Annotated in this window: 55 protein-coding genes and 1 pseudogene; 22 read left to right on the top strand and 34 right to left on the bottom strand. The window is 69.6% G+C overall.

Annotated elements, in window-relative coordinates; translation table 11 throughout:
• Positions 1–33 precede the first annotated feature (33 nt).
• Positions 34–624, top strand: coding sequence for an acid phosphatase (locus A4R44_RS02775; protein WP_067576068.1), 591 nt, complete (start codon positions 34–36; stop codon positions 622–624).
• A gap of 1 nt (position 625) precedes the next feature.
• Positions 626–1,108, top strand: coding sequence for a GNAT family N-acetyltransferase (locus tag A4R44_RS02770; protein ID WP_067576066.1), 483 nt, complete (start codon positions 626–628; stop codon positions 1,106–1,108).
• Positions 1,109–1,157: 49 nt separating this feature from the next.
• Here A4R44_RS02770 and A4R44_RS02765 read toward each other — a convergent pair whose 3' ends face one another.
• Positions 1,158–2,741 (bottom strand): alpha/beta hydrolase, encoded by a 1,584-nt coding sequence (locus tag A4R44_RS02765; RefSeq protein ID WP_067576064.1) that lies wholly within the window; start codon positions 2,739–2,741, stop codon positions 1,158–1,160.
• A 120-nt stretch (positions 2,742–2,861) separates the two neighbouring features.
• On the bottom strand, positions 2,862–3,344 hold the full coding sequence (locus A4R44_RS02760; RefSeq protein ID WP_067576062.1) for a hypothetical protein: 483 nt from the start codon (positions 3,342–3,344) through the stop codon (positions 2,862–2,864).
• Between the two features lie 356 nt (positions 3,345–3,700).
• On the opposite strand from A4R44_RS02760, the gene A4R44_RS02755 reads away from it, so the two are divergent.
• Together A4R44_RS02755 and A4R44_RS02750 are read left to right on the top strand one after the other, a co-directional pair.
• Positions 3,701–4,627, top strand: coding sequence for a diacylglycerol kinase family protein (locus A4R44_RS02755; RefSeq protein WP_067576060.1), 927 nt, complete (start codon positions 3,701–3,703; stop codon positions 4,625–4,627).
• A 271-nt stretch (positions 4,628–4,898) separates the two neighbouring features.
• On the top strand, positions 4,899–5,153 hold the full coding sequence (locus A4R44_RS02750) for a WhiB family transcriptional regulator (protein WP_009082948.1): 255 nt from the start codon (positions 4,899–4,901) through the stop codon (positions 5,151–5,153).
• A gap of 356 nt (positions 5,154–5,509) precedes the next feature.
• Here A4R44_RS02750 and A4R44_RS49890 read toward each other — a convergent pair whose 3' ends face one another.
• The 3 genes from A4R44_RS49890 to A4R44_RS02745 all read right to left on the bottom strand — a co-directional run bounded on the left by A4R44_RS49890 (position 5,510) and on the right by A4R44_RS02745 (position 7,649).
• Positions 5,510–5,677 (bottom strand): hypothetical protein, encoded by a 168-nt coding sequence (locus tag A4R44_RS49890; RefSeq protein WP_232791473.1) that lies wholly within the window; start codon positions 5,675–5,677, stop codon positions 5,510–5,512.
• 75 nt (positions 5,678–5,752) lie between these two features.
• A complete protein-coding gene (locus A4R44_RS49885) occupies positions 5,753–5,899 on the bottom strand; it encodes a hypothetical protein (protein ID WP_232791472.1) in 147 nt (48 codons plus the stop codon).
• Positions 5,900–6,128: 229 nt separating this feature from the next.
• Complete coding sequence (locus A4R44_RS02745) at positions 6,129–7,649, bottom strand: sensor histidine kinase (RefSeq protein WP_067576058.1); 1,521 nt, start codon at positions 7,647–7,649, stop codon at positions 6,129–6,131.
• A gap of 193 nt (positions 7,650–7,842) precedes the next feature.
• Between A4R44_RS02745 and A4R44_RS52150 the strand changes: the two genes are divergently transcribed.
• Positions 7,843–7,917, top strand: a complete 75-nt coding sequence (locus A4R44_RS52150; RefSeq protein ID WP_098515123.1) for a 50S ribosomal protein bL37 — start codon at positions 7,843–7,845, stop codon at positions 7,915–7,917.
• A 67-nt stretch (positions 7,918–7,984) separates the two neighbouring features.
• Here A4R44_RS52150 and rsrA read toward each other — a convergent pair whose 3' ends face one another.
• On the bottom strand, positions 7,985–8,308 hold the full coding sequence (gene rsrA / locus A4R44_RS02740) for a mycothiol system anti-sigma-R factor (RefSeq protein ID WP_067576056.1): 324 nt from the start codon (positions 8,306–8,308) through the stop codon (positions 7,985–7,987).
• Entirely contained in the window at positions 8,305–8,931 is a 627-nt protein-coding gene (locus A4R44_RS02735) for a sigma-70 family RNA polymerase sigma factor (RefSeq protein WP_037355674.1), read from the bottom strand. The genes rsrA and A4R44_RS02735 overlap by 4 nt, the downstream gene beginning before the upstream one ends.
• A gap of 189 nt (positions 8,932–9,120) precedes the next feature.
• On the opposite strand from A4R44_RS02735, the gene ybaK reads away from it, so the two are divergent.
• Complete coding sequence (gene ybaK, locus A4R44_RS02730; protein WP_037816530.1) at positions 9,121–9,600, top strand: Cys-tRNA(Pro) deacylase; 480 nt, start codon at positions 9,121–9,123, stop codon at positions 9,598–9,600.
• Here ybaK and A4R44_RS02725 read toward each other — a convergent pair.
• From A4R44_RS02725 to A4R44_RS02715, 3 genes are all read right to left on the bottom strand, one after another.
• On the bottom strand, positions 9,597–10,334 hold the full coding sequence (locus A4R44_RS02725) for a class I SAM-dependent methyltransferase (RefSeq protein ID WP_067576054.1): 738 nt from the start codon (positions 10,332–10,334) through the stop codon (positions 9,597–9,599). The genes ybaK and A4R44_RS02725 overlap by 4 nt on opposite strands.
• A 594-nt stretch (positions 10,335–10,928) precedes the next feature.
• Complete coding sequence (locus A4R44_RS02720; RefSeq protein WP_067576052.1) at positions 10,929–11,537, bottom strand: alpha/beta family hydrolase; 609 nt, start codon at positions 11,535–11,537, stop codon at positions 10,929–10,931.
• Positions 11,534–12,289: an SOS response-associated peptidase gene (locus A4R44_RS02715; RefSeq protein WP_067576050.1), complete on the bottom strand. Its 756-nt coding sequence runs from the start codon at positions 12,287–12,289 to the stop codon at positions 11,534–11,536. Before A4R44_RS02715 ends, A4R44_RS02720 begins: the two co-directional genes overlap by 4 nt.
• Before the next feature lie 64 nt (positions 12,290–12,353).
• On the opposite strand from A4R44_RS02715, the gene rsgA reads away from it, so the two are divergent.
• The 4 genes from rsgA (at position 12,354) to A4R44_RS02695 (ending at position 16,333) form a co-directional block, all read left to right on the top strand.
• On the top strand, positions 12,354–13,424 hold the full coding sequence (gene rsgA, locus A4R44_RS02710; RefSeq protein ID WP_369805801.1) for a ribosome small subunit-dependent GTPase A: 1,071 nt from the start codon (positions 12,354–12,356) through the stop codon (positions 13,422–13,424).
• Positions 13,425–13,497: 73 nt separating this feature from the next.
• Positions 13,498–14,298 (top strand): hypothetical protein, encoded by an 801-nt coding sequence (locus A4R44_RS02705; RefSeq protein ID WP_067576048.1) that lies wholly within the window; start codon positions 13,498–13,500, stop codon positions 14,296–14,298.
• A 178-nt stretch (positions 14,299–14,476) separates the two neighbouring features.
• Complete coding sequence (locus A4R44_RS02700) at positions 14,477–15,385, top strand: hypothetical protein (protein ID WP_067576046.1); 909 nt, start codon at positions 14,477–14,479, stop codon at positions 15,383–15,385.
• Between the two features lie 150 nt (positions 15,386–15,535).
• On the top strand, positions 15,536–16,333 hold the full coding sequence (locus tag A4R44_RS02695) for a hypothetical protein (RefSeq protein ID WP_067576044.1): 798 nt from the start codon (positions 15,536–15,538) through the stop codon (positions 16,331–16,333).
• A 355-nt stretch (positions 16,334–16,688) separates the two neighbouring features.
• Here the strand turns inward: A4R44_RS02695 and A4R44_RS02690 are convergent, their stop codons facing one another.
• The gene (locus A4R44_RS02690; protein WP_093573261.1) at positions 16,689–17,180 is read right to left on the bottom strand and encodes a hypothetical protein; all 492 of its coding nucleotides are present in this window, start codon (positions 17,178–17,180) and stop codon (positions 16,689–16,691) included.
• A complete protein-coding gene (locus A4R44_RS02685; RefSeq protein ID WP_067576042.1) occupies positions 17,177–18,574 on the bottom strand; it encodes a wax ester/triacylglycerol synthase family O-acyltransferase in 1,398 nt (465 codons plus the stop codon). Before A4R44_RS02685 ends, A4R44_RS02690 begins: the two co-directional genes overlap by 4 nt.
• A 34-nt stretch (positions 18,575–18,608) precedes the next feature.
• Here A4R44_RS02685 and A4R44_RS02680 point away from each other — a divergent pair, with 34 nt between their 5' ends.
• Positions 18,609–19,373, top strand: coding sequence for an RNA methyltransferase (locus A4R44_RS02680; RefSeq protein WP_067576039.1), 765 nt, complete (start codon positions 18,609–18,611; stop codon positions 19,371–19,373).
• Here the strand turns inward: A4R44_RS02680 and A4R44_RS02675 are convergent.
• Positions 19,366–19,749, bottom strand: coding sequence for an HAD-IA family hydrolase (locus A4R44_RS02675; protein WP_067576037.1), 384 nt, complete (start codon positions 19,747–19,749; stop codon positions 19,366–19,368). The two genes, A4R44_RS02680 and A4R44_RS02675, sit on opposite strands and share 8 nt — an antisense overlap.
• 503 nt (positions 19,750–20,252) lie before the next feature.
• Between A4R44_RS02675 and A4R44_RS02670 the strand changes: the two genes are divergently transcribed.
• Positions 20,253–20,732 (top strand): Rv3235 family protein, encoded by a 480-nt coding sequence (locus A4R44_RS02670; protein ID WP_198545140.1) that lies wholly within the window; start codon positions 20,253–20,255, stop codon positions 20,730–20,732.
• Between the two features lie 133 nt (positions 20,733–20,865).
• Here A4R44_RS02670 and secA read toward each other — a convergent pair whose 3' ends face one another.
• From secA to mtrA, 6 genes are all read right to left on the bottom strand, one after another.
• Complete coding sequence (gene secA, locus A4R44_RS02665; protein ID WP_067576033.1) at positions 20,866–23,784, bottom strand: preprotein translocase subunit SecA; 2,919 nt, start codon at positions 23,782–23,784, stop codon at positions 20,866–20,868.
• A gap of 261 nt (positions 23,785–24,045) precedes the next feature.
• A complete protein-coding gene (gene hpf, locus A4R44_RS02660; RefSeq protein ID WP_067576031.1) occupies positions 24,046–24,729 on the bottom strand; it encodes a ribosome hibernation-promoting factor, HPF/YfiA family in 684 nt (227 codons plus the stop codon).
• Between the two features lie 995 nt (positions 24,730–25,724).
• Positions 25,725–26,369, bottom strand: coding sequence for a ComF family protein (locus tag A4R44_RS02655; protein ID WP_067576569.1), 645 nt, complete (start codon positions 26,367–26,369; stop codon positions 25,725–25,727).
• A gap of 62 nt (positions 26,370–26,431) precedes the next feature.
• Positions 26,432–28,198: an LpqB family beta-propeller domain-containing protein gene (locus tag A4R44_RS02650; protein ID WP_067576029.1), complete on the bottom strand. Its 1,767-nt coding sequence runs from the start codon at positions 28,196–28,198 to the stop codon at positions 26,432–26,434.
• Positions 28,195–29,925, bottom strand: a complete 1,731-nt coding sequence (mtrB, locus tag A4R44_RS02645) for an MtrAB system histidine kinase MtrB (RefSeq protein ID WP_067576027.1) — start codon at positions 29,923–29,925, stop codon at positions 28,195–28,197. The genes A4R44_RS02650 and mtrB overlap by 4 nt, the downstream gene beginning before the upstream one ends.
• A gap of 7 nt (positions 29,926–29,932) precedes the next feature.
• Positions 29,933–30,610, bottom strand: coding sequence for an MtrAB system response regulator MtrA (mtrA, locus tag A4R44_RS02640; RefSeq protein ID WP_005150760.1), 678 nt, complete (start codon positions 30,608–30,610; stop codon positions 29,933–29,935).
• Between the two features lie 173 nt (positions 30,611–30,783).
• Between mtrA and A4R44_RS02635 the strand changes: the two genes are divergently transcribed.
• From A4R44_RS02635 to solA, 3 genes are all read left to right on the top strand, one after another.
• Complete coding sequence (locus A4R44_RS02635; protein WP_067576025.1) at positions 30,784–31,569, top strand: IclR family transcriptional regulator; 786 nt, start codon at positions 30,784–30,786, stop codon at positions 31,567–31,569.
• Positions 31,570–31,750: 181 nt separating this feature from the next.
• The gene (locus A4R44_RS02630) at positions 31,751–33,988 is read left to right on the top strand and encodes an FAD-dependent oxidoreductase (protein ID WP_067576023.1); all 2,238 of its coding nucleotides are present in this window, start codon (positions 31,751–31,753) and stop codon (positions 33,986–33,988) included.
• Positions 33,985–35,109 carry an N-methyl-L-tryptophan oxidase gene (solA, locus tag A4R44_RS02625; protein WP_067576021.1) on the top strand — a complete coding sequence of 375 codons (1,125 nt, stop codon included), beginning with the start codon at positions 33,985–33,987 and terminating at the stop codon, positions 35,107–35,109. Before A4R44_RS02630 ends, solA begins: the two co-directional genes overlap by 4 nt.
• On the opposite strand, the gene A4R44_RS02620 is transcribed toward solA, so the two are convergent.
• Complete coding sequence (locus tag A4R44_RS02620) at positions 35,099–36,001, bottom strand: SDR family oxidoreductase (protein ID WP_067576019.1); 903 nt, start codon at positions 35,999–36,001, stop codon at positions 35,099–35,101. The two genes, solA and A4R44_RS02620, sit on opposite strands and share 11 nt — an antisense overlap.
• Before the next feature lie 84 nt (positions 36,002–36,085).
• On the opposite strand from A4R44_RS02620, the gene A4R44_RS02615 reads away from it, so the two are divergent.
• Complete coding sequence (locus A4R44_RS02615; RefSeq protein WP_067576017.1) at positions 36,086–36,658, top strand: TetR family transcriptional regulator; 573 nt, start codon at positions 36,086–36,088, stop codon at positions 36,656–36,658.
• On the opposite strand, the gene A4R44_RS02610 is transcribed toward A4R44_RS02615, so the two are convergent.
• Together A4R44_RS02610 and A4R44_RS02605 are read right to left on the bottom strand one after the other, a co-directional pair.
• Positions 36,655–37,296 (bottom strand): dTMP kinase, encoded by a 642-nt coding sequence (locus A4R44_RS02610; RefSeq protein ID WP_067576015.1) that lies wholly within the window; start codon positions 37,294–37,296, stop codon positions 36,655–36,657. The two genes, A4R44_RS02615 and A4R44_RS02610, sit on opposite strands and share 4 nt — an antisense overlap.
• 26 nt (positions 37,297–37,322) lie before the next feature.
• Positions 37,323–37,571, bottom strand: a complete 249-nt coding sequence (locus tag A4R44_RS02605; protein ID WP_232791471.1) for a hypothetical protein — start codon at positions 37,569–37,571, stop codon at positions 37,323–37,325.
• A gap of 366 nt (positions 37,572–37,937) precedes the next feature.
• Between A4R44_RS02605 and A4R44_RS02600 the strand changes: the two genes are divergently transcribed.
• The gene (locus A4R44_RS02600; protein WP_202508091.1) at positions 37,938–38,900 is read left to right on the top strand and encodes a hypothetical protein; all 963 of its coding nucleotides are present in this window, start codon (positions 37,938–37,940) and stop codon (positions 38,898–38,900) included.
• Between the two features lie 28 nt (positions 38,901–38,928).
• Here A4R44_RS02600 and A4R44_RS02595 read toward each other — a convergent pair whose 3' ends face one another.
• Positions 38,929–39,396 (bottom strand): YbaK/EbsC family protein, encoded by a 468-nt coding sequence (locus A4R44_RS02595; RefSeq protein WP_067576008.1) that lies wholly within the window; start codon positions 39,394–39,396, stop codon positions 38,929–38,931.
• 47 nt (positions 39,397–39,443) lie between these two features.
• Between A4R44_RS02595 and A4R44_RS02590 the strand changes: the two genes are divergently transcribed.
• On the top strand, positions 39,444–39,986 hold the full coding sequence (locus A4R44_RS02590; protein WP_093573269.1) for a helix-turn-helix domain-containing protein: 543 nt from the start codon (positions 39,444–39,446) through the stop codon (positions 39,984–39,986).
• Positions 39,987–40,047: 61 nt separating this feature from the next.
• Here the strand turns inward: A4R44_RS02590 and A4R44_RS02585 are convergent, their stop codons facing one another.
• Positions 40,048–40,260, bottom strand: coding sequence for a hypothetical protein (locus A4R44_RS02585; RefSeq protein ID WP_067576004.1), 213 nt, complete (start codon positions 40,258–40,260; stop codon positions 40,048–40,050).
• 278 nt (positions 40,261–40,538) lie between these two features.
• Positions 40,539–42,011, bottom strand: a complete 1,473-nt coding sequence (gene ahcY, locus A4R44_RS02580) for an adenosylhomocysteinase (protein ID WP_067576002.1) — start codon at positions 42,009–42,011, stop codon at positions 40,539–40,541.
• A 128-nt stretch (positions 42,012–42,139) separates the two neighbouring features.
• Between ahcY and A4R44_RS02575 the strand changes: the two genes are divergently transcribed.
• The gene (locus tag A4R44_RS02575; protein WP_067576567.1) at positions 42,140–44,365 is read left to right on the top strand and encodes a hypothetical protein; all 2,226 of its coding nucleotides are present in this window, start codon (positions 42,140–42,142) and stop codon (positions 44,363–44,365) included.
• A 296-nt stretch (positions 44,366–44,661) separates the two neighbouring features.
• Here the strand turns inward: A4R44_RS02575 and A4R44_RS02570 are convergent, their stop codons facing one another.
• The 3 genes from A4R44_RS02570 to A4R44_RS02560 form a co-directional block, all read right to left on the bottom strand.
• Positions 44,662–45,369, bottom strand: coding sequence for an LPXTG cell wall anchor domain-containing protein (locus A4R44_RS02570; protein WP_067575999.1), 708 nt, complete (start codon positions 45,367–45,369; stop codon positions 44,662–44,664).
• Positions 45,370–45,648: 279 nt separating this feature from the next.
• On the bottom strand, positions 45,649–47,202 hold the full coding sequence (locus tag A4R44_RS02565; protein ID WP_067575997.1) for an amino acid permease: 1,554 nt from the start codon (positions 47,200–47,202) through the stop codon (positions 45,649–45,651).
• 78 nt (positions 47,203–47,280) lie between these two features.
• Positions 47,281–48,195: a cation diffusion facilitator family transporter gene (locus tag A4R44_RS02560; protein ID WP_067575995.1), complete on the bottom strand. Its 915-nt coding sequence runs from the start codon at positions 48,193–48,195 to the stop codon at positions 47,281–47,283.
• A gap of 169 nt (positions 48,196–48,364) precedes the next feature.
• On the opposite strand from A4R44_RS02560, the gene A4R44_RS02555 reads away from it, so the two are divergent.
• A complete protein-coding gene (locus A4R44_RS02555) occupies positions 48,365–48,883 on the top strand; it encodes a helix-turn-helix domain-containing protein (RefSeq protein ID WP_067575993.1) in 519 nt (172 codons plus the stop codon).
• 107 nt (positions 48,884–48,990) lie between these two features.
• Positions 48,991–49,158 carry a hypothetical protein gene (locus A4R44_RS47720; RefSeq protein WP_157904808.1) on the top strand — a complete coding sequence of 56 codons (168 nt, stop codon included), beginning with the start codon at positions 48,991–48,993 and terminating at the stop codon, positions 49,156–49,158.
• 15 nt (positions 49,159–49,173) lie between these two features.
• Here the strand turns inward: A4R44_RS47720 and manA are convergent, their stop codons facing one another.
• The 5 genes from manA to A4R44_RS02530 all read right to left on the bottom strand — a co-directional run bounded on the left by manA (position 49,174) and on the right by A4R44_RS02530 (position 53,657).
• Positions 49,174–50,415: a mannose-6-phosphate isomerase, class I gene (manA, locus tag A4R44_RS02550; protein WP_067575991.1), complete on the bottom strand. Its 1,242-nt coding sequence runs from the start codon at positions 50,413–50,415 to the stop codon at positions 49,174–49,176.
• Between the two features lie 82 nt (positions 50,416–50,497).
• Complete coding sequence (locus A4R44_RS02545; RefSeq protein ID WP_067575989.1) at positions 50,498–51,583, bottom strand: hypothetical protein; 1,086 nt, start codon at positions 51,581–51,583, stop codon at positions 50,498–50,500.
• 2 nt (positions 51,584–51,585) lie between these two features.
• Positions 51,586–51,804, bottom strand: a complete 219-nt coding sequence (locus A4R44_RS02540; protein WP_067575987.1) for a Trm112 family protein — start codon at positions 51,802–51,804, stop codon at positions 51,586–51,588.
• A 68-nt stretch (positions 51,805–51,872) separates the two neighbouring features.
• Positions 51,873–53,228 carry a phosphomannomutase/phosphoglucomutase gene (locus tag A4R44_RS02535; RefSeq protein ID WP_067575985.1) on the bottom strand — a complete coding sequence of 452 codons (1,356 nt, stop codon included), beginning with the start codon at positions 53,226–53,228 and terminating at the stop codon, positions 51,873–51,875.
• 75 nt (positions 53,229–53,303) lie between these two features.
• Positions 53,304–53,657, bottom strand: a complete 354-nt coding sequence (locus A4R44_RS02530) for a DUF3499 domain-containing protein (protein WP_067575983.1) — start codon at positions 53,655–53,657, stop codon at positions 53,304–53,306.
• 116 nt (positions 53,658–53,773) lie between these two features.
• Between A4R44_RS02530 and A4R44_RS02525 the strand changes: the two genes are divergently transcribed.
• The gene (locus tag A4R44_RS02525; RefSeq protein ID WP_067575981.1) at positions 53,774–54,202 is read left to right on the top strand and encodes a metallopeptidase family protein; all 429 of its coding nucleotides are present in this window, start codon (positions 53,774–53,776) and stop codon (positions 54,200–54,202) included.
• A gap of 197 nt (positions 54,203–54,399) precedes the next feature.
• Here the strand turns inward: A4R44_RS02525 and A4R44_RS49880 are convergent.
• Positions 54,400–56,089, bottom strand: a pseudogene (locus tag A4R44_RS49880) (glycosyl transferase); the annotation flags it as partial.

Here is a 56,089-nt window from a genome sequence, read left to right as displayed (position 1 = left end):
CCGGGCAAACCCGCCCCGGCTATATTCGGCCGCGTGGCACATCGGCTCTTTCTTCTCCGGCACGGCCAGACCGAATGGTCGTCGAACGGCAAGCACACCGGACGCACCGACATCCCGCTGACCCCGGCGGGCGAGGACCAGGCGCGCGCGGCGGGCGGCACCCTGCGGACCCTGCTCGGCGGGCCCGGGCTGGTGCTCTCCAGCCCTCGCGGCCGCGCGCTGCGCACGGCGGAACTCGCCGGCCTGCGCGTGGACGAGGTCACCGACGACCTCGCCGAATGGGACTACGGCGACTACGAAGGCGTCACCACGCCGACGATCCGCGAGACGGTTCCGGACTGGACAGTCTGGACCCACCCCGTCCCCGGCGGCGAAAGCGCCGACGACGTGCAGGCCCGCGCGGACAAGGTACTCGACCGCGCCCGGCGCGAAATCGAGAACGGCGACGTCGTCCTGGTCGGGCACGGGCACTTCAGCCGCGTGCTCGTCGCGCGCTGGCTCGGCCTTCCCGGCACCTCGGGTGTCCACTTCGGACTGGACCCGGCCGGTCTCGCGGTGCTCGGCGACGAGCGCGGCGAACCGCAGATCGAGCACCTGAACCTGCTGCCCGCGTTGGAGGGATGAAGTGACCGACCCCCGCGTACGGCGGATCCGGCCGGAAGACGTCGACGCCGTCGTGGAACTCGTCTACGCACTGGCCGAATACGAACGCGCCCCGCAGGAATGCCATCTCACCTCCGAGCAGTTGCACGGCGCGCTGTTCGGCGAGGCCCCGGCGTTGTTCGGCCACGTGGCCGAGGTGGACGGCGAGATCGCCGGATTCACCTTGTGGTTCTTGAACTTCTCCACCTGGCGCGGCACGCACGGGATCTACCTGGAAGACCTGTACGTGCGCGAGGAACAGCGCGGTTCGGGCCTCGGCAAGGTGCTGCTGGCGACACTGGCCGCGGAATGCGTCGACAAGGGCTACCACCGGCTGGAGTGGTCGGTGCTGAACTGGAACCCGGCGGTCGGGTTCTACCGGGCGCTGGGAGCACGGCCGCAGGACGAGTGGTCGGTGTATCGGCTGACGGACGAGGCGTTGCGGGGGTTGGCCAAGGAGGCGTAGTCGTGAGTGCTGATCACGGTCAGAACCGTGATCAGCACTCACGAGTCCCTCACGGCGTCGGCAACGGCAGCCCCCGCAGACTCTGGTCCGCCGGCACCACCCCGTCGACCAGATACTCGTCGACCACCTTGTCCACCGCCTTGTTTCCGCCGATGCCGTAGATCCCGTGGTCGCCTTCCCCGGCAACAGTCAGCAACCGCGAGTTCTGAAACTCAGCACGGGCCTTCCGCGCACCCTCGATCGGCGTGGCCGGATCGTGCTCGGACTGCACGATCACCACCGGCGGCACGCCTTTGCCGTTCAGCACCGGCATCGGCCGCGGCTGCCCCGGCCAGAAGGCGCAGACCTGAAGCCCCATCCACAGCGAACTGTGCAGGGTCACGCCCCGGTCGAGATACTCCTGCGACCGGCGGATCAGCGACTGCCGACTGCCCGTCCACGGCCCGTCGTTGCACAGGGTCGTGATCAACGTCGACACCATCGCGTCATCAGCACCGGCCTGAACCGCAAGGTCCATCGGACCGGCTTTCTTCGCTCCCGACAACGTCTTGCCGAGCGCCGCGCGAGCGTCGCCCTTGGCCTGCGCCGAAGCCCGCGCGTCGGTCAGCGTTTTGACCTGGACCAGCACGGCGGCGATCGTCGGGAACTGGCTCTTGGCCTTGAGCGCGCCGACGATGAAGGAGTCCAGCGCGACCGCGCCGAACTTCGTGCCGTTCACCTCGACCGGCTCGCGGGTCAGCGCGTACCGGACGCTTTCGTAGGTTTGCCGGGCCGCCTCGCCGCGGCCGCCGAAATGGTACTTGGCGTCGTAGCGAGCCAGCCAGGGCAGGAAATCCTGGCGCCAGCGGCGTTCGTAGCCCGCCGGCTGGAAGTCGAACGACTGCTGCCAGGTACCGGTGAACTGGGTCGAGGAATCGAGCACGAACCGGCCGGTGTGCTGCGGGAACTGCTGGGCGTAGTGCGCGCCGAGCCAGGTGCCCGCCGAGTATCCGATCCAGTTGATCCGGTCGCGGCCGAGCAGGGTGCGCAGCAGGTCCAGGTCCCGGACGTTCTGGAAGGTGCTGATCAGCTCCCCCAGTTCGCCCGCGGTCTGGTGGCAGGCGGTCGCGACGTACCGGACCGCGTCGACGATCTGGTTCAGATTGCGCGGATCGCGGTCGCGCGGGTCGAGATCGGCGCCAGTACTGGCCGCGCCGCCGCAGGTGACATTGGTGCTGCGGCCGGTGCCGCGGGTGTCGATGCCGATGATCTCCTGGTGCTCGCGCAGTTTGCCCTGGCCGCGCAGTTCGACCGGGAACCAGCGGCCAGGACCGCCGGGACCGCCCGGGTTGGTGAGCACCGACGCCGTCGTGGCTCCGGTGGATTTGAGCCTGCTGATCGCGATGGTCAGGTACTGCCCGTCGTCCGGACGATCCCAGTCCCGGGGCGTGCGATAGGCGGAGCATTCGAGCCCCGAGATATCGGTGCCCGGTGGCAGGTCGGCCAGCTCGTCCGGCGCGCAGGCGTGCCAGTCCAGCGCCTGCCCGGTGTAGCGGGCCGGGATTGTGGCGCTGCCCGCCGCGGCCGGCAGTACCCCGGCGAGCAGCCCGCACACCACCGCCGTGCTGGTCACGACGATACGCAGTCTCCGCATGGGTTCCCCTCTTCGGAATTCGGGTGAATTCGGTTGCGCAGTCCCGATTCCATCGGCTGAGGGGTGCCGCTGCCAGTGCCGTCGCGTCACCTGTCCGCTATGACGTGACGTCACTGTCGCTCAGTCTTGTTCGCGCCGCTCCCGCTCGGCACGCCGTCCCGCGAGACCGCCGCGCTCGGCCGCCTCTTCCTCGGTCTCGTCGTCGTGCATTCCGAGCGCCCACGCCCGCGACGGACGACGGAACAGCAGCACCAGCGCCGCCAGCCCGCACAGCCCGATCGGCACGCCCCACAGCGGCTGCCCGGACGGCCCGAGCAGGTACCAGCCGATCCCGATCAGCAGCAGCGCCACGACGACGCCGGGCGAACGCGCCCACGTCTGGCCGAGCAGCAGTCCGACCGAGGCGGCGAGGAAGACCAGCGCCAGCACCGCGTAGGTGCCGAACTCGGCCCACACGTTGTTGCCGGGCATCGGCGGGTTCCGCAGCCCGTGCACCAGCAGCACCACGCCGAAGACCAGCAGGCCCAGGCCGGGCAGCCCGGTCAGGACGCCGGCGAGACGGACCTCGAACGGGGTGGGCGGCGGGTTCTCGGGATGCGACACGGGCGCGGCCCTTTCAGCTGCTGTGCGGGAACTTTGCGGGGAGCTTCGCCGGGGCACAGCCACCCGACCAGCGCGAGTCACCGTGCGTGAGCACTACTGATCGTATGCCACCCGGTCGGCCGTTTTCCGGGGCGGCGGCCGCGGAGAAAATCGGGGTAGTCGTCGATGAGCGGGCGGTCGGCCCGGGTGCACTTGTCACGACGCGCGGAGTTTTCGCCGTCTGCAGAGGAGGACCGCCCGCCACAGGGTCGCCACAGGTCACCGAGCCGGGACGGCGTGCGCGAGCGGCTGAGCTTCGCGTCACCATGTGGCGCTGAAGGTACGTCCGCCGGGCGGAAAGCACCTACCCTGCGGTAGTGCGCGCCATCCTCGTCGTGAACCCCCAGGCCACCTCGACCACCGCGGGTGGCCGGGACGTGCTGGCGCACGCGCTGGCCAGCCAGGTGAAGCTCGACGTCGTCGAAACCGACTACCGCGGGCACGCGCTCGCGGTGGCCCGTTCGGCGGCCCGCGACGGTTTCGACCTGGTCGTGGCGCACGGCGGCGACGGCACGGTCAACGAGGTCGTCAACGGCCTCCTCGCCGATTCCGCGGGCGCTCCCGGACGCTCCGGGTCGGTGCCGATGCTCGGCGTCGTGCCGGGCGGCTCGGCCAACGTGTTCGCCCGCGCGGTCGGCCTTCCCGCCGATCCGGTCGAGGCGACCCACCAACTGCTCACCGCGCTGGAAACCGAACGGAGCAGGCGGATCGGCCTCGGGCTGGCCGACGGGCACTGGTTCACCTTCAACGCGGGCCTCGGCTGGGACGCCGACGTCGTCGGCCGCGTCGCGAAACGACGCGGCAAGCAAACCAGCGCGAGCCTTTACCTGCGGGCCGCGGTGCGCTCCTACTTCCGTCCGCCGCTCGGGCGCCCGGCGCTGACCGTCCGGATCCCGGGCGAGGAACCGGCCGAGGCGGTGACCGCGTTCGTGTCCAACACCGATCCGTGGACTTACCTCGGGGAACGTCCGGTCCATCTCAACTCCGGCTGCTCGTTCGAGACCGGATTGGGCCTGTTCGCGTTGAACGGTCTGCGATTGCCCACCGTGTTCACGCATGTACGGCAAGCTCTGCTCACGGAGAGCGATCAGCGCGGCCGCCGGCTGCTCCGCCGCGACGATGTGCCACTGATCCGCATCGACGCAGCTGAACCGGTCAACTTCCAGGTCGACGGGGACCTGGTCGGGCAACGCACCCGAGTCGAGTTTCAGAGCGTCCCGGATGCACTCACCGTAGTCGGATGACGAAGTGAACGCTGATCGCCTGCGGCAAAGTGCGTTCTGCCGCTCGGCGACGCAAACCCTCCGTTCACCGCACCGGCCTTCCGGCGAGCGGAGCTTTTCAGAACGAAACCGCAGGTCAGAGGCATAGCTCGGCCGGGTGAGCTGACTCACCGATCTTGTCGAAACCCTTGTCGAACGCGGTGCTTCGTGAAAGCATTCACAAGCACCCAAAAACACGACCGCCACTACTGTGGCGCGGCCCTCCCGCGTCACTGTGAAGGAGCTCACGAACATGGACTGGCGCCACGACGCGGCCTGCCGAGACGAGGACCCCGAGCTGTTCTTCCCGGTGGGAACCAGCGGTCCGGCTCTGTTGCAGGTCTCCGAGGCGAAGGCCGTGTGCCACCGCTGCCCCGCAGCGTCTGACTGCCTGGCCTGGGCTCTGGCCAGCGGCCAGGACGCAGGCGTCTGGGGCGGAATGAGCGAAGACGAGCGACGCGCGCTCAAGCGCCGCCGTACGCACATCGGCACGCGTACCACCGCCTGAGTCTTTTCGACTCAGCTGCAGCACCCAGAATCGCAAGCACCACCACTTCGGACCGGACTTTCGCCCGGCGGGCATTCGCGTGCCCGTGCCGCACATGGCGACATATACCCGGTTCGAGCGTAACAACCGAGGTCGGCCACCCCGCATCCGGGTGCCGCCTCGCCAAGGACTATCCCAGTCCTCCCGCGGAACGTTGAACGGGCCGGTACCGCCGAGCTTCACTGGTACCGGCCCTTCAACGCGTCTGGGGTCCGAGGCGGCCGCCTCAGGCCTCTCGTGCCCAGCGCACGTACCGCGTCTTCGCCGCGAACCCGGCGCGCTCGAAAACCCCGGAAGCCCCAGCAGCGCTCGCCGCATCAACGGTGAGGCTGGCTTGGTCGTACCCGTTCGCGGCGGCGGCCCGCAGCGATGCCCGCGCTGGCAAGTCCGCGGTTCCGGTAGCCGGGAATGGTGCCGATGTGCGCGTCGCGAATGCCGGTCGCCTCGGTGTCGGCCACCCAGGACAGGGTCAGCACGAGACTCACCGGAGCACCGGTTGTCTTGTCCCGCAGCAGAAAACTGTTCTCCGGCTGAAGGGTGTGGTTGACGAACTTGTTCTGTCACGCGTCCGGGGTCGCGCCCCAGTGGCCCGGAAAGGACTCGTTGCGCACGAGCCGGAACTCCTCGTCAAGGTCCTGGGTCCACTGTTCGACCTGGAATCCGTCCGGGATGGACTCCTCGCCGGACGTCCCGAATGGATGTTCCATGCGCTGGAAGTAGCGGGCGGGCGAAAATCCTTGTGCGACAAAGAGTTCTTTCGCCCCGGCGATGTGCTCGGCCTGGTGGATGTCGATGGCGCTTGTCCGGCGCCGTCGAACGCGGCGATCAGGCCTTGAAGAGCTGCATCGGCGGTGTAGTTTGCGCCGATGACGTCGGCCGTTTCGATGGCGTTGAGCAGATCGGCCGCCGCTTGAGGGCAGGCTGTCGCCGGATTTCCTAGAGCCGCCGGGACAACGGGATCCGCAGCGCCGCTTCGGTGCCTGGCACCCGGTTGCCCGCCTCGTCGGTCCGGACCTGGCGCAGCGAAAGCGACCCGCGCAGCTCCGATTCCACCAGCGTCCGCACGATCTGCAGCCCGAGCCCGTCGCTGCGCTCCAGCGAGAACCCGGACGGCAGGCCCCGGCCGTTGTCGCGGATCAGGATGTCCAGCCAGCGCGCCGACCGCTCCACGATCAGCTCGACCTTGCCCGGCCGCCCCTGCGGGAACGCGTGCTCGATCGCGTTCTGCACGAGTTCGGCCAGCACCATCACCAGCGGCGTCGCGATCTCGGCCACGACCACGCCGAACGAGCCCTTGCGGGTGAGCCCGACCTGCGATTCCGCGGTGGCGACCTCGCCGACCATTGGGAGCACGTTGTCGAGCAGTTTGTCCAGGTCCACGCGCTCGTCGACGGAGATCGACAGCGCCTCGTGCACCATCGCGATCGACGACACCCGCCGCACCGATTCGCCCAGCGCCAGCCGGGCCTCCTCGCTCGTGGTGCGCCGCGACTGCAGCCGCAGCAACGCGGCGACGGTCTGCAGATTGTTCTTCACGCGGTGATGGATCTCGCGGATCGTGGCGTCCTTCGACATCAGCGCACGGTCGCGGCGCTTGACCTCGGTGACGTCACGGACCAGCACCAACGCGCCCGCGGGCTGTCCGGCCGGGCGCAGCGGCAGCGCCCGGAACAGCACGACCGCGCCCCGCTTCGAGTCGGCCTCGGTGCGGGTGGACGGCTTGCCGTCGAGGGCCTCGATGATCCGGTGCGACACCTCGGTGGCGTCGAACGGGTCGCGGATCAGCGACCGGGTGAGCGGGGCCAGCCGCTGCCCGACGAGGTCGGATTCGTGGCCCATCCGATGGTAGGCGGACAGGCCGTTGGGGCTGGCGAACACGACGGTGCCTGCTTGGTCGAGCCGGACGAGACCGTCGCCGACGCGCGGGCTGGTGTGCGTGTCGGTCTGGTTGCCCCCGGCCGGTGGGAAGGTGCCGTCCACGATCATCTGGCACAGGTCGCCCGCGCTGCCGAGGTACGCGATCTCCAGCGGGCTCGGCACGCGCGGCGCGGCGAGGTTGGTCTCGCGGCTCAGTACGGCGACCACCTCGCCGGCGAAGCTCACCGGCACCGCTTCGCGGCGCATCGGCAGGTCGCGGTACCAGTGCGGGTCTTCCTCGCGGCAGATCTTGACCTCGCGCATGGCCTTGGCCAGCTGCGGGTGCTCGTCCACGGTGAACCGGGTGCCGACGACGTCCTCGGGATGCGCGGTGGGCGCGGTGGTCGGCCGGGCGTGCGCGACGCACACGAAATCGCCGCCGTCGGGCTGGTGTTCGGCGGAAACCGGAACCCAGAGCAGGAAGTCGGCGAACGAAAGGTCGGCCAGCAGCTGCCACTCCGCGACGACGGTCTGCAGATGGTCGGCCGCTTCGCCGGGGAGGCCGGTGTTCTCGGCGAGCAGGTCGGAAAGGGTCGACACGGCTACCGGCCGTCCTCGAATGCGGTGTGTTCGTTCATGCCTGCGCACCTCCTGAGTTCATCCAACCAGAGCGTAGGCGCGGGTGCCGCCGAGGAGCGCGGGGGCCGCATGACACACTGGAACGGTTGACCCGTTCCCGGTCGGTGTGTCGAACCCCGCCCCGGGACATGCAGCGGACACCCGAGGAGAGAACATGTCGAAGCGCGCCCGCAAGCGTCGCGACCGCAAGAAGAACGGCGCCAACCACGGCAAGAAGCCCAACGCCTGAGTCCGCGCCCGGACGTGACACGGCCCCCGCACCGGATCGGTACGGGGGCCGTTGTCGTGTGTGGTGCTCAGTCGCTGGTGGTGCGCTGCTCCACGGTGATCTCGGTGCGCTCCACGGTGACGCCGCCCTGGGTGGCGACGGTCTGCCGGATGGAGGCGCGCAGCCTGCTCTTCAGCTCCGCCGGGGCGAGGTCGCCGCCGCACTTGCGGGCAAGCAGGTGCTTGATCTGCTCGTCGATGCCGTATTCCTCAAGGCACGGCGGGCAGTCCTCGATGTGCCTGCGCAGTTCCGCGTCCCGCTCCGGACTGCACTCGCGGTCCAGCAGCAGGTAGATCTCCGCGAGCGCGTCCTCGCAGGGCATCTTCTCCGCGGGCACGTCTTCCGAGCTCATCGTTTCGCCACCTCCTCGCGGTTCCCCCGGATGAAGCCGCGCTCGCGCGCGACGTCGGCCAGCAGGTCGCGCAGCTGGGCGCGGCCGCGGTGCAGCCTGGACATCACGGTGCCGATCGGAGTGTCCATGATCTCGGCGATCTCCTTGTACGCGAAGCCCTCGACGTCGGCGAGGTAAACCGCGAGCCGGAACTCCTCAGGCAGCTTCTGCAAAGCGGCCTTGACGTCGGTGTCCGGGAGATTGTCCATCGCCTCGACCTCGGCCGAGCGAAGGCCGCTCGAGGTGTGGCTTTCCGCCCGGGCGATCTGCCAGTCGCTGATCTCGTCGGTCGGCTGCTGCACCGGCTGCCGCTGACGCTTGCGGTAGCCGTTGATGTAGGTGTTGGTGAGGATGCGGTACATCCACGCCTTGAGGTTCGTGCCCGCCTTGAAGGACGCGAACGCCGCGTACGCCTTCAGGTAGGTCTCCTGGACCAGGTCCTCGGCGTCGGAGGGGTTGCGGGTCATCCGCATCGCGGCCGCGTATAGCTGGTCGAGCAGGGGCATCGCGTCGCGCTCGAAGCGCTCCGCGAGCTCCAGTTCGTCGGCCGCCGTCTCCGGCGCGGAGTTGGGGGTGCTCGGCAAACCGTTCCCTTCCCGTTCGGCGTCGATGCGCGTTTGCGCATACGGCAGTACCGAGTTTACGCGGGGATTCGGAAAGCCGGTCCCGGGACGGCTCCTTGCGGGGCGGGGGGTGGCGAGCGTGGTGGTCACGCTGTCTTCAACAGAGAGTGCCGACCAGGCATTCCCGAGCTGTTTCGTAGACTCCCCGGCATGGCGGGCAAGGGCACTCCGGCGACGGCGCTGCTGCAGAAGCAGAAGGTGGCGCACACCGTGCACACCTACGACCACGACCCCCGGGCGGAGTCGTTCGGCCTGGAGGCGGTGGAAGCGCTGGGCCTGGAGCCCGGCCGGGTGTTCAAAACGCTGGTCGCGGACGTGGACGGGAAACTGGTCGTCGGCGTGGTGCCGGTCACCGGCCAGCTGGACCTGAAGGCACTCGCCGCGGCGGCCGGGGGCAAAAAGGCGAAAATGGCCGACCCGGCCGCGGCCCAGCGGGCCACCGGATACGTCCTCGGCGGGATCTCGCCGCTCGGCCACCGGAGCCGCCTGCCCGTGGTCCTGGACGGCTCGGCACTGGACCACCCCACGATGTTCTGCTCCGGCGGCCGGCGCGGGCTAGAGGTGGAACTGGACCCGGCCGAACTGGTCCGGCTGACCGGCGCGGTCGTGGCCGGGATCGCGGCGGGTTAAGCGGCTTCGGGCGCCTCGGGTACTTCGAGGACGAAGAACAGGAAGCAGAGGAAAGCTTCCTTGCCCTGCATCTCCTCGGGGAACTTCTCCTGGGCGCCCGCCGCCGGGTACGGCTCGCTGATCACCGACACGCGGAAACCGGCCCGGGTGAAGTCGTCGGTCATCGCGTGCAGCGGCCGGTGCCAGTACGCGAGCACGCCCTGTTGCCCGTTGAAGGTGTATTCCTCGGACCACCGTTCGACGGCGAAGTAGTTGCCCTCGGGGTGGACGAATTTGTAGAGGAGCGGGTGGTTGACGGCCAGGATCAGCCGCCCGCCGGGCCGGATGATCCGCCGCAGCTCGGCCAGCGGGGCGGTCCAGTCCTCCAGGTAGTGCAGCACCAATGCCGCGACGACGTCGTCGAACTGCTGGTCGGCGTAGGGCAGCGGCTGGCTGATGTCGGCGACCCGGAGGTCCGCGTCCTCGCCGAGTCTTTTCCGGGCCAGCTCGACCATGGTGGCACTGAAATCGAAGCCGCTCACCCGCGCGCCGCGATCCCTCAGCGAGGCGGAAAGCGGTCCGGCTCCGCAGCCCGCGTCGAGGATCTTCCGGCCTGCCACGTCGCCAACGAGGTCCAGAATCGCGGGGCGGGTGTAATAGGCGTTGATGAGACTGTGCTCGGTTTCGATCGCGTAGGCCTCGCCGAAAGTGTCGTAGTCGTTGGCGAGGGTCTCTTCGGAAGCGTTGGCAGCCATGGATCCACCCTGGCACGGGTTTACCCATTGCCCGCCGCTTGCAGCCGCAGCCGCAGCCGTTGCCGCAGCCGCTGCCGCCGCTTGCAGCCGCAGCCGTTGCCGCAGCCGTTGCCGCTGCCGCTGCCGCTGCCGCTGCCGCTGCCGCTGCCGCGGACCGAAGAAGACGGCGCGCACCCCCGCCCGCCACGGGGGTGTCCTTATGTGGCCGTCAAGCCGCGGTGGGGACAAAGACATGCCGGGCCTGGCGACCACAGCTCCTTGATCAGAAACTGCGAAAACGATAACGGGGGCTGCCCTTGCCCAGTCTATCCGCCAGCACCCGCGCAGGACCGGGCTCTCCTTGAGTTGCCCACAGGCTCACCAGGTTGTGGATAACTCGACCGAACAGGTGCTGGCCTGCGGATTCTTCGCAGACGATTATCCACAGGCCGCCGCGACGGCACAGTCGGAAAACGCGCCAGACAATGCGGCAGGCACATCGAGACAGCCGCGGTCCGCACTGGCCAGTTCGCGTCGGCTCAGAGGTGCGTGAGGGGAACCCTGAGGGAATCAGATTTCCCCTCCCGCACCTCCACCGCGGCCAAACCGAGGCCATCACAGATGCGGCCGGACAACCCGCCCCAGCCACTCCGCGGCAGCCCGCGCCACCGCGTCCAAATCGCCGGCCAGCGTGTGGTCCCCCGCCACCATGACGACCTCATGATGCGGAGCCGCCGAAGGCCGCCCGAACGGGTCCCGCTCACCCTGGATCACCAGTGCGGGGACCTCGACCGCGTCCAACTCGGCTTGCCGCGACTTCTCCGGCTTCCCCGGCGGATGTTCCGGAAAAGCCAGGCAGAGCACCGCGACCGCCTGCCCGGCCGAAGCTGTCCGGCAGGCGACCCTGGCTCCGGAAGAACGACCGCCGAACACCAGCGGCAAATCGTCGAACCGGGCGGAGATCTCGTCCGCCACCGTCAGCCACGCCGTGTCCAGCTGCTTGGCCGGGGCCGGAGCCCGGCGGCCGGCCACCCGGTACGGCTGTTCCACCAGCGCCACATGCGTCCCGGCCGCCTTCGCCGCCTGGGCTACCGCGACGAGGTCCTTCGCCCCGATGCCGCCGCCCGCGCCGTGGCCGAGCAGCAGCACCGCGTCGCCGTCGGGCGCGCAATGCAGTTCGACTCGCGCGAGCCCGTGTTCGGTGTCGATCTCAAGCGTGGTCATGGCAGGTCGAACAGCGAGTCGACGGGTTGCTCGGTTTCCGTGCGCCGCAGCAGTTCCGGGCCGTTGTTGCGGACGTTGTTCACCAGGCTCGACACCGGCCGCAGCTCCAGCGCTTCCACGACCGCGGGCGAGGTCGGCACCATCAGTTCGTCCACTTCGGAGCGGTCCGGGTCGAGCCAGCCCGCCCAGTGCTCGTGCGGCACGATCAGCGGCATCCGGTGGTGGACGTCGGTGAGCTGCCCCTCGGCGTCCGTCGTCAGGATCGAGAAGGTGATCAGCGGTTCGGCGCCGGCGTCGTCCTTCGGCCGCCAGCTTTCCCAGATTCCGCCGAAGGCGAGCGATTTTCCGGAGGGATCCGTCATGTAGAACGGCTCCTTCTCCTTGCCGGTGCGCCGCCACTCGAACCAGCCGTCGGCGGGAACGAGGCAGCGCCGCGACGCCAGCGCGCGCTTGAACGCGGGCTTCTCCTTCGCGGTTTCCGCACGGGTGTTGATCATCCGCGAACCCGCCGAAGGATCCTTGGCCCAGAACGGAACCAGGCCCCACCGCATGATCCGCAGCGAGCGCTCCGCCGGTTCGTCTTCCAGGACGAGCCCCTCGGCGTCGCGGGGATGCCGCTGCACCACGGTCACCACGTTCTTGGTCGGCGCGACGTTGTGGTCCGCTCGCGCCCGGCCCTCGGTCAGGTCGACCGCGGCGAACTCCTCGACCAGCTTCGCCGGGTCTTTCGTCGCGGCGTAACGGCCGCACATGCCAACCTCCTCGGGGTGCCTCGGGCGCCATCGTCGCATGCAAACCGGGCCCGGCGCGACTGGCATGGGATCATTCGACCAGGCAAAGGGCGACCGGGAGGACGTGGGCGGCTTGGGGCGAGGCGACTGGAGGCGGCTGGACGAATCCGACGTGCGGGTGCGTCCCGGCAAGGGCACCAGGCCACGCAGCAAGCGCAGGCCCGAGCACGCCGACGCGGTCACCGCGATGGTGATCGGCAAGGACCGCGGCCGCTGGACGTGCGCGGTCGACGCCGATCCGGGGCACGTCGTGATGGCCATGCGAGCCCGCGAAATGGGCCGCGTTTCGGTGGTCGTCGGAGACCTGGTCGCGCTGGTCGGCGACGTGTCCGGACGGCCGGACACGCTCGCCAGGATCGTCCGCGTCGACGAGCGCACCAGCGTGCTGCGCCGCACCGCCGACGACACCGACCCGTACGAACGCGTGGTCGTCGCCAACGCCGCGCAGCTGCTGATCGTCACCTCGCTGGCCGATCCCCTTCCCCGCCCCGGATTCATCGACCGCTGCCTCGTCGCGTGCTACGCGGGCGGCCTGGAACCCGTGCTGTGCCTGACCAAAGCCGACCTCGCCAGCCCGGATTCGCTGCTCGCCGGCTACGCGGGCCTCGACGTCCCGGCCATCGTCACCCGGCACGACGAGGAACCCGAGGGCCTGCGCGAACGCCTCGCCGGCCGGACCACCGCCCTCGTCGGACACTCCGGAGTCGGCAAGTCGACATTGGTCAACCGCCTGGTGCCCGCCGCCGAACTGGCGACCGGCGACGTCAGCTCGGTCGGCAAGGGACGGCACACCTCGGTCGCCGCGGTGGCGCTGCCGCTGGCGGGCGGCGGCTGGGTGGTCGACACCCCCGGCGTCCGGTCCTTCGGGCTCGCGCACGTGACCGCGGACGACATCGTGAACGCCTTCGAGGAGTTCGCCGAGGCCGCCGAGGAATGCCCGCCGAACTGCGGCCACCTCGGCCCGCCCGAGGACCCGGACTGCGCGCTGGACGACGTGGTCGCCGACGGAAACGCCGGAGCGGAGCGGCTGGCTTCGCTGCGCAGGCTCCTGGTGTCGCGCTCGGGCGGCAGCGGGGACATCCGCACCGAATCGTGACCTGAATGGCGTAACCCCTGGCGTCGGCCGCCGATACGGAGTGCGACAGCACTCAAGTCCAGGGGGAAATTCCATGCGGCTCCGTGGTGGCACCGCGGCCGTTTGCGCCGCGCTCACGCTGGCTGGATGCGGCGCGCCCGCGGCGTCGGCGGCGAAGCCGTTCACCGATGCCGGATCGCTCGCCGCGGCCGTCCGCCAGAGCCTCGGCAAGACCGGCACGGTGCGGCTGGTCATGTCCGAAGAGAGCGGCACGAAAGCAACCGAAGTCGAGGTCGGCCTCCTCTACAACGGCCCGCACACCGCGGTCGACCTGCGCCTGTCCAACGGCAGCGAAATGCGCATGGCCGGCGAGACGCTGTTCTTCAAGCCGCCCAGCGCACAGCCCGACCAGCTCGGCTCCGCTCGCCGGTGGATCCGGTTCTTCCCGCTCGCCGCCGACATCTACTCCAGGGCGTTCTGGACGCTCGCGAAGCAAACCGCCGAGCAGACCGACCCGCTGCGCACCGTCGACCAGCTCGGCCAAGCCGGCGAACTGACCGGGTCGGAGCAGGTCCAACTCGACGGCCGCAAGCTCACGCACTACCGCGCGCGGCTTGATTTCGACCGGGTCTCGAACCATCTGATCGGATTCATCGCCGACGAGTCGCAGTACCGGATCCGGTCGCGACTGGCCGGAAAGGGGGTCCGGATCCCGCTGGACCTGTGGCTCGACGACTATCAGCGGCCGGTCAAGGTCACCCTGGACGAACGGCCCATGACCCGGTTCGACCCCGACGTGACCGGCTCCGTGCTGACCGTGCAGTACCGCCGCTGGGGCACTCCGGTCGAGGTCGCGGCTCCGGCTGCGGAACTGGTGGACAACCTGGGCGGATAAGATAAACCGGAAGAAACCTCTCCGGCGGAGGGAACCTTTTCCCGCCGGACAGCGTCACAGGAGCAACCTCGCGGAGTCACCCCGCCAGTGGCCCGCGCGCCGGAACGCAAGGACGCGGCCCCATGGCCGGCCGGCGACAACGCAGGTGAAAGACCGATTCCTTCCTAGGGGGAGAACGATGCGCAAGACCACGACGTTCGCTGTCGCCGCCGGTGCGGCGCTGGCGCTGGTGCTGACCGGCTGCGGCTCGAGCGCCGAGAACGGCACCGCCGCCCCGGCCGGGCAGTCCAAGGACGGCGGGTCCGGCCTGGCGTCGCCGTTCAGCGACGCGCTCAAGCTGGCCGACGCGGCCAAGCAGGGTACGGAGAAGGCCAAGTCGGCGAAGATGTCGATGGACATGTCCATGGGCGGCCAGTCGATGAAGGCCGAGGGTTCGATGCGCTTCGACGGCGAGAACTCCGCCATGACGATGACCATGGACTCCCCGCAGGGCGCCACCGAGATGCGCTACGTCGACAAGACCCTCTACATGAAGGTCCCGGCCGCGCAGGCCAAGCAGTTCGGCACCGACAAGCCGTGGCTGAAGATCTCGCCGGACGCCACCGACCCGATGTCGCAGTCGTTCAGCAAGGCGATGGCGCAGTCGACCCAGCAGAGCGACCCGACGCAGATCCTCGACCAGGTCTCCAAGACCGGCCAGATCATCGGGGCCGACCAGGTCGACCTGAACGGCGAGAAGGTCAACCACTACAAGGTCGAACTGGACGTCAGCAAGTCCATCGAGACCTACGCCAAGGGCCAGCCCGCCGAGGTCCAGGAGCAGATGAAGAAGATGCTCGCGGGCAAGAACATCAAGATCCCGGCCGAGATCTGGATCGACAAGGACCAGCTTCCGCTGCAGGTCACCATGGACCAGTCCGAGATGATGAAGTCGCTCGGCGCGTCGACGGGTTCGGGCGCCGCCGCTGCCGCCGGCGGCAAGATCACCGTCAAGTACACCGACTGGGGCAAGCCGGTCGACGTGGCCGCGCCTGCCGCCGACCAGGTCACCGACTTCGGCGAGATCATGAAGAAGCTGGGGCACTGATCCCTTCGGCTTTTCGCGGGCCCCGAGCCATTCCGGCTCGGGGCCCGTTTTTTGGCGCTACTGCCAGTAGCATGCGTTCCCCCGAACGGGGCGGACCCGCCCGTTGTGCTTGGCTTGAGGCACTTACGGCCGGTCAGAGAGGGTTTTGGGATGCGCAGGACGGCCGTGACGGGTGTCGCCGCGCTGCTGGCGATTGCCTCGGCGGGTTGCTCCAGCGCTCCCGAACCGCAGCGCTTCACCGACGCCCGCGCGCTCGCCGACGCCGCGTCGGCCGCGACTTTGGCCGGGCACACCGCGAAGTTCACCGCTGACGTCACCACCGGCACCCTCGTGTCCCACGGGCAGGGCCAGGCGAAATTCTCCCCTTCCGGAACCTCGCTGTCGATGACGACGGACTACGTCGGCGAGCCGCTCGAACTGCGCCTGGTGGACAAGACGCTGTACGCGAAGGTCCCGGAAAGCGCGCGCGACCAGGTCAGCGACCACAAAGCGTGGGTGAAGGTGTCGCCCGAGGGCACCGATCCGCTCTCGCAGGTGCTAGGCGGCAGCCTGGTGCAACTGGCCGAGCAGAACGACCCAGCGCGCACCCTGACGCAGGTCCGCACGGCCGGGACGGTGGCCTCCAGCGAGGAAACCACCCTCGACGGCGCCCCGGCCGAGCACTATCACCTGACCGTCGACCTGGCGAAACTCGGCTCCGAACTGCCTGGCGGCCTGCCCGCCGAAGCGCTGACCCGGCTCGGCGACCGCGGCAAGACGGTCCCGTTCGACCTCTGGCTCGATCCGCAGCACCGGCCGATGCAGCTGGTCCTGGACCTGACGCCGGTCATGCAGGCCACCGGACAGACCGGCGTCGCCACGGTCAAGGCGCGCTACACGGACTGGAACTCCCCGGTCACGGTCAACGCTCCCGCCCCGGCCGACATCGGCACCCTCACCGGCGGCTGAAGTCTCGCGAGTGGGTTATGCCGGTTAGGGCGCACCGCGTTCCGGCTGCCTACGGACCCAACCGTCTCACCTTGGGTGCGTCACATGCACCCGAGGTGGCATTGAGGTTTTCTCGGTAGCGGGGGGTGCGAAGTCGTCCCCTGGTCGTGTGGGTGCGGTCTGGCTGGTGCGCCCGTCGGTGAGGGGCCCCTCGGTTCCGGGCGGTGCTGCGCAGCGCGGGTAGCGAGACCGGGTGTAGCGGCTACCGAGGAGGTCTCGATGGGGCGGTCCGGTTGAACGTGCTGGAGAGGGTTGGAACCGCGATAAACACTCACGACACCCCGCGCGCCCACACCAGGCGTGCCCCCTCAGACCGCTAGAGCAGTTCGAGCAGGAAGGGCAGCTCCTGGAGTGCGTACCAGGCCAGCTCGTGGTCCTCGGCGTCGCCGAGGGTGAACTCGGCGTCCTCGTCGCCCAGGTCGGCGGCGTCGATCACCGCTGCCGCGGCGGCCACCGCGTCCTCCGCCTCGGTCGAGTCCACGTGGATCGCCGCGATCTGGGACTTCGGCACCGGACCGGCGAGGCGCACGACGGCCGCGTCCAGATCCGGCCGCAGCGTCGCGTCGTCGACGTCCACCGAAACCACGGCTCGCCGCGGTTCGGCCTTTTCCTCAGCGGCGATCAGGCGCAGCGAAGCACGGGCCGCCTCCAGCAAAGCCGCGTATTCCAGTTCCTCGTCGGAACCGCTCGCATACGCCTCGCGCAGGGCGGGCGTCAGCGCGAAACCGGTGCCGCTGCGAGCGCGGAACTCGCCAGTGGCCTCCAGATCGCGCAGCATCGCGATCGTCGCAGGCAGATAAACCCTCACCAATGCGCACCCTTCAGCTCTTCCAGTGCTTCTTCGATCATCCCGCCGAGCAGCCCGACGTCGAACGCGGCCTTGCGGTCGCCGTTGAGTCCGAAGTAGACACCGCCGTGGTAGGAGGTGACCCCGATCGCCAGCGCCTGCGTGCGCATCAGCGGCATCACCGGGAACATCTCCACCAGTCTCGCCTCTCCGGCGTACATCGGCACCTGCGGCCCCGGCGAATTCGTGATCATCAGGTTGAAAATCCGCCCGGACAGCGATCCGCCCGCCCGCGCGCCGAGCGAATGCAGCGTCGCCGGCGCGAACCCGCTCACCTTCAGCAACCCGCGCGCGGCCACCGATCTTCCCGAATCCAGGTGCTCGGCCATCGCGTGACCGAGGTGCTGCAGCCGCAGCACCGCACTCGGCTCGCCGACCGGCAGGTCGACCAGATAGGCCGCGACCTGGTTGCCGACCAGCGCGGGCGTGGCGAACTCGGCGGTTTCGGCGTCGGTGACCGCCAGCGGCACGAGCGCGCGCACGGTCTCGGTCGGCGTGAGGTTCTCCCCGCGTGACAGCAGCCATTCCCGCAGCGCACCGGTGATCGCGGCCAGGATGACGTCGTTGACCGTACCGCCGTGGTCCGCGCGGATCTTGCGGAAATCCTCCAGCCGCGTGCGCACGACCGAGAACACGCGGCCGCCGGAAACCCGGACGTTCAACGGCCCGGACGGAGCGGGCCGCGTGATGGTCGCCGCGACACCACCGAGCGTCTCGACAGCCTTGCTCACCGTGGTCACCGCATCACCGGCGATCGCGCGCACGTTTTCGATCAGCTCGCCGGGGCGTTGCACGGTCTCGCTCATCGCGTCGAGCACCAGTTGCGCACGGCTGGGCTCGCGCCGCGGCGCCCACATGTCCTCGAACGGCTCGGGCGGTTCGGCAGTCTCGTCGAGGATGAGCTGGCCGAGGTCGATCGTGCCGACACCGTCCACAACGGACTGGTGCGTTTTGGTCACCATCGCGACCCGGTCGCCCGCCAGCCCCTCGACGAAATACGCTTCCCACAACGGACGTTCCGGCGCGAGCCGCCGCGACATCAGCCGCGCGACCAGGTCGAACAGCTGGTCGTCGCTGCCCGGCTGGGGCAGCGCGGAACGGCGGACGTGGTAGTTCAGATCGAAGTCGACGTCGTCCACCCACACCGGGCGCGCGAGGTGCCCCGGCACGCCGAGCACGCGCTGGCGGTAGCGGGGCAGGAACGCCAGCCGCGCGCCGACGAGGTCGAGCACCTGCTCGTAGGAGAACCCGGACGACGGCCGTTCGAAGATCGCCACGCCCCCGACGTGCATCGGCGTCGTCTGGTCCTCGACGTACAGGAACGAGGCGTCCAGCGCGGACAGGCGGTCGGGCATGAGCCGATCCTTACACAATGCGAGACTGACCGGTGTGGGTGATGAGCTGGCGGGTTCGCCGAAAGACCGCTTCCTGACCGTATACGGGCGCAAGCCCGTGCTGGAGGCGCTGGGCGATCCGGACCTGCGCGTGGACAAGGTGATCCTCGCCGACACCGCGCGCGGCCCCGCCGCCGCGGAGATTCAGCGCGCCGCGAAAGCCGCCGGGGTACCGGTGCAGCGCGCGAGCGCACACCGGGTGAAAGTGCTGGCCGGCAACGGAAAACAGGACCAGGGCGTACTGGCCGACGTCGTCGCGCCGCGAATGCGCGCCCTCGCCGCGGCCCTCGACGACCGCCGCCCGCCCGCCCGGCTGCTGCTCCTGGACGGCATCACCACGCCGGCCAACGTCGGAATGATCCTGCGCACCGCGACGGCCGCCGGGCTGTCGGGCGTGATCGTGCCGCGCCGGGGCGTCGCCGCGCTGGATCCGATGGTGGTGAAATCCTCGGCAGGCGTTGCCTTCCGGGCACCGGTACTGCGCTGTGGATCGGCGCGAGAGGCGGCGGAAATGCTGGTGGAGGCCGGGTACAGCCTGTTCGCGCTCGGTGCCTCAGCGTCGAGGTCAGTGTTCGACGCAGAGCTGCCGCAGCGTTCGGCGTTCGTGCTGGGCGGGGAAACCGAAGGCGTCGGCGAGGCTGTTGCCGAGCTGGTCACCGAGTGGCTGTCGATCCCGATGCCCGGCGACGTCGAATCACTGAACGTCTCCGCCGCGGCTGCTGTGCTGTCGTTCGAACTGGTGCGGCGCGGGGTCAGCTGAACAACGCCGCCAGCTCGTCCAGCGTTTCGGCGATGGTGCGGTGCTGCACGCCGACCATGCCCGCAGCCACCGCCCCGCGCACGTTGCGCTCGGCGTCGTCCACGAACACACACCGGGGCGCGGCCAGCCCGATCCGTTCCGCCGCGACGAGGTAGATCTCGCGGTTCGGCTTGGCGACGCCGACCTCGCCGGAGAAGACGAGCGCGTCAAAGTATTGCGCCAGCTCGGTTTTCACCCCAGGAGCGGCTCCAGGCGCGTTCGAGACCAGTGCGGTGCGGGTACCGTTCGCGCGGGCGTCGCGGAGGTATTCGTAGAGCAGCGCGGCGTCCGGGTCGGTCAGCACTCCGGCGTAGTCGACGAGCAAACCTTTCAGCACTTCGCCAGCCTATCTGCTTGTTCGGAGCCCCTGCGGCGAGACGAGCCACCGGGTTTCGCTCCCGCGACCGGCCGGACCACGCCCATCGACCAGGTACAGCTTCGCGCGCCACGACGCTGCGCCCGCTGCTGAGAGAACCCCATTGAGGCTTTCTCGGCGGACAGTGCGGTGTGCGTTGCGGCAATTCGGACAGGACGGATTCCCGAGAAGCAGTCCCGCGCGGGATTCAAGTCATCACCTCCGGTACGCCGCTCAACGTGGCACGCGAACTGACCGGGTTCGTCGCGGGCCTCCTGCCGCGAGCAGGTCAAAACTTCACCCGCAGTCCACAAGTCCGCTCGCCTACCCGAATCGGCCAGGCAGTCCTCCCCCTTAGCGCATCAGGCACATCCCGTCTGCGCCAATCTGCCCTTTTCGCCGGATCAGGCACTCACCGTCCCATCACCCGGCCGCAGCACGCACTAATCCGCGGGTGGACGTCCATGTTTCGGGGAGGGAACTCAATGACGAACCACAGCCTCCGGCCGCTGGCCGCGGTCCCGGAGGTCAAGGGCCGACGTACGCATCGGCGCAGCCGGTGGCCCTCGCCCTACGATCTGCCGCCTGCCGGGCATCGGCTGTCGCGGCTCGCCGACCCGCCTACCGGGCAGCGGCTCAGCCAACGGCTCAACGCCATCCTCGAAGTCCTCGCCGGGCGACGCTCGGCCGGGCAGATCCGTCCGCTCGTGGACGAGGCGTTGTTTTCCCGGCTCAGCAGTCAAGGGCTGATGCCGGGCATCCGCCATCACGTCGCCGGGGAGTTGCGGGTCTGCCGTCCGACCGAGACCGTGCTGGAGACCAGCACGATCATCCATTCCGGACCTCGGGTGCTGGCGCTGGCGGCCCGGTTCGAGCGCACGCGGACGGGGTGGGTGTGCACGCGGTTTCACGTGCTCGCGCCGCGCGCCGAGATCGCACAGGCGGGTCGGCCCTCGGTGGCCTGAACCCGATTGGGACAGACGTCCTCAACATCAGGACACTGAGCCTATATCGAGTCCACTGGGGAACTGAAAAAGAACGGCAGCACGAGCGCTCTCGTGCTGCCGTTCCCGGTCAAACCATCCACAGTGGACGGCGTCAGCGACGCGGTCCCTTCTTGCCCTTCTTCGCCTGTGCCCGCTCAGCGGCCCGGCGTTCGCGGCGGGTGCCGCCCGCGGACCCGGCGTCCGCGTCGTTCGCGCTGTCCGAATGGGACTCGACACCGCCGCCCTCGGAGGGGCCGGACATCGTCAGCCCGGATTGGACACCGCCGCCGATTCCCTTGCCGCGCAAGGCGGACGGGACCGAATCGGAGTCAGTGGCCGGGGGCTGCGGCGGGGCCGGGCGGGCGTGCTTGCCCTCGTCCTCGCCCTGGTTGCCGAAGGCGCCCGCCGCCGCGGCGGTCGCGGACGTGACGCCGCCCGGGAGCGCCGACGGTTCCGGCTGCTGCACGGTTTCCGGCTCCGCGCGCTCGACCTGAAGATTGAACAGGAAGCCGACGGCCTCCTCCTTCAGCGAGTCGAGCATCGCGCGGAACATGTCGAAGCCCTCGCGCTGGTACTCGATCAGCGGGTCGCGCTGCGCGAGCGCCCGCATGCCGATGCCCTCCTTGAGATAGTCCATCTCGTAGAGGTGCTCGCGCCACTTGCGGTCCAGCACGGTGAGCATGACCTGGCGCTCGAGGCGGCGCATCGAGCCTTCCTCGCCGACCAGTTCGTCGATCTTGGCCTCGCGCTTGGCGTAGGCGTCGAGCGCGTCGTCGACCAGCGCCTGGCTGAGCGATTCCGCGTCGAGGTCGCCGTCCTCGATCAGGTCGTCCCAGTCGAGGCTGACCGGGTACAGCGTCTTCAGCGCGGTCCACAGCTGCTCGTGGTCCCAGTCCTCGGCGTACCCCTGGGAGGTCGCGCCCGAGACGTACGCCTTCACCACGTCGATGATCATGTGCTCGATCTGCTCGCGCAGGTCCTCGCCCTCAAGCACGCGGTGCCGCTCGGCGTAGATCACCTTGCGCTGCTCGTTCATGACCTCGTCGTACTTGAGGACGTTCTTGCGGGTCTCCATGTTGAGCTGCTCGACCTGGGTCTGCGCGCTCTTGATCGCCTTGGAGACCATCTTGTGCTCGATCGGCACGTCGTCCGGCAGCCGCATCGTGGTCATGATGCGTTCGACCAGCACCGCGTTGAACCGGCGCATCAGGTCGTCGCCCAGCGACAGGTAGAACCGCGATTCGCCGGGGTCGCCCTGCCGTCCGGAACGACCGCGCAGCTGATTGTCGATGCGCCGCGATTCGTGCCGCTCGGTGCCGAGCACGTAGAGCCCGCCCGCCTCGCGGACGACGTCGGCTTCGGCCAGCGCCTCTTCCTTGATCTCCTCAAGCACCTTCGGCCAGGCGGCCTCGTACTCCTCGGAGTGCTCGACCGGGTCGAGACCGCGCTCGCGCAGCACCTCGTCGGCCATGATGTCCGGGTTGCCGCCGAGCACGATGTCGGTACCGCGGCCCGCCATGTTGGTGGCGACGGTGACCTGGCCCTTCTTGCCCGCGCGCGCGACGATCAGCGCTTCCTTGTTGTGGTACTTCGCGTTCAGCACCTCGTGCGGCACGCCGAGCTTGAGCAGCAGCTTCGACAGGTGCTCGGACTTCTCCACGCTCGTCGTGCCGACCAGCACCGGCTGGCCCTTTTCGTGCCGCTCGGCGATGTCCTCGGCGACGGCCTCGAACTTGGCCTGCTCGTTCTTGTAGATCAGGTCGGCGCGGTCCGCGCGGACCATCGGCCGGTTCGTCGGGATCGGCACCACGCCGAGCTTGTAGGTCTGGTGGAACTCCGCGGCCTCGGTCTCGGCGGTACCGGTCATGCCGGCCAGCTTCTTGTAGAGCCGGAAGTAGTTCTGCAGCGTGATCGTGGCGAGCGTCTGGTTCTCCGCCTTGATCTCGACGCCTTCCTTGGCCTCGATCGCCTGGTGCATGCCCTCGTTGTACCGGCGGCCCACCAGGATGCGCCCGGTGAACTCGTCGACGATCATGACCTCGCCGTCGCGGACGATGTAGTCCTTGTCCTTGTGGTAGAGCTCCTTGACCTTCAAGGCGTTGTTCAAGTAGCCGACCAGCGGGGTGTTCGCCGCCTCGTAGAGGTTCTCGATGCCGAGCTGGTCCTCGACGAACCGGACGCCCTTCTCGGTGACCGCGACGGTGCGCTTGCGGACGTCGGTCTCGTAGTGGTACTTCGAGTTGATCAGGTTGGCCTTCTCGACCCGCTCGCGCGTGCCCATCGTGGTGGTGTCGATGCCCTGCATCAGCGGCGCGAGCCGGGCGAACTCGACGTACCACCGCGACGACTGGTCCGCCGGGCCGGAGATGATCAGCGGGGTGCGCGCCTCGTCGATGAGGATCGAGTCGACCTCGTCGACGATCGCGAAGTTGTGCCCGCGCTGCACGCACTCGTCGAGCGACCAGGTCATGTTGTCGCGCAGGTAGTCGAAGCCGAACTCGTTGTTCGTGCCGTAGGTGACGTCGGCGTTGTAGTGCTTGCGGCGTTCCTGCGGGTCCTGCTCGGCGATGATGACGCCGACCTCGAGCCCGAGGAAGCGGTGGATGCGGCCCATCCACTCGGCGTCGCGCTTGGCGAGGTAGTCGTTGGTGGTGACGACGTGCACCCCGTCCCCGGGGATGGCGTTCAGGTAGGCCGCGAGGACGCAGGTCAGCGTCTTGCCCTCGCCGGTCTTCATCTCGGCGACCTGGCCGAGGTGCAGCGCGGCCCCGCCCATGAGCTGGACGTCGTACGGCCGCTGGCCGAGCACCCGGTGCGCGGCTTCCCTGGCGACGGCGAACGCCTCCGGCAGCAGCTCGTCCAGGGATTCGCCCTTGCCGTACCGCTCGCGGAACTCGTCGGTCTTGGCCCGCAGCTCGGCGTCCGACAGGTCCTTCACGTCGTCTTCGAGGGTGTTGATGTGATCGGCGATGTTGCGCAGCCGCTTCACCATCTTGCCCTCGCCCGCGCGGAGCAGGCGGTTCAGCACCATCCGGTCGACCTCACTAGCTGATCATGATCGCGCCCAGGCCGTTCCCGGGCAGTAAATCGCCACGGCTGGCGCCCGTGTGCGCCGCCGCCGTCTCCCCCATCGTAGGGAACGCGGGCTGGTCCGCGCACGCACGTCGTCGCAGAAGGTCACGGAGGTGTGCACAGGTCCCGACGAAGGTCGTGCCTCGGGTCGTGCTCCGGGCACACCAGCGGCCCGCACGCGTTCGCGTGCGGGCCGCCGGTGCGGTTGTCCCGGACTGGGTCAGCCCAGCCGGATCACGCCGTAGTCGAAGCCCTTTCGCCGGTAGACGACGCTCGGCCGGCCCGCCTCGGAGTCGTTGAACAGGTAGAAGTCGTGGCCGACCAGCTCCATCTCGTAGAGAGCCTGGTCCACCGTCATGGGGTCCGCGTCGTGTTGCTTCTCGCGGACGACGCGGCCGGGCTGATGGCCCAGGTCCTCGTCCTCCCAGCGCCCCTGCCGGGGAATGTCGCCCGCACTCGTCGCCGCGAAACCGTTCACCATGGGTTCGGTCGCGTCGGGTGCGTCCAGGACGGCCGTGCCCATCGCGGGCCCGGCGACGGCATCGGATCCGCCGGCCATCGACGTCGCCTCGGCGACCGACTCCGGACGGCTGCGTCCGTAATGCACGCGCCTGCGGTCGTGTGTCCGCCGGAGCCGGTTTTCCAGCTTGGTGACGGCGGAGTCGAGCGCTGCGTAGAAGTCGGCCGCGCTCGCTTCGGAGCGGACAGCCGGACCGCGGCCCTTCCCGGTGATCTCGACGCGCTGGCAGCTCTTGGCCTGCCTGCGGTTGGGCTCGTGGAAGAGTTCCACTTCGTAGCGGATGACCTTCTTGTCGTAGCGCTCAAGGCGGGCCAGCTTTTCGCTGACAAGCGCCCGGTAATGCGCGGGCACCTCCACGTTGCGGCCCTTAACGACGATGTCCATACACGNCCATACACGACCTCCCTCGCTGAGGAAACTGCGAGCTGTTGTGTTCTCACGGCACCGGTACTGAACGGCTACTGCACGGATTCGGCGGGCTGATAAAGAATTCGCGACCGGGTCACGACGTCTCGTGGCGGTAGCGCGAACGCGGACTCAGCGGGCCGCCGGTGCCAGGGACATGGGCTGCACACCTCCCTGCCTGCGGGTATTGCTGATAGCGGAGCACGTTAGCTTCATCACGCCGTCCGCAACAGCCCCCGAGCCGGGGGATGTCACGATCCGGGAACTCGTCACGGGGCGCAGTGAATCATGCGTGCGCAGCCCGGAACCGCCGCTCGGAAGGCCGAGCGCGCGTGCCCAAGTTTCACGCGGACGGCTCAACAAAGCGGCACCTCGGACGCCGAGGGTGACCGGCCCCTCCGGCGCAGCCGCCACCTCGGTGGACTGCCCCGTCGCGGGGGTGGTTCCGGCCTTGACCCTCATGCCCGGACAACGGGCGGCGACGGCAGGAGGTTCCCTCTTGACGTCACTCGTGTAGGTGACGCCTGGCGGTAGTGGGTGCTCGAACGCGAGTGGCCTCCCTGGTGAGAAAGCGGGCGGAAGTTTTCGGGCGGACGGTTTTTGGAATCGTTCCGTTTTGGCCGGGTGCGGAGTGGACGATCGGTTTCCGCGTAACCGGATTTCGGTTTCCAGGGCCGCTGCCCCGGCGATCCGGAGCCGATCGTGGAGCGCTTCCGGTGGCACGCAGGGCTCGGATGCGCAGGCGGCCCGGGACGCGGCCGGGTTTCGGACGCGGGACACGCTCTGCCTGGTAACCCGATTCCGGTTCCCGAGACCACAGAACTCGGATGCGCAGACAGCCAGGGACCCGGCCCGGTCTCGAACACGGGACACGCTCTGCCTGGTAACCCGATTCCGGTTCCCGAGACCACAGAACTCGGATGCGCAGACAGCCAGGGACCCGGCCAGGTCTCGAACACGGGACACGCTGCCTTTCAGACTGTCGCCAGCAGGGCGAGTACCGCCACCACCGGCACGCCCGCGTTTTTCAACGCCGTGACGCATGCGGCGGACGTGGCGCCTGTGGTGATCACGTCGTCCACCACCACGACCCGCGTACCCGGCGGCGGACGGCCGGCCGCGGCGAACCGCAGCCGGCCCTCCAGATTGGCCGTCCGTTCCGTCCGGCTCAGCCCGACCGCGTCCCGTCCGCCCTTCAGCACCAGTGCAGGGGCGACATACGCCCCCGCCAGCCGAGCGGCTTCCGACGCGATTCGCTGGACGTGCGGACCTCCGCGCACCCGCGAAGCGATCCGCCGGCTCGGTGCCGGTACGAGACACCACGGACTGGCGCGAGGACCACCGGAAGGCAACGCCATCAGCCCAGCCGCCAGCGCTCGGCCCAAAAACGGGGCCACGTCCCGACGGCGGCGTTCCTTGCAGGCGATCAAGGTCCGCTTGGCGACGCCCGCGTAACGAGCCAAGGCATAGGCCGGGACCAAGGTCGCCAGCGGCGCGCGAAACACCGCAGTGGGGGACCCCCACGTCGTGAAGCATCCGGCGCACACAGGCGCGCCACGGGTCGCACAGCCCGCACAGTAGGTCGGCAGGAGCAGGTTCAACAGCAGTCTCAGCAACATGACTCCGAGTGTGCACCCGAGCACCGACAGTTTTCGGCCGCGCGAACACCGGAGCCGGGAAATCACCCCGGATAGAACGGATCCGCGTTCTGCATCGAGTGCGCCTGCGGCCGCCACACCTCGCCCAGCTCGGTCGCCGTCCACAGCCCCCCGGCGTCCGCGACCACGATCGGCTGGCTCGGGGCGGACGCGACCGCGCGCACCGGCGCGGTGAGGTTCGAGCTGTTGTAAGCGTCCATCCGCCGCCCGTCGATCGACAGCCGCTGGACTGGCTGCGAGGGCGAGGACGTCGCGGCCACCAGGGTGTCCGGCGTCGAGCCCCAGTCCACGTCCAGCACGTCCGTCAGCACGCCGGGCTGCAGCACCCGCGGCTCGCGCAAGGTGACCGTGTCGCTGCTGCGCACCACCGACGCCACGACCAGCTGGCCGTTCACCGTCGCGGCCACGCGGGTGCCGTCCCGGGAAAGCCGCAGGACGCCGATCGACCCCAGCGCCAGCAGGTCGTTCGCGTTGACGCTCTGGCGCAGCCAGTGGCCGTTCGGGTCGAGGACCATCCGCGCGATGATCGAATGGTCGACGACCGTCCACACCTCGTTCGACGGCCCGGCCCCGATCTGCGCCGGACGCCAGGTCGGGCGGCTCAGCGAACCGCCGCCGAGGTCGACCGTCGGCAGGTCGCGGCCGAGGTCGCCGATGCGCAGCCGCACGCGGTCGCCGTCCTGCTCAACCACCGCGAGGCGTTTGCCGTCGATCGATTGGGCCGCGCTCACCACCGGGTACGCACCGTTGCCCACCGCGCCCGCGATCGGGGCGCCGTCGCTGAGCGAGCGGACGCGGCCGCCGGCCGTCATCAGGCCGTTCGGCGACGAGGAAGCGTTGTACGAGGGCAAATCGCTGCTGCGCCAGTATTCGTGGCCTGCCACGAGCGGCGCGCCGTCGGCGAGCAGCCGGATCCGGGTGGACGTGACGGTCTGCATCGACAGCACGATCTGCGCGGCGATCAGCGACCGTGTGTCCGGGCCGACGCCGGTGAGCCCGCTCAGCTGCACGGTCAGCGAGCCGTCGTCGTTGTTCTTCACGTTGTTCTCAAGCGACACCCCGTCGCCGAACAGGTTTTTCACCGCGCCGGTGAGTCCGGCGGAGGGGCCCTGAAGGATCAGGTCCATCACCCGGCCCGGCATGCCCGACTGCGGTTTCGCCGGGACGTAGCGCAGGTCCGGCGCGAAGGATCCGGAGTCGCCGGAGTAGAAGCTCACCACGACCGGGTTGTAGTTGCCGTCGAACTCGTCGTCGGTCACCAGCAGCACCGGCGGGGGCGGGCTGGAGATCCGCCATTGGCCGTCGGCCTGCTTGCGCACCTGGAAGGTCTGCTCGGCGGGGCCGCTGCTGGGGATGAACGCGGAGTCCGCGCTCAGCGTGCCGAGCACCGAACCGCGCACGGTGACCGTGCGGACGTTCGGGTCCGGCGCGGCCGACGACGGCGTGGGCGTCGTGGTGGGCCCGGTGCTGGCCGTGGGGTCGTAGACCGTGCTGAAGGTCTTGTCGATGATCGTGAACGAGCGGTTCGGCCGCCACGCGCCCCGCTGTTTGTCGTCGAGGAACGCCCGCGAGGCCGCGTTGCCCGACCGCGGATCGGCGTTGGCCTTGATGAACAGCCGCACGATGTCGAGCGGTTCGGCGTTGGCCGGCGGTTCCGGCGCGTTGTTGGCCTGCTGTGGCGCTTTTTCGACCGACACNACCGACACCACGACCGGCAGCGATTCCTGCGGAACGTTCGCGCAGCTCACGAGCACCAGTGCGCAGGCGAGAAGGACGAGCACTCGCCTCACTGACCGACCTCCTCCCGGTCCGGGGCCGGATCGGCGAGGATCGCCTCCGGCGCGGGGTGCAGTTCGGCGACCGACGACGGCGACAGCGTGATCTCCGAAACAGCGTCCGGCGGCGGCAGCACCAGCGGGCTGTCCGCGATCGGCACGCCTTGCCGGCGCGGCACCACGAGCCGGAAGCACGCACCGTGTCCCGGCTCGCCCCACGCGTCGAGGACGCCGCCGTGCAGCCGCGCGTCCTCCTGGCTGATCGCGAGGCCGAGCCCGGTACCGCCGGTGCGCCGGTTGCGCGACGGGTCGGCGCGCCAGAACCGGTTGAACACCAGCTCGGCCTCCCCCGCCCGCAGGCCGACGCCGTAGTCCCGGACGGTGATCGCGACCGCGGACTCGTTCACCGCGACCGTCAGCACCACCGGTTTGCCCTCGCTGTGGTCGACGGCGTTGGCCAGCAGATTGCGCAGGATCCGTTCGATGCGCCGCGCGTCCACCTCGGCGGAGGTGTCCTCGTCCGGCAACACCAGTTCGACCGCGCTGCCCGCGGTCCCGGCGAGCACCCGCACCTGCTCGACCGCGCGCGTCGCGATCGGCCGCACGTCGATGTACTCCGCCGACAGCTCCTCGACACCCGCGTCGAGCCTGCTGATCTCCAGCAGGTCGCCGAGCAGCGCCTCGAACCGGTCCAGCTCGTCGACGAGCAGCTCGGTCGAGCGGGCCAAGCCGGGCGGGAACTGCTCTCGGGAGGCGTGCAGCACGTCGGCGGCCATCCGCACGGTGGTGAGCGGGGTGCGCAGCTCGTGTGACACGTCGGAGGTGAACCGGCGCTGCAGTCCGCCGAATTCCTCGAGCTGGCGGATCTGGTTCTGGATGCTGGCCGCCATGCTGTTGTAGGACACCGCGAGTTTGGCGAGATCGTCCTCGCCCACGACGGCGAGCCGCTGGTCGAGGTCGCCGCCCGCGAACTGCTCGGCCGCCGCGACGGCTTGCCGGACCGGCCGCACCACCTGCCGGACCACCAGGTTCGTGATGCCGGCGAGCAACAGCAGCAGCACGATGCCGGCGACGAACAACGTGTTCTGCACCGTCGACACGGTGGTCTGCTCGCTGGTGAGCGGGAACAGCAAATACAGCTGCAGCGGGCTGGCCGCGGTCGCCAGCGGGGTGCCGACGATCAGGTAAGTGGTCCGGGCGCCGTTCTCGTCGACCGTGTGCTCAAGCCGCGCGAGATGGTCGGCCTCGACGAACTGGCGCAGCCGCTCCGGCACCGCGGGGAACGGCCCGACGTATACCGGGTCGGCGTCCGATTGGCCGCGGCCGACGCTGGCCAGCACCGGTTCGAAGGTGCCCGCGGTGGAACCCGCGCGCGAGGAGGACGTGGTCGAGATCTTCTTGAGCGCGTTCTGCAGGCGCGTGTGCAGCGCCTCCGGGGACTCGCCGCCGATCCCGACCAGTTCGCGCGCGGCGGTGTCGGCCAGCGCCTGGGTCTGCTCGATCGCGGCGCGGCGCTTGGTGTCCAGCAGCCGTTCGGTGATCTGGTTCTGCAGGACCATGCCCAGCACGAACACCACGGCCGAGGACAGCGCGAGCGTCGAGATCGTGACGCGGAACTGCAGCGAGTGCTTCCACAGCTCGTTGAACGCCACCGCGCGGCGGCGGGCGAAAACCACGACCCGGGCCGAGAGCCGAGCCGTGGCGCGGGCGGCGGCGCGAAGCCGCCCCGCGAAACCGGTCATCGGCGGATCACGGCGGGCCGGCCTTGTACCCGACCCCGCGCACCGTCAGCACCACCTCAGGATGCTCCGGGTCCTTCTCCACCTTCGAGCGAAGGCGCTGGACGTGCACGTTCACCAGCCGGGTGTCGGCCGCGTGCCGGTAGCCCCACACCTGTTCGAGCAGCACCTCGCGGGTGAACACCTGGCGCGGCTTGCGGGCCAGCGCCACGAGCAGGTCGAACTCGAGCGGCGTCAGCGGGATCGCCTTGCCTTCGCGGGTGACCTCGTGCCCGGGAACGTCGATCGCGAGGTCACCGATGGTGAGCGATTCGGCGGGCTCGGCCTCGGTGCGGCGCATCCGGGCGCGCACGCGGGCGACGAGTTCTTTCGGCTTGAACGGCTTGACCACGTAGTCGTCGGCGCCGGATTCGAGCCCGAGCACGATGTCCACGGTGTCGCTCTTGGCGGTGAGCATGACGATGGGCACGCCGGACTCGGCGCGGATCGCCTTGCACACGTCGATGCCGTTCATGCCGGGCAGCATGAGGTCGAGCAGGACGAGGTCCGGTTTCAGCTCCCGCAGCGCGGGCAGCGCCCGCGAACCGTCCGCGACCACCGCGGTGTCGAACCCCTCGCCGCGCAGGACGATGGTGAGCATCTCCGCCAGCGCCGGGTCGTCGTCGACCACCAAGACACGTGCCTTCATGACCACATGTTCGCACTACCGCCCGCACCCGTGCGCACGACCCGCGCGTTTGACCACCGGAAAGATCAAGATCACCGGCCCGGTTGGGCCATCCGGACGCCTCGGGCGTCCGGCCGCGACCGGATTCGCCCGCTCAGCCGAACAGATCGCAGCCGAACGGTTACTGTTGCGCTATGCGGAACCAGGACTCGGGAAACGCAACGGGAAGCGCGGTGCAGTCCGTCGACCGGGCGATCACGGTCCTGGAGCTGCTGGCCCGCAATGGCGAAATCGGCATCACCGAGATCGCGGGCGAGCTGGGCGTGCACAAGTCCACCGCGTCCCGGCTGCTGAGCGTGCTGGAGGCGCACGGGCTGGTCGAGCAGCTTGGCGAACGCGGCAAGTACGCGATCGGGTTCGGCGTCGTCCGGCTGGCGGGCGCCGCGACCGGCCGGATGGACCTGGCGAAGCTCGGCAGGCAGACCTGCCAGTCGCTCGCCGAGGAACTGGGCGAGACGGTCAACATCGCGATCGCCGACGACGGCGTAGCGATCAACATCAGCCAGGCCCGCGGGTCGGCGGCGATCACCACGCAGAACTGGACCGGGCAGCGCACGCCGTTGCACGCCACGTCCAGCGGCAAGGTCCTGCTCGCCGCGATGGACGACGCCGAGCGCAAGCGGATGCTCGCGCACGAACTGGAGCAGTACACGCCGCGCACCACAGTCGACCGGGACGAGCTGGCGGCCGAACTGGATCGCGTCGCCGAGGACGGCTACGCGGCCTCCTTCGAGGAGCTGGAGCTGGGCATGCACGCGGTCGCGGTGCCGGTGCGCGGCCCCGGCGGCGAGGTCGTCGCGGCGATGAGCGCGTCCGGCCCGTCCTACCGGTTGTCCAAACAGCGGATCCGGCAGATCGTCGCGCCGATGGCGGAGGCGGCCCGGGAGCTTTCCGCTCAGCTTGGCTACTTTTCCGCGTGACCCGGCGGCCGCGGCGGCTCTCTTGACAGCGCGCCCGCGATCCCGCAATTTGTGAGTTGCAGCAGACGGAACACCGATCTCCATCCGCAACGCGTCCGTTCCCCGGCGGGGCGTTCCGGCATGCCTGTCTCGTCCCGAGCCGGGCCGTCCGCGACGGCCGGCAGGCAGGAGGTACCTCGCGATGGCGGTGCGACCGCGGGTGGTTGTGCTCGGCGCCGGGCTCCTCGGTTGCGCGGTCGCCGACGAGCTGACCGAACGCGGCTGGACGGACGTCACCGTCCTCGAACCGGAACCGGCGGTCGCTTCCGCCGGGCCGGGGCTGCTCTTCCGCACGCACGCCGACCGCACGGCGTCCGAGTTCGCCAGGTACACCGCGGAGAAGTACAGCGGGCTGACCGTCGACGGCGGCTGGTGTTTCCAGCCGGTCGGGAGCCTCGAACTCGCGACCTCGCCCGAGCAGCTTTCCCGGCTGCGGCAACGGCTTGGCTGGGCGACGTCGTCCGGCGTGCGCGGCTACCTGCGCGAACCGGGCGAATGCGCCCAGCTGCACCCGCTGCTCGACTCCGCGAAGGTGTTCGGCGGCCTGCACATTCCCGGCGACGGGCTGGTCAAACCGATCCGCGCGGCGCTCGCCCAGGCTCGTCGCGCGAAGGAGCGGGGCGCGAAATTCCTTACCGGGCAAGAGATTGTCGAGATCGCACGCACGGCGGGCCGGGTGACCGCGGTGGCGACCGCGACCGATCGGTTCCGCGCCGACGTGGTCATCTCGTGCACCGGAGTGCGCGGGCCGCAGTTCGGCCGGCTGGTCGATCTCGCGGTGCCGGTGGTGCCGATCGCCGTCGAGCACGCGCGGACCACCCCGCTGGCGCAGCTCGCCGGGGACAACGACCACTTCACCGAGGCGGACAAACCGATCCTGCGCGGAGCCGGGCTGTCGCTGCGCGAACACGTCGACCGGCTGGGCATCAGTGCGCTGGGTCCGGTCGAGACCGACGCCGCGTTCGCTCCGGCGGGCTTCGAGGAGTCGTGGACGGCCGCGCTCGGATTGGTGCCCGCGCTCGCCGACGCGAAGGTCGAGGAGGGCGTCCGGCAGCTGGTCCCGGGTACGCCGGACGGATTGCCGCTGCTGGGCGAACATCCGGATCTCGACGGGTTCTGGGTCGCCGAAGCGGTGGACTGCGCGTGGTCCGCCGGGGTCGCGCGGGAGCTGACGCGCTGGCTCATCGAGGGGCAAGCGCACCTCGACCTGCACTCCGTCGACCTCGCTCGGTTCGATCGGCTGCAGCTCGCGCCCGGCCGGGTGCGGGAGCGGAGTTTGGCGGCGGCGGGCCATCCGCGACCGGCGGCGGAACCGGTGCGGACCACGCCCTGCTACGAACGCGAGGTCGCGCTGGGCGCGGAGTTTCGCGAGGAAGACGGCTGGGCGCGGCCGCAGCAGTACCCCTCTGGCGGACGCGCGGAGGCAGTCGCGGCTCGCCGCCGGGTGGCGTTGTTCGATCTGACCCCGCGGCGGCGGCTGGAGATCACCGGTCGCGGCGCGCTGCCGTTCCTGCAGACGATGACCACCAACCAGCTCGACCGGCCGTCCGGCTCGGTCACCAGCACGTTGCTGCTCGGCGAAGACGGCGGGATCCGCAGCGATCTGACCGTCACCCGGCTTGGCGTGGAGCAGTTTCACGTCGCCGCGCACCATCATCGGGACGTCGCCTGGCTGCGCCGGCATCTGCCCGGCGACGGCTCGGTCCAGCTGCGCGAAACCACCGGCGGCACCTGCTGTCTCGGCTTGTGGGGGCCGCTCGCCGAACAGGTGCTGCCCGAACTGTCCACATCGGACTTTCGCGCGTGGCGGACGTACCTCGGCGACGTGCCGGTGACCGTGCTGCGTGTGTCCGACGTGGGCGAACCCGGCTGGGAGCTGCACACCGGCGCGGATCTCGGCCGGTCGCTGTGGGACGCGCTCTGGTCGGCCGGGCAGCCGTACGGGATCGTCGCGGCCGGAGAGGACGCGCTGCGCAGCCTCCGGATGGAGGAAGGCCACCGCACCTGCGGCATCGACGTGACCACCGAGCACGATCCGTACGAGGCGGGTCTCGGGTTCGCGGTGCGGATGGACAAGGGCTACTTCCTCGGCCGGGACACGCTTCTCCACCGTTCTCCCTCGAAGGTACGGCGGAAACTGGCGTGCTTGACCATCGCCAACACGCATTCGGTGATGCAGGGCCGGGAGCCGGTGTACGTCGACGGCCGTCCGGCGGGATACGTCACGAGCGGCGCGTACGGCTACACCGTCGACAAAAATCTGGCCTATGCCTGGCTTCCCGTCGAGGACACCCGGCCGCGGTCGCCAGTGGAAATCGAGCACTTCGGAAAACGGCTCGCGGCAAGGGTGACCGCGGAGCCGCTGAGGAGCAGCGAATGACGCATTACGACGTGATCGTGATCGGTCTCGGCGGAATGGGCAGCGCCGCCGCCTACCGGCTGGCACGACGGGGCCAGAAGGTGCTCGGGATCGACCAGTTCGCGCCGGTGCACAACCTCGGTTCGAGCCACGGCGGGTCGCGGATCACGCGGCAGGCGTACCTCGAAGGTCCGGACTACGTGCCGCTGCTGCTGCGCGCGCACGAGATGTGGGACGCACTCGAACGCGACTCCGGGCGGTCGCTGTTCACCCGCTGCGGCGCGGTGATGGGCGGACCGCCGGAGTCGCGCACGATCGCGGGCAGCACGCTTTCCGCGGAGAAGTTCGACATCCCGCACGAAATCCTGGACGCGGCCGAGATCCGGCACCGGTTCCCCACCATCACCCCGGCCGAGGACGAGGTGGCACTCTGGGAACCGGGTGCCGGTTTCGTCTCGCCGGAGGGAAGCGTCGCCGCGCACCTGCAACTCGCCGCGCGCCACGGTGCCGAATTGCACCACGAGGAGCGGGTATTCACGTGGACCAGCACGGAAACCGGGGTGCGCGTCGGCACCGCTTCGAGCTACTACACCGCCGAGCGGCTCGTGCTGTGCCCCGGCGCTTGGGCACCCGTGCTGCTCGCGGACCTAGGCGTCGATTTCGAGGTGCGACGCCAGGTCCAGTACTGGTTCGAACCAGCGGACGTGCAGCAGTTCACTGATCATCCGGTCTACCTTTGGGAAACCACTGAAGGCGGCCAGTTCTACGGTTTTCCCGCGCACACCGCACAAGGCGTCAAAGTCGCCGTGCACCTTGGCGGCACGCCGTGCACCGCCGACACGATCGACCGGCGGGTCCACGACGACGAGGTACGCGCGGTCGCGGACGTCGTCGGCTCCCGGATGCCGACGCTCCCGGCGGCCTTCCGCCGAGCGGCGACCTGCCTCTACACGAACACCCCGGACGAGCACTTCGTGATCGCCCCGCACCCGAAGTATCCGCGAGTGGTGGTGGCGTGCGGGTTTTCCGGGCACGGGTTCAAGTTCGTCCCGGTGATGGGGGAAATCCTCGCGGACCTGGTGGTCGACGGGGAGACGCGGCACCCGATCTCGCTGTTTGACCCGGCGAGGTTCACGCCGTAGCGAAGTAGTGCTCTTCAGCCAGATCTTCAAGCAGGCCAGGGTGTTCCGGCTTCCAGTCGAGGAGTTCACGCGTGCTCGCGGCGGACGTCGGCGCGTCCGACTGCACCATCGGCGCCAGGAACGCGAAGTGCGCCGCGGCTTCCTCCGGCGCGATGGACTTCGCCGGGACGCCCAGCCGCGCGCCGATCGTCTCGGCGATCTGCCGGAGCGAGATGGCTTCGTCGCCGACGGCGTGCAGCATGGCCCCGGCCGGAGCCTTCTCCAGGGCCAGCCGGTAGAGCCGGGCCGCGTCGAGCGTGTGACCGGCGGACCAGCGGTTGGCACCCTCGCCGACATACGGGGAAACCCCGGCCGCGCGGGCGAAACGGATCATGGCCGGGACGAAACCGTGCTTGTCGAGCGAACTGTGCACCGACGGCGGCAGCCGCACGACTGCCGACCGGACACCGTGGTCAGCGAGCCCGAGCACGTAGTTCTCCGCGTCCACGCGCGGGCCGCCGGGAAGCCGGTCGGCCTCGGTGCCAGCGCGGCCGAGCCCGGCGAGCATCAGGGTTCCGGAGGTCGAGACCAGCGGTTTGCCAGTGCCGACGAGAGGTTCGCCGAGCGCCTTGAGCGCGGCGAGATCCGCGTCGACCGCGCTGGCGAACTCGCCGCTGGCCATCAGGTCGTGCTTGAACGCCAAGTGCACGACGCCGTCCGCCTCGGCGGCCGCCGCGCGCAGGCCGTCGAGATCGTCGAGGTCGCCGCGTCGCACCTGCGCACCGCGTTCGGCGAGCGCCGCGGCGGAGGCGTCCGACCGGGCGAGCCCGACCACCTCGTGTCCGGCGGAGAGCAGTTCGGGAACGAGGGCCGAGCCGACGTGGCCGCTGGCCCCGGTGACGAAAACCCGCATGGGCTGTCCTTTCACTCATGATGACACCTAGTGCCATCACAGTACGCCTGATGTCATCCGGTGTCATCACCTAGACTGGACGGCATGGGCCGCTGGGAACCGAACGCACGCCAACGCCTGGAGCGGGCCGCGCTCGACCTGTTCACCGAACGCGGCTACGATCAGACCACGGTCGCCGAAATCGCCGAGCACGCCGGGCTCACGAAACGAACCTTCTTCCGCTATTTCGCCGACAAGCGCGAGGTGCTGTTCGGTGGGCAGGAGGAACTGACCCGGCTGTTCTCCGAGGGCATTGCCGGGACACCAGCGGGCGCGACGCCGCTCGAAGCGGTCGGCGGGGCGTTGGATGCCGTGGCGGCGGTTTTCACCAGCGAGCGGCTGGCTCAGGCCCGGGCGCGGCAGCCGGTCGTGGCAGCGAACAGCGAACTGCTCGAACGCGAACTGCTCAAGCGCACCAAGATGGTCCAGGCCATGCACGACGCACTCGCCGCACGCGGAGTCAGCGAGCCGACCGCGCGCGTCGCGGCCGAATTGGGCTGCCTCGCGTTCGGCACGACCTTCCACCGCTGGATCGACACAAGCAACCAGCGCGAATTCGGCGCACTCGCCGACGAAGCCCTCACCGAACTGCGCACCGCAACCGCCGCCCTGGACTAAGCAAGCAAGGACTTCGCCAACATCGGCAGATCAACACCAGCCACACCGTCCAGCACACGCCACGGCGCGAGCCACGAAGCCGCGGCCAGCTCGTCGTACACCGCGGCACAACGCTGCTGCAGCGAATCGTCCGACTCGAAGGCGTCCCGCGCCCGCGCCGCGTCCGACTCCGCCCGGCGCACTGCCCGCTCGGCAGCGACCTCCGGGCTCACCCGCAGCAGCAGATGCGCGTCCGGCCGCGGCAACCCGAACCGCGTCACCTCGAGGTCCCAAACCCACTGCACCACAGCGCCATCCGCGTGCTCGCGCAGGCGCGCGGCCGCGTACGCGGCGTTCGAGGCGACGTAGCGATCCAGCAGGACCACGTCGTTGGCCGCGAGGAGCGCACGGATCTCCTCGGCCGCACCGCTGCGGTCGAGGGCGTAGAGCAGCGCCATTCCGTACACCGAGTCGGCGAGGTCGCCGTGCCCGCGATGCAGCGCTTCCCGCACCAGATCGGCGTGCACGCTGCGGCCGTAACGCGGGAAGGCGAGACTGCCGACGCTCGCGCCGGCGTCTTCCAGCGCAGCAGTCAGCCCCTCGGACAGCGTCCGCTTGCCCGCGCCGTCCAGACCTTCGATTACGACCAGTCGCCCCACGCCGTCGAAGATACTTGGTGGCGCGCTCAGGCCGTCTCGCGGCGCGCGCGGACGTAGCCGAAGTAACCCACCGGCACCGCGACCAGCAGCCCGGCGAGGCAGAGCAGCGGAATCCAGTCGTCGCCGTGCGGCTGTGCCGGCGTGCTCTGGCCGCCGTCCCGCGGCACCACCTCGCTGCGAGGTGCGGCCGTAAGGTGGGCGTTGCCGGTGTCAGCGGGCTGCGCCGCGCCCGCGCCCGGAGCCGACACCGGCAACGCCAGGCCCGTGAACGCCACAAGGAGCAGCAGGCGTCCGACGTGCCTTCGGCAAGTGGTCGAGGACCGCCGGACTCGCCCGGCAGTGCTCTCCACGTGATTCGGTTTCCCCAGATCCATGACGCACCTCCCGCCTAGACGTGGCCAGTGGTTGTCACAACGGTGAACTGGTCGATCACGCCGAGCAAGATGCCTGTCCCGCGACGAGGGTGTTCCGGGTCGGCGGTGGAACACGGAACGGTTACCCTTCCGTGGCCAAGCACACCAAACGGGGGCCGGACCCGTTACCGCGCGCTGCTAACGTGAACGTTCCGCGGCATTCACGCCCAGCGCACGGGCGGCGTTGAAGGGACAGCGGTGGCACGAGACGGGGATGGCCCACTGATCATGGAACCTGGCCGGCGCGGCGCGGGTGAACTGCCGCCCGAGCTCGGCGAAGCTTTGCGATCCGGAGAATTCCATCAGGCGCTGCGGCTCGCGATCGCGCATCGCGGCCTGTCGCTCGCCCGGCTGCGGGCGCATCTCGCGCTCCGCGGCGTCCACATCGGACAGTCGACGCTGAGCTACTGGCAGCGGGGACTGCGCCAGCCGGAGGTGCCGAAAGCGCTGCCGGCGGTCCGCGCGCTGGAGTCAGTGCTGCAGTTGCCCGCGGACTCGCTCGTGGTGCTCATCGGCCCGCGCACGGCGCGCCCGCGCGGGCACCAGGCCGCGGCGTCGTTCCACGACCTGCGCTCGGGCGAGATGGGCGCGATCGTCGAACAGCTGATGAGCGACCTCGGCGCGCCGCCGACGTCGCGGCAGTCGAACTCCGATCTGGAAATGCTGTCGGTGCACGACCAGATCACCATCGACGAGCAAAAACATCAGGTTAAATTTCGCACCCGGCTGGTCACCCGCGCGCGGCGGCACGGACCGGACCGGTACGTGGCGGTCTACAACGGCGACCCCGGCTGCCGGATCGACGACGTCGAACTGATCACCGCGGAAGGCTGCCGCGTCGGGCGCATCCGCAGGCATCCGGCGCGCGAGACGATGGCGACGGAACTGCTTTTCGACCGGAAGCTCGCCGAGGGCGAGATCCACGTTTTCTGCTTCGAAATCCACGACAATTCCGCCGTGACGTTCCCCGGGTACTACCGGATGCTGCGCGACCAATGCGCGAGCTATCTGCTGCAACTGCAGTTCGCGCCGACCGCGATGCCCGCCCGGATCACCCGCGAAGTCCGCGCCCGCGACGACGCCCTGCCCGTCGAGGCGGAGGAGTTGCCGTGCGACACCGGCGGCGTGACGAGCGGGTATTTCCGCGACACCGGACCAGGGCTGGCCGGCATCGCGGTGGAATGGAACTGAGCTGCCGTCGTGAGTGTTGGCACCGGTTCTAACCGGCGGCAACACTCACGACCGTGCCCTTGGTGATCCGCACCAGTTCGTCGAACGTCGTCGGGAAGACAGCGTTCGGCGTGCCGGCCGCGGCCCACACCTCGGCGTACTGCCGCAACGCCTCGTCGACCACCGTCTCCAGCGGAGCCGGATGCCCGACTGGCGACACCCCGCCGATCACCTGTCCCGTGGCGGCCCGCACCTCGTCCGGCTTGGCCCGGCGGATCCGGCGACGCCCGAGCCGCGCGGCGAGCGCCTCGACATCCACCCGGTGCGCGCCACTGGTCAGGACCAGCAGCGGAGCGTCGTCGGCCATGAAGACCAGGCTGTTCGCGATCGCGCCGACCGGACAGCCCAGCGCGTCCGCCGCTTCGGCCGCCGTCCGCGTGGACTGCGGGAGAGTCCGCGCCCGGCCTTCGACGCCTGCCGCGTCGAGCGCTTCCTGCACGTTGTGCACTGCCGACATTCGCACACCTCCAGATGTTCTGTAAACAGAACACTAGACTAGGCCGAGTGTCGACGTCACCCGCCCCGGACGGCCGCGCCCTCGCCGCAGCGGTCGGTACCCGCATCCGCACGCTGCGCACCCGCGCGGGCGTCGGCCTGACCACGCTCGCCGCCGACAGCGGCCTCGGCAAGGGAACGCTGTCGGAACTGGAAAACGGCCGCCGCAACCCGACGCTGGACACGCTGTTCGCTATCGCCACAGCGCTGTCGATCCCGTTGAGCGACTTGCTCTTCGGCGACGACGGGGTAGCCGAAGCCCACGGCGACAGCGTGGCCGCGACCCTGCTCGGCCGATGGGAGGACGCGGACGGCGTGACCGAGGTGTACCGGCTGACGATCCATGAGCGGGTTCAGGTGTCGCATCCGCACAGCCCTGGAGTGCGGGAGGTGCTGACGGTGCTCACCGGGACAGCGGAGGTGGGGCCGGTCGACGCGCCGGTGACGGTTTCCGCGGCGGGGACGCATACGTTTATCGCGGAAACGGACCATGTTTATCGCGGAATCGGCGGGCCGGCCACTGCGGTGCTGACGATGCGGTATCCGCGTTAGCGGACGAGGAGCCCGTTGGCAGTGCCGGGTTCACCACCGGTGAGATCGCCGGTTTCCCTCATCACGACCGCGCGGTGAAACGCGTCGAGCGCGCGGAGAAAATAGTTTTCGGCGAACGGCTCATCGCATCGAACTGATCGAGAAACTCCCGCGCATCCGGGATGCGCCCGGATCGCTTGGCCGCCGCCATCGCGCTCGCGGACTCGATCCGGGTCAGCTCATTGGCGAGAACCCGGTTCCCGCAGGTCGCGCAACTCAGCATGCTCAGGCTCACCGGCGAAGAACACCCCGGCGACCAGCCGAGCGCCTCACTGCACGACGCGCCTCATCCAGCCGAACGCCGCTCCAGTTCGTCAAGGCCGACCGGCTCCCGTTCAGGCTCGAAGGTGATCAGCTTGCCCTCCGCGAGCAGCCGGGCCTTCCATGCCTCCAGCGTCGCTCAGCCTCGGCCCCGGCCTTCAGCCGAGCGTGCAGCTCGTCGTCGACGCGAGTGATCAATCGCAGACAAAAGCCGCCCCGAAACGCATTCCGGGGCGGCTTCAGCGTCAGCGATCAGTAACGATAGTGCTCCGACTTGAACGGGCCCTCGACGTCCACGTCGATGTATTCCGCCTGTTCCTTCGAAAGCTTCGTCAGCTCGCCGCCCAGCGCCTCAAGGTGGATCCGCGCGACCTTTTCGTCCAGCTTCTTCGGAAGCCGGTAGACCTCCTTGTCGTACTCCTCGGTCTTGGTGAAGAGTTCGACCTGCGCGATGACCTGGTTCGCGAAGCTGTTCGACATCACGAAGCTCGGGTGCCCGGTCGCGTTGCCCAGGTTCAGCAGCCGGCCCTCGGAAAGCACGAGAATGCTCTTGCCGTCCGGGAACACCCACTCGTCGACCTGCGGCTTGATGTTCACGCGCCGCACGCCGGGGTAACGGGCGAGGCCGGCCATGTCGAGTTCGTTGTCGAAGTGGCCGATGTTGCCGACAATCGCCTGGTGCTTCATCCGCGCCATGTGCTCGACCATCACCACGTTCTTGTTGCCGGTGGTGGTCACGTAGATGTCGCCCTCGTCCAGCACTGTTTCCAGGCGCTTGACCTCGTAGCCGTCCATCATCGCCTGCAGCGCGCAGATCGGGTCGATCTCGGTGATGATCACCCGGGCGCCCTGACCGCGCAGCGATTCCGCGGCGCCCTTGCCGACGTCGCCGTAGCCGCAGACCACCGCGACCTTGCCGCCGATCAGCACGTCGGTGCCGCGGTTGATGCCGTCGATCAGCGAGTGGCGGATGCCGTAGCGGTTGTCGAACTTCGACTTCGTCACCGAGTCGTTGACGTTGATCGCCGGGAACAGCAGCTCGCCCGCGGCCGCCAGCTGGTACAGCCGCAGCACGCCGGTGGTGGTCTCCTCGGTGACGCCCTTGACGCTCTGCCCGATGGCGGTCCACTTGCCCTTGTCCGCCGCGAGCGACGCGCGCAGCAGCTCCAGGAAGACCTTCCACTCCTCGGGGTCCTCGTCCTCGGCGGACGGAACCACGCCTGCCTTCTCGTACTCGGTGCCCTTGTGCACCAGCATGGTGGCGTCGCCGCCGTCGTCGAGGATCATGTTCGGGCCTTCGCCCTCCCACGTGAGCATCCGCTCAGTACACCACCAGTACTCTTCGAGCGTTTCGCCCTTCCACGCGAACACCGGGACGCCCTTGGGCTCCTCGGGCGTGCCGTGCGGTCCGACGACGACCGCGGCCGCGGCGTGGTCCTGGGTGGAGAAAATGTTGCACGAAGCCCAGCGCACCTCAGCGCCGAGCGCCACCAGCGTCTCGATCAGCACCGCGGTCTGCACGGTCATGTGCAGCGAACCGGCGATTCGCGCCCCGCGCAGCGGGTAGACCTCAGCGTATTCGCGACGCAGCGCCATCAGGCCGGGCATCTCGTGCTCGGCGAGCCGGATCTCCTTCCGGCCGAACTCGGCGGCCTCGAGATCGGCGACGGCGAATTCGATGCCGCCCCGGGTGTCGTGCCGCTTGACAACGCTTTCGGGGGTCATAGTGCGGTTCCTCCAAGGTTTGATGGCACCTGAACAGTACCGTTGTCGGCTCGACCCTGACTCGAACGGATGAGGAGAGAATCACCGTGCCCGCCCCGCTCCCCGGCCCTGACACCCGCATCGTCGAAATGAGGGTGTCCGGACTCGTGGGCACGAGCGGCGAGACGCTCCTCGACACGGTCCAGACCGTCGACGTCGCCGGCGACGAACTCGGCCGCGTGGTGCGCCCGGCCGACCGGCTGCGGCGCCCGGCTCCCGGTCCGGTGGTACCCGCGCTCGGCCGGTCGATCCCGCGCACCGTCGAAGGCTACCTGTGGAGCGGCATGACCTCCGGCGGCGTCGCGAAGGCCGCCTGGGCGCTGCTGTTCCCGTTCTCGCTGGCGAACGTCGCGTTCTGGATGCTGCCGCCGGTCCACCGCGGCCGCTGGCTCGGCGGCCTGTGCCGCGGCCTGCTGCGGATCGCCTCGGTGCTGCTCACCATGCTGCTGGTCAGCCAGGTCGCGGCCGCGGTACTGGACCTCGTCGCCGCCCAATGCCTCGCCCCCGGACGCGCCTGCCTCACCTGGGTGGCCCCGGAGCTGCGCGAGGGACCGCTGCGGATCGGCATCGGCGTAGCGCTGCTCTTGGCCCTGGTCTACGCCCTGCACCGGATCTCGGCGACGAACTGGCGCGTCCGCCCGCCCGGACATCCCGGCCGCAAAGGCGTCCCGATGCGGTTGCGCGCCGATCCGGAAGCGCCCGGAATGTCCGCGACGCACGCCGTTGCCGCACTAGCCTGCATCGCCTTGCTTTTGCTGGGCGGACCATTCCACGTGCCCACGAAAATCCCGCAATTGATCGCGTGGATTTGCACCCTCGCCCTGGTCCTCGCGGTTTTGCTCGGCGGCGCGATCGGCAGCGACACCGGTGCCATCGCACGCCGAAGCTTGCTCACCTTCGCGACGCTGCTGGTCATCTACGCCACCGTGCTGGCCGCGCCAGTCGACAACCGGTTGCCCGGCGTCGACAACACCGTCGAAGGACTCGGCGGCTCTCTGCTCGTGGTGACCGTGCTGTTCGCACTCGCGCTGATCCCGTCGGCGCTGCTGGCCCGCCCCGCCTGGCGCGACCGCCCGCGCCGGCTCCGCCCGTGGCTGGGCGGCTGGGCAGCGGCCCCGGTACTCGCCCTCGCGGGCCTCCTCGGCGGCGGTTTCGGCGCCGGACTGGCGATCGCTGTCCGAAAACTGCTCCGCGAGGAAAACCTGGCCCTGCCCACGACATACGACCTGGTCACCGTCCTGTGGGGCGGCGGACTCGGCCTGATGGCCCTGCTCGCCATCGCCGGGTACGCCATCGCCGTCCCCCTGCGCCGCCGCCGACGCGGCATCCCGCCCATCGTCGAACTGATGGAACACGACGAACAACAGGAACAAGACGCCGCCCGAGCCTGGGCACGCTCGGCCTGGGAACGCCGCCACCTGCACCATCTGGCCGTGATCGTCGCACTGGGCCTCTGCGTCGGCGCGATCGCACTGCTGGTCGTACGGTTCGGCTTCACCCTGCAACCAGGCTGGTTCACCACTGTCTCGGCGATCGGCGTATTCGCGCTAGGCGCGCTGGCCGCAGGTCTGCTGCGAGTGGTCTACTCCGCGGCACGCTCCCCACAACGAAGCCGCCACCTGGGCGCGCTGGCGGATCTGGTCTCGTTCTGGCCGCGCGCCGCGCACCCCGGCGTACCCCCTTGCTACGCGCTCAAGGTCGTTCCCGAACTGGCCGCACGGGTCAAGGAACACCTCGCCGAACCCGGCACCCGAGTCGTCCTGTCCGGCCTGAACCTTGGCAGCATCCTCACCGTGCTCACCGCAGCTCAACTCAGCGCCGAACTCCCCCCGGACGAACGCGACCGACTCGGCCTCCTCACCGCGGGCTCCCCCTTGCAATGGGGCTACCAGCGCGCTTTCCCCGCAGTCCTGCCCCAGGACTCACTGGCCGACTTGTTCTCGTCGCTGGACGGCCGCTGGCGCGCACTGTGCCGAGGCACCGACATCTTCGGCGGCGGCGTAACCACCTGGCGCCACCAAACGAGCAACGGCCACCTGCTGGGCGAGGGCTACCTCCCCGAAGGCAAATGGGGCGCGCTGGAAACCACCCCAGACGACGCGGGAGTCCTCATCCTCGGCGGCGACCATTGGGTCCCCGACCCCCTGCGAGCCCCCGACGGCCGCAGCCGCTGGGCCCCCGGAGTCCTCAAACACACCGAGTATTTGGCCGACCCGGAGTGGGACAACGCGGTCGCGATGGCCGCGGGCCTAGGCCGCCCCAAAACCCTGGGCGAACAAGGCTCCCTGTTCGGCGACCTCCCTCGCCCCCGCTAACTCCCCCGGGAGGTCCGTGAGGGCCACCCTCACAGCCGCTGATTCCCTCACGACCAGCCACCACCACCGCCGCCCGCCCGCTGAGAGCGCCCCACTCGCGAAACCGCGGCCGGTGCACCCACACCACCCCCGCGCTCCGATCCGAAGCCGCAAATGCGGACGGCGGGTGCTTGTCAAGGCATCCTTCCCGCCTTGACAAGCACCCGCCGTCCGTCAGCACGATCGGGCTTCGGGGTGCCCCAAACCAGACCGGGCGCAATGTCGCGGCCAGGCGACGAGCCGAACCCCTACCGCGATCAGTTAGTCCCGCGACGACGCAGCTTCAGCAGCACCAGCAGACCGCCGCCGCCGACAATCAACACCCCGCCGACCCAAAACAGCCAAGCGTTGTCAAACCCGGTGTTAGCCAACCCGCCACCGGTCCCGTTCTGGTTCCCAGCAGGCACAACAGCCGGAGCACTAGTCGTAGTCGGCGCGACAGTCACACTGGACGGAGCCGAAGTGGGCGAAGCGGACGGCGCGGGGGAAGTCGGCTCAGACGGCGAAGTAGGCGTCTCGGAAACCGGCGGCTTAGTCGGCGCGGTCTTCACGCCACAGGCGAACCACCGATCGATCTTGGGCTGCGACCCGTCATGGTTGTGCGGCGCGACCAGGTCCTTCCAAGGCGCGACCTCGGGCAGCTTCTTCTTCCCCGGCACATAAACCGCGTGCCCGTCGTCGCCGCCCACGACCACGATGGCCTCGACCGTGACCCCCTCGGCAGCCTCGGTGATCGTCAGCGTCTTCTCGCCGGCCCCGCCGGTGAACTTCACCTCACCCTGGTCCAGCGTCTTACCGCTGACCCCTTCGACCTTGCTGCAGTCAGTGATCTTCGTACCCGGAACCGGGTGCCCGCGGTCGTCGCCGGTGGTGCAAGCAAGCGCCGACGTCGCGGTGCCGAGCAGGGCAAGTCCAGCGACCGCGGCGACCGCGAACCCGGCGCGAAGTTTGGTGGGGATAGGCATGGAGTTACTCCTCGAAGGAAATTCCGAACGGGGGAAAGCGCATGCGGAAAACCACGACCCTCCGGAGGAACCCCGACCACTGTTCGCGCGAATTACCCGAGAGTGATTAACCCGTCAGAGGGAAGACGACGCGGAGAGTATCGCACTCGCAGTGGCCCGATCGCCCTGGGTTCGCGTCGCCGCCCGAACCGAAATCCGCGAGTTGCGCGCCCGTGCCCGCCCATGCGAAACGGCCCGCCGCCCACACTGGGCGACGGGCCGCTGAGCAGCGAAAACAGGTCAGTCGGCAACCGGCGGCGGTGGCTCGGAAACCGCCCCGCCCTGTTCGACGCCCGACTGCCGCTTCCCCAGCAGTGAATGCCGGCGGCTGTAGGCGAAGTAGATGACCACGCCGATCACCATCCAGGCGACGAACCGCAGCCAGGTCAGCACGGTCAGGTTCAGCATCAGCCACAGGCACGCCAGGATCGCCAGCGGCGCGATGACCCACACGCCCGGCACGCGGAACGCGCGGGTGAGGTCGGGGCGGGTCTTGCGCAGGATCAGCACGCCCGCGGACACGAGGATGAACGCGAACAGCGTGCCGACGTTGACCATTTCCTCGAGCTTGTCGGCCGGGAAGAACGTCGCGCCTGCCGCGACCAGGGCACCGACCACGAGCGTCGCGCGCTTCGGCGTCCCGCGATCGCTCGTCTTGGCCAGCGAACGCGGCATGAGACCGTCGCGGGACATCGCGAAGATGATCCGCACCTGGCCGAGCATCAGGACCATGACGACGGTGGTCAGCCCGGCCAGCGCACCGACGGAGATGACGTTCGCGGCCCAGTCGACGCCGTTCGCGGAGAACGCGGTGGCGAGCGTCTTGTGGCTGCCGTCGCCCGCCGAGGTCGACAGGTCGGTGTAGGGCACCATGCCGACGACNCCGACGACCACGAGCGACACCGCGACGTACAGGACGGTCACGATCGCCAGCGAGCCGAAAATACCGCGCGGCACGGCCTTCTGCGGGTTGCGGGTCTCCTCCGCCGTGGTCGCGACGATGTCGAAGCCGATGAACGCGAAGAACACGATCGACGCGCCGGCCAGCAGGCCGAAGATGCCGAAGGAGCTGCTGCCGCCGCCGGCGAGGAGCGAGAACAGCGACTGGTCGACGCCGCTTTCGCCGGCACCCGCCGGTTTGCCCTCGGGAATGAAAGGCGTGTAGTTGCTCGACTTGATGTAGAAAATGCCGAGGATGACCACGAACAGCACGACGGCGACCTTGATGCCGGTGATCACCATCGAGAACCGCGACGACAGCTTCGTGCCGATCACCAGCAGCGTCACCAGGACCACCACCACGATCAGCGCGCCCCAGTCGAAACCGAACCCGCCGCCGAGATCGATCGACGTCTTGGTGCCCTTGCCGAAGATGTACTCCAGCACCGTCTGCAGATAAGACGACCAGCCCTTGGCGACCGCGGCGGCGCCGACAGCCAGCTCCAGGATCAGGTCCCAGCCGATGATCCACGCCATGAACTCGCCGAAGGTGGCGTAGGAGAACGTGTACGCGCTGCCCGCGACCGGGACGGTGGAAGCGAATTCGGCGTAGCACAACGCGGCGAGCGCACAGGCGATCGCCGCGATCACGAACGCGACGGACACCGACGGACCGGCGAAGTCCCCTGCCGTGCGCGCGGTGAGCGTGAAGATGCCGGCGCCGATGACCACCGCGACGCCGAAGACCGTGAGGTCCCACGCGCCCAGGTTCCTGCGGAGTTTCGTCTCCGGTTCATCGGTGTCCGAAATGGACTGCTCGATTGACTTAGTGCGCCACAACCCAGTGCCGGGCAACGTTGACCTCCTGCGGTGACCTTCGTGGGGACCGGGCGCCACCCTAGCCTGTCAGTTGGGCGCCAGCTGTCCGGACAGTCAGCGCGTCTCGCGGTCGAGGTCGGGCTCCAGGTAAATCAGTGTCGCGACGGGAACCTTCGCGCGCACGCGGGCCTCGGCGTCGTCGATCGCGCCGGCGATCGCGGCGGTGTCGAGACCGGGCACGAGCGCGAGCTTCGCGGCGATCAGCAGCTCGTCCGGGCCGAGGTACTGGGTGCGGATGTGGATGACGCGCTCGACCTTGCCCGCGGCCAGCTCGTCCACAATGGTCGCGAGATCGGTTTCGGTCGCGCCCTCGCCGATCAGCAGGCTCTTCATCTCGACGATCAGGATGATCGCGATGACGCCGAGCAGCACCCCGATGAAGACCGTGCCGATGCCGTCGAACACCGGGTTTCCGGTCAGCACCGACAGCCCGACGCCGAGCAACGCGAACACGAGGCCGAGCAGCGCGCCGGAATCCTCCAGCAGCACGACCGGCAGCTCGGGTTCCTTGGCCTGGCGGATGAACCGCCACCAGCTCGCATTGCCCTTGATCTTGCGCGATTCGCCCATCGCGGTGCGGAAGCTGTATCCCTCAAGGCAGATCGCGACGAGCAGAATGACCACCGCGACGACCGGCGTCTCCAGCGGCTGCGGCTCGATGATCTTGTGAATGCCCTCGTAGAGCGCGAACGCCGCGCCGAGGGTGAAGAGCATGAGCGCGACGATGAACGAGTAGAAGTACCGCTCGCGGCCGAACCCGAACGGATGCTCCCGGGTGGCGCGCCGCTTCGAGGTCTTCTGCCCGAGCAGCAGCAACCCCTGGTTCGACGTGTCGGCCAGCGAGTGCACCGCCTCCGCCAGCATCGACGACGACCCGGTGACCAGGAAGCCGGCGAACTTGGCCACCGCGATCCCGGCATTGGCGGCGAGCGCCGCGATGATCGCCTTGGTTCCCCCGCCAGCTGACACTTCCCGCTCCCTGCTCCGCGCCCGAATTGCCCGGTGGGAGCCTAGAGGAGCCTTGGCGGCGGGGAGCGCGGGGCCGTCACCCTGTTTGCCCGTTCTCCCCAACGTATCCGATCAGATACCTCTGCGGTGGTATCCTATCGGATACCTGGCGGCCGTGAGGAGGGCGACGATGCGCACAGCCGAACTGCTCACGACAGCACGCAGGGCAGCGGAGCTGAGCCAGCAGGAGCTGGCCCAGCGAGCAGGTACTTCGCGCCCCACCTTGTCCGCGTACGAGAGGGGCAAGAAGTCGCCCACTGTCGACACGGTCATCCGCCTGCTCGCCGGGGCGGGCTTCACGCTTGCCCTTGAGCCGCAGCTCCTTTTCCACGAACACACGACCAGCGGCCGTTCGATTTCAGTACCCGCCAGCTTGCCCCGGCTGCCCCTCGCGAAAGCCTTCGCGACGGTTGTCCTGCCGATCGAACTCGACTGGGCAGAACCGGAACGCCGCTTCGACCTCGCCGCACGCGCGGAACGGGCCAGGGTCTACGAGATCGTGCTGAGGGAAGGAGCGAGCGAACACATCGCGGAATACATCGATGGCGCACTGCTGATCGACCTGTGGGACGAACTGGTCCTGCCGCGGGGTGTGCGGGCTGCCTGGGCTCCGCTCATCGAGAGCGTCCGGCCAGCAACTACGTCGTGACCGCGCCAGTGGGGGGGCGGCGCTGCTGGCGCAACAGTCGAGGGCCGGCCGACGCAGGATCTCGGCTTCTTCGCAAGCCCAGAGCACGGTGGTCGCACTTTTCGACCGTGCCGAAGCACGCGACTTCACCGACGTCTACGGGCTGTCCGCCACTTACTCAACAGGATCAGGGCTTCGATACCTCGGTGTTCGCGCAGATGCTCGGCTTCCTGTCCCGCTTCGGAAATCGGGAGCTGCCCCTCGCCCTCGACGAGGTCCCTGCGCTGCGCCGCTGAACGTCTGAAGTCAGATCACAGCTCGCAGGCTCCAGCTGTAGCCCGAAACAGCTGCGACCGCTCCCCGCCCCACGGCCGTACCCGCACCGCAGGATCCGCGGCAGGCAGCCACACCGACTGCCCCCGCCGCAATTCCACCTGTTCCCCGTCCGAAGCGAGCACCAGAAGATCTCCCTCGGTGCACAACAGGATCTGCGGCCCAGCCGAGTCGACCTCGATCTCGGCGTCGTCCCCCGCCGGCCATTCCATTCGGGACAGTTCGAATTCCGGGGCGTCGGTGTGGTACACCGCCATCCGCTGGCCGGCGCATTCTCCGTGCTGCACCGGCATTTCCCCGCACGCGAAGTCGACCACGCGCAGCAGTTCCGGCACGTCCACGTGCTTCGGGGTGAGGCCGCAGCGCAGGATGTTGTCCGAGTTCGCCAGGATCTCCACCGCGGTGCCGTGCAGGTACAGGTGCAGGTTTCCGGCAGGCAGGTAGATCGCCTCGCCCGNCTCGCCCGCGCGCAGGGTCAGGCGGTTGAGCAGCAGCGCGGCCAGCACGCCGGCGTCGCGCGGGTGGGTCTCGCCCAGTTCCAGGATCGTGCGGCATTCGGTCGCGAACTCGCCGTGGTCCTGGACGTGCCGGACGCACGCGTCGAGCACCTCCGGCAGCAGTTCGTCCAGTGCGGACTGCGGCAGCGTGATCCAGGTGGTGAACAGCGCACGCAGGCCCGCCGGATCCGGTTGGGCTTCCAGCAGGCCGGTGTACTTGCCCAGCCCGGGCGTCTCGATCGCCTTCAGCAGCTTGACCGTGCGGTTCGGGTCGCGGAACCCGGCGAGCGCGTGGAACTCCGTCAGCGCGCAGACCAGCTCCGGCTTCGCCGTGGGGTCCGGGTAATTCCGGTTCGCGGCGTCGCGCGGGATGCCCAGCTTCTCCTCGCGGGCGTGTCCCTCGGCCGCCTGCGCCGCCGACGGATGCGCCTGCATCGACAGCGGTTCTTCCGCGGCGAGGATCTTCAGCAGGAACGGCAGCCGGTTGCCCCAGCGCCGCGCGCAATCCTCGCCGAGCTGGCCGACCGGATCGGCGTCGACGAGTTCGAGCAGGCTCAGTTCGGCGCCGTCCGGGCCGAGCACGTGCGACGGGTCCCCTGGGTGCGCTCCCATCCACAGCTCGGCCTCGGGGTGCGGCGCCGGCACCGGGCGTCCCTGCAACTGCGGGATCGCCGTTCGCGATCCCCAGGCGTAGGGCCGTACGGCGTTGCGCAACAGCTCCACTGTCAACTCCCCATCCTTCCCGTCGGCACTGGGCCGACGCACGCGGCGGCGGAACCGCCTGCCCGCGTTCCCCCCTGCTCCCTCAGGCGGAGGCCGGTTCGTATCTCCCGGCCCCGCCGATGCTGCCCGCCGCCAGCCCCAGGTACACCGCGGCCAGCTCGAACCGCAGCGCCAGCACCGCGGCGCGGACGATCTCGTCGGCCTCGATCTCCTCGGCTGGCGCGATCAGGTCCGCACCCGGCAGGAACTCCTCGGCTTGGTACCGGGCCGCCTCGGCGGCCGGGCCGGTCCGCACCGACAGCAGCAGCACCCGCGTCGCGACGCCACCGGCGGAGTCGTCCGGGTCGGCGAAAATGTCTCGTTCCACGCCGTTCGATTGTGCGACGCGGCGCAACGCCGGGCGGGCCAGCGCCTGCCGGTAGTCCTCCACGTCGCACACCAGCGCGGCGTGCGCGGCGAACGCGTGCGCCGCGTGCTCGCCGACCGCCACCGCGACCGGGTCGAGCCCCCACAGCAGCGGCACCCGGTCCGCGACCCGCAGCGCGAGCGCCTTCGCCGGGTTGGCGAACGACTCGCGGGCCAGGTAGTCCTTCTCCGCTTCGAGGTCGAGCTGGTCGGCGAGCGCCTGCACGTCCGCGACCAGCAGGCCAAGCGCGTTCGCGGTGAGCAGCCCGGCGGCCAGCCCGCGCGGGAACGCCAGCTCCGGCGGCACCGGCACGCGCGGCACGAGCAGCACGCCCTTGCCCGCCACCGACGCCGCGACCGGCCCCTCCGCGGGCCCGGACAGCACCACCGACGCGCCGAACCGGGCGGCGCGCTCCAGCGAAGCGGCCAGCTCGCGGTCGCCCGCGTCGTCGGTGTGCGCGAACACCACGTCGAGCGCGCCGATCCAGGCCGGAACCGATTCGGTCACCACGACCGGCACCGGGCACGACGGCGTGAGCAGCGCGGCCAGCAGCCGGGTGAGCGTGCGGCTCACCCCCGGCCGGTCGATGAGCACCAGCGAACGCGGCCGCCCGACGTCCAGCCGTTCGCTCAGCTCCAGTTCGGCCGCCGCCTCGGCGGTGGCCCGCACCTGCGCGCCCGCCATCGCGGCAGCGCGCAGCAACCCCGCGCGGTCGGCGTCGGCCAGCCGCGCGGAGTCGTCGAGCAGGGAATCGTCAAGCATGGTCAAGCACTGTCGCCATGGTCAGCGGCCGAACCGGGCAGCATCGCCTCGTCGAGCAGCAGCACCGGGATGCCGTCGCGCACCGGGTACACCCGGCCGCATTCGGTGCAGGTCAGCGCTTCGGCCTCGGCGTCGTCCGGCGTGCCGGGACGCAGCGGCGCGTGATCCGGTGACGGGCACGCGAGGATCTCCAGCAGCTGTGCGTCAAGCGTGATGGCCATAGTTCCTCCATACCACGCGTCGTTGGGGTGTTGAGGGCGCCTTCCGGACACAATCCGGCGCCAGCCGGTCAGGCCCGGACAATGGCCAGCACCTCGGCGGTGAGCGCCTCGACCGCGGCCCGGTCGGCGGCCTCCACGTTGAGCCGCAGCAGCGGTTCGGTGTTGGAGGGGCGCAGGTTGAACCACGCGCCGCCGGGCAGCTGCACGGTGAGCCCGTCCAGCTCGTCGATCTCGACGCCGGACTTGCCCGCGTACGCGTCCTTCACCGCGAGCATCCGCGCGACCTGGTCGCCGACCGTCGAGTTGATCTCGCCGGACGCCGCGTAGCGCGAGAAGTCCTGGGTGAGCGTGGACAGCGGCCCGTTCTGCTCGCCGAGCGCGGCGAGCACGTGCAGCGCGGCCAGCATGCCGGTGTCGGCGCGCCAGAAGTCGCGGAAGTAGTAGTGCGCGGAGTGCTCGCCGCCGAAAATCGCCCCGGTACGGGCCATCTCGGCCTTGATGAAGGAGTGCCCGACCCGCGTGCGCACCGGCTTGCCGCCGTGCTCGGCGACGATCTCCGGCACGCCCTTCGACGTGATCAGGTTGTGGATCACCGTTCCGCCCGGCTCCTTGGCCAGCTCGCGCACCGCGACCAGCGCGGTGATCGCGCTCGGCGAGACCGGCTCGCCGCGCTCGTCGACGACGAAGCAGCGGTCCGCGTCGCCGTCGAATGCCAGCCCGGCGTCCGCGCCGACCTCGCGCACCTTGGCTTGCAGGTCGACGATGTTGGCCGGGTCGAGCGGGTTGGCCTCGTGGTTCGGGAAGGTGCCGTCGAGCTCGAAGTACATCGGCACGATCTCGATCGGCAGTCCCTCGAACACGGTCGGGACGGTGTGCCCGCCCATGCCGTTGCCCGCGTCGACCACGACCTTGAGCAGCCGCGAGCCGGAGAGGTCGACGAGGTTGCGCAGGTAAGCGGCGTAGTCGCTGAGGACATCGCGCTCGGAGACGGTGCCGCGCTGGCCTTCGAAGGCGGGAACGCCCTGCTCGACGGTGTCGCGGATCTCCGCGAGGCCGGTGTCCTGCCCGACCGGCGAGGCTCCGGCGCGGCACATCTTGATGCCGTTGTACTTCGAGGGGTTGTGGCTCGCGGTGAACATCGCGCCGGGCAGGTTGAGCGAGCCGGAGGCGAAGTAGAGCTGGTCGGTGCTGGCCAGGCCGATCGTCACCACGTCGAGGCCCTGGGAGGTCACCCCGTCGGCGAACGCCGCGGACAGCTCCGGCGACGAATCGCGCATGTCGTGGCCGATCACCACGGCCGGTGCCTCGGGTTTGATGAGCAGCGCGAACGCGGCCCCGAAGTCCCGGACGAGGGCGGCGTCGAGCTGTTCGCCGACCACGCCGCGAATGTCGTAGGCCTTCACGATGCCCGAAAGGTCTGGCACGCCTTCTCCCCGCCGCTAGTTCCGTGGCGACGCCACTCGCGCCGCGGGCGAAAGCCTACCGGTCGGGAGGATGGCTCAGGCGCGCCCCGGGAGGACGCGCAGATGGCCGCGCCTGCCGGAGGGCCCTTCGGGCTCGGGCTGCACGGACGGGACGTCAGAGCGACCGGCCTCGCGAACCGCCTCGGCCAGCGCGGTCAGCTCGTCGGCGGACTGCTCCGGAGCCGCGAAGGCCCCCTCGTGGCGGACGACTTCCCAGCCCTTCGGGACGGTCAGCCGCAGCGCGTGGGCCTCGCAGAGGTCGTAGGAATGCGGTTCGGAAGCGGTGGCCAGCGGTCCGACGACCGCGGTCGAGTCCTGGTAGGCATACGTGAGCGTGGCGACAGCGGGTTCGAGGCAACCCGTTCGCGAACATTTCCGTACGCTCCGCACGATCGGAAACGATAGCGCGTCGCCGCAAGTGAAGTACCGGCGACACGCGCGTTGTCCTGGCGACCGCATAGACTTGGACGGTGGCGACGGCTCGTGACTACCGACAACGGCAGCGAATGCGACGGGACCGGCACGGCCGGGGCCTGCGCGGGACGCTCTATCCAGCGTCCCTGCCCGCAGCAGCGAGCCGCGCGGAGCGCTTCGACGCGCTGGTGCTGGACGCCCTGGAGCCCATCGAGGCCCGCTGGCGACACGAACTGACGAAACTCGACGTAGCGGTAGACGACGTCCCCGAAGTCCGCATGGACGGCCGAGCCCCCGCAGACGGAGTGCTGCACGACGGCGCAGTCCCCCTGTCCCGCCTGGTCCCAGCCGGCGTCGACCGAACCGGCCTGCCCACCCGAGCCCGCATCGTGCTCTACCGCCGCCCCTTGGAAGCACGCGCCAAAGACCCGGCGGAACTGGCAGACCTGGTCCACGACGTCCTGGTAGAGCAAGTCGCAGGCTACCTAGGCGTAGAACCAGACGTCATCGAAGGCGACTGACACACCACCGTCTGTGAGGGCCACCACCAGCCCCACCCCAACCGCCGCCACTGCACCCCACCACCGAGGCACCCAGACCCTCCCCCGCACCCCGATACGAAGCCTCCCTGCGGTTCGGGGNGAACCGTCAGCACACTCAAGCTTCGGGGTGCCCCACGCAACCCCCAAGGCAATGTCGCCGCCAGGCGACGAGCCCGTCACTCCCGCCGCCGAGACGGAATAGCCGTCAACGCGGTGAACAACACCGCCGCCAGTTGCACCAGCAGCAACAACCCCCGCTCAGTCCCCGGAAACGTCACCGACACCTCCGAAGACCGAGGCGGCACCGACACCGCGACTTGATGCCCCCAAGCAGGCACGATCGGCACAGCCTTCCCGTCAACGCTCGCCTGCCACCCGGCCTCCTGCTCAGCCGCCAGCACCAGCAACCGCCCCGTCGGCCCCTCCGACGCCCGCACCCGCACCTCCGGCAACCGCGCGGCCACCGGCGAAATCCCTGGATTGGTCCCCGGCGCACCCCCGCCGGTAACAGCCTGCTTAGCCAACTCCGGCGAGATCAACGCGACCTCCCCGGACTTGGGCAGCAACCGCAACGCAGGACGCCCGTCCGAAGTCGGAGCCGCCACCGCGGCGAGATCACTAGCCGCCGCGGCGAAAGCCCGCGCATCCGTCCCAGCAGGCAGCACCACGTACTGAACCCCAGCCGCCGCAGCAGCCGCGAACACCCGCTTGAGCGCCGCGACATCCCCCTGCCCCAGCCCACGCCGCCACTCAGCCAGCCGCTCCGGCGTCCCCTTGACCGGCGCGAGCTCATCATCGCCGAAGAGCGCCAACCGCCCCCCGGTCTGCCGAACCTGCCCGGCACTCACGTCAAGCACCGCCCGCCCAGTAGCCGCGACATCCGCCGCCACCTCAGGAGCGAGCTGCGGCCGCGCCGCTGCCGTCAACGGCCCCTCGGGACCAGTCGCGACCGCCCCGGCAGCCAACGCAGCCACCACCACGACCCCAGCAACCGCCAGCACCTTCGGCAACCAGACGGCGGGCACCGCCGGACCGCCCCGCTGCCAAGTGGCCAGCACCGCCCACAACAACCCGGCACCGACCACCAGCAACGGCACCCCGGCGTACCCAGACGCAGGCGCCCCGCCCTGCATCGGCGTCAACTGCACCTGCCGCACCAACACCACGCCGATCAGGCCGAGCACCGCGAGCGCCAGCCCGCCAACGACCTGCTTCCGCGGCCGAACCACGAGCGCGACAAGCGTCGCCGCGAGCACCACCACCCCGATCGGCCACGCCCCCGGCCCGCCCGGCGTAAGCCCGGCAAGATCCGTAGCCGACGCAGGTGCGGCCGGACCGCCGAGACCTTGCAGCAGCAGTTCCGGATGCCGCAGCAGCACAGTCGGCCACGGCAGCAACAGCACCAGCGGCAGCAGCACCACGATCCCGACCGACGGCACCCGCCGAGCCAGCCCGGACGGCGCAGGCAACACCACGAACCCGACCAGCAGCCCGACCAGCGCGAGCCCGTGCGCGAGCGGCGAGAACGCCCCAAGCAACGCGACCCCGAACGCCGACAGCGCCGAGACGTGCAACCAGCGCGTACCCGGCCGGGTCAGCAACCGGACGATGCCCGCCACCACAAGCGGCAGCACAAGATGGACCACAACCACATCAAGCCGCCCCTGCGCGACCGACGCAGTCGCGGCAGGCAGCAACGCGTACGTCGCGGCAACAGCAGCGCGCACCCAGCGGCGCACAGCGAGCTTGCGAGTGGCGACGTACGCACTGAGCGCGGCAAGCGGGATGTCGCCGATCAGCAGGATCGCCACGAGCGCGGCCGGACCGCCGATCGGAGCGAAGATCGCGCCGATCGTGCCGAGCACC

The organism is Amycolatopsis sp. M39, from assembly GCF_001651785.1.
In the GTDB taxonomy this organism is placed as follows: domain Bacteria; phylum Actinomycetota; class Actinomycetes; order Mycobacteriales; family Pseudonocardiaceae; genus Amycolatopsis; species Amycolatopsis rubida.
This window is presented reverse-complemented; position numbering and strand designations above follow the sequence as displayed.

Bases quoted from the DNA above. Each gene is read 5' to 3' on its own strand.
- A4R44_RS02765 (WP_067576064.1), bottom strand. From the start codon at position 2,741: ATGCGGAGACTGCGTATCGTCGTGACCAGCACGGCGGTGGTGTGCGGG.
- A4R44_RS02750 (WP_009082948.1), top strand. From the start codon at position 4,899: ATGGACTGGCGCCACGACGCGGCCTGCCGAGACGAGGACCCCGAGCTG.
- A4R44_RS49885 (WP_232791472.1), bottom strand. From the start codon at position 5,899: ATGGAACATCCATTCGGGACGTCCGGCGAGGAGTCCATCCCGGACGGA.
- rsrA (WP_067576056.1), bottom strand. From the start codon at position 8,308: ATGAGCTCGGAAGACGTGCCCGCGGAGAAGATGCCCTGCGAGGACGCG.
- ybaK (WP_037816530.1), top strand. From the start codon at position 9,121: ATGGCGGGCAAGGGCACTCCGGCGACGGCGCTGCTGCAGAAGCAGAAG.
- A4R44_RS02725 (WP_067576054.1), bottom strand. From the start codon at position 10,334: ATGGCTGCCAACGCTTCCGAAGAGACCCTCGCCAACGACTACGACACT.
- A4R44_RS02720 (WP_067576052.1), bottom strand. From the start codon at position 11,537: ATGACCACGCTTGAGATCGACACCGAACACGGGCTCGCGCGAGTCGAA.
- A4R44_RS02715 (WP_067576050.1), bottom strand. From the start codon at position 12,289: ATGTGCGGCCGTTACGCCGCGACGAAAGACCCGGCGAAGCTGGTCGAG.
- rsgA (WP_369805801.1), top strand. From the start codon at position 12,354: ATGGGATCATTCGACCAGGCAAAGGGCGACCGGGAGGACGTGGGCGGC.
- A4R44_RS02705 (WP_067576048.1), top strand. From the start codon at position 13,498: ATGCGGCTCCGTGGTGGCACCGCGGCCGTTTGCGCCGCGCTCACGCTG.
- A4R44_RS02700 (WP_067576046.1), top strand. From the start codon at position 14,477: ATGCGCAAGACCACGACGTTCGCTGTCGCCGCCGGTGCGGCGCTGGCG.
- A4R44_RS02695 (WP_067576044.1), top strand. From the start codon at position 15,536: ATGCGCAGGACGGCCGTGACGGGTGTCGCCGCGCTGCTGGCGATTGCC.
- A4R44_RS02685 (WP_067576042.1), bottom strand. From the start codon at position 18,574: ATGCCCGACCGCCTGTCCGCGCTGGACGCCTCGTTCCTGTACGTCGAG.
- A4R44_RS02670 (WP_198545140.1), top strand. From the start codon at position 20,253: ATGACGAACCACAGCCTCCGGCCGCTGGCCGCGGTCCCGGAGGTCAAG.
- secA (WP_067576033.1), bottom strand. From the start codon at position 23,784: ATGGTGCTGAACCGCCTGCTCCGCGCGGGCGAGGGCAAGATGGTGAAG.
- hpf (WP_067576031.1), bottom strand. From the start codon at position 24,729: ATGGACATCGTCGTTAAGGGCCGCAACGTGGAGGTGCCCGCGCATTAC.
- A4R44_RS02655 (WP_067576569.1), bottom strand. From the start codon at position 26,369: ATGTTGCTGAGACTGCTGTTGAACCTGCTCCTGCCGACCTACTGTGCG.
- mtrB (WP_067576027.1), bottom strand. From the start codon at position 29,925: ATGACCGGTTTCGCGGGGCGGCTTCGCGCCGCCGCCCGCGCCACGGCT.
- mtrA (WP_005150760.1), bottom strand. From the start codon at position 30,610: ATGAAGGCACGTGTCTTGGTGGTCGACGACGACCCGGCGCTGGCGGAG.
- A4R44_RS02635 (WP_067576025.1), top strand. From the start codon at position 30,784: ATGCGGAACCAGGACTCGGGAAACGCAACGGGAAGCGCGGTGCAGTCC.
- A4R44_RS02630 (WP_067576023.1), top strand. From the start codon at position 31,751: ATGGCGGTGCGACCGCGGGTGGTTGTGCTCGGCGCCGGGCTCCTCGGT.
- solA (WP_067576021.1), top strand. From the start codon at position 33,985: ATGACGCATTACGACGTGATCGTGATCGGTCTCGGCGGAATGGGCAGC.
- A4R44_RS02620 (WP_067576019.1), bottom strand. From the start codon at position 36,001: ATGCGGGTTTTCGTCACCGGGGCCAGCGGCCACGTCGGCTCGGCCCTC.
- A4R44_RS02615 (WP_067576017.1), top strand. From the start codon at position 36,086: ATGGGCCGCTGGGAACCGAACGCACGCCAACGCCTGGAGCGGGCCGCG.
- A4R44_RS02600 (WP_202508091.1), top strand. From the start codon at position 37,938: ATGGAACCTGGCCGGCGCGGCGCGGGTGAACTGCCGCCCGAGCTCGGC.
- A4R44_RS02595 (WP_067576008.1), bottom strand. From the start codon at position 39,396: ATGTCGGCAGTGCACAACGTGCAGGAAGCGCTCGACGCGGCAGGCGTC.
- ahcY (WP_067576002.1), bottom strand. From the start codon at position 42,011: ATGACCCCCGAAAGCGTTGTCAAGCGGCACGACACCCGGGGCGGCATC.
- A4R44_RS02575 (WP_067576567.1), top strand. From the start codon at position 42,140: ATGAGGGTGTCCGGACTCGTGGGCACGAGCGGCGAGACGCTCCTCGAC.
- A4R44_RS02570 (WP_067575999.1), bottom strand. From the start codon at position 45,369: ATGCCTATCCCCACCAAACTTCGCGCCGGGTTCGCGGTCGCCGCGGTC.
- A4R44_RS02555 (WP_067575993.1), top strand. From the start codon at position 48,365: ATGCGCACAGCCGAACTGCTCACGACAGCACGCAGGGCAGCGGAGCTG.
- A4R44_RS02545 (WP_067575989.1), bottom strand. From the start codon at position 51,583: ATGCTTGACGATTCCCTGCTCGACGACTCCGCGCGGCTGGCCGACGCC.
- A4R44_RS02540 (WP_067575987.1), bottom strand. From the start codon at position 51,804: ATGGCCATCACGCTTGACGCACAGCTGCTGGAGATCCTCGCGTGCCCG.
- A4R44_RS02525 (WP_067575981.1), top strand. From the start codon at position 53,774: ATGCGACGGGACCGGCACGGCCGGGGCCTGCGCGGGACGCTCTATCCA.